The organism is Lentzea albida, from assembly GCF_900111005.1.
Classification (GTDB): domain Bacteria; phylum Actinomycetota; class Actinomycetes; order Mycobacteriales; family Pseudonocardiaceae; genus Lentzea; species Lentzea albida.
The window spans coordinates 279,056-335,712 of record NZ_FOFV01000004.1; the positions used below are offsets into that span (position 1 = coordinate 279,056).

The window sequence follows — 56,657 nt, forward strand, 5'->3', positions numbered from 1 at the left end:
ACGCCTGCACCGCACAGTCGCGGTCAAGCAGCTGCTCCTGCAGCCCGGACTGGCCGAATCCGACACCGACGAGGCCAAGAGACGGGCGATGCGGGAGGGCCGCATCGCGGCGCGGCTGCAGCACCCCCACGCCGTGGCCGTGTACGACGTGGCCGAGGACGACAGCCAGCCGTGGCTGATCATGGAGTACCTGCCGTCGAAGAGCCTGTCCGCGGTGCTCTCCGAGCGCGGCACGCTCCCGCCGCGGGACGTGGCGTCGATCGGCATGCAGGTCGCCTCCGCGCTGGCCGCCGCGCACAACGCCGGCATCGTGCACCGCGACATCAAGCCCGGCAACGTGCTGCTCGGCGACGACGGCACGGTCAAGATCACCGACTTCGGCATCTCCCGCGCGACCGGTGACGTCACGGTCACCGCGACGGGCATGCTCGCGGGCACCCCCGCCTACCTCGCCCCCGAGGTGGCCAAGGGCTACGACCCGGGCTCGCCGTCCGACGTGTTCTCCCTGGGCTCGACGCTGTACGCCGCGATCGAGGGCGAACCGCCGTTCGGGCTGAGCGAGAACACCATCGCGCTGCTGCACAAGGTCGCGTCCGGCAAGGTCAACCCGCCGCGCAACGCCGGCCCGCTGACCGCGCTGCTGATGCGCCTGCTGCGCGCGGAACCCGAAGACCGCCCGACGATGGCCGAAGCCCGTGACGCGCTCGCCGCCGTCGCGAACGGCCAGGCCGCCCCCGCCTTCACGCCCGCCGTGGTCGCGCCGACGCACCCGCCGTCGTGGCGCGGTGCGCCCGTGCAGCAGCCGCAGCCGGCCGCGACGAGGGCCCTGACGCCTCCGCAGGTGCAGCAGCAGGCACCGCCGCCGCCCAACGCGACGCGGGTCGACCTGCACACGCCTCCGCGCGCCGTGCCCACGCAGCAGCAGCAGCCGTCGAACCACCGGCCGGCCGCCGCGCCCCAGTACTCGCAGCGCCCGAAGCCGTCGAGGCCCTCGGCGCTGGCGTCCGCCACGAAGAACAAGAAGTCGACGGTCTTCACGGCGCTCGCCATCGTGGCGGCGGCGGTCATCGGCATCATGTTCGCGAGCATCATCTCGAGCGGCGGTGGCGGCGACAACGGCTCGAACAACATCGCCGGGCCGAACACGTCGAACCAGCAGACGCAGGGCAACGACGCCACGGGCGAGTCGACGCCGCCGAAGTCCGCCGGCAAGGCCGGTCAGTGGACCGACACGCCGACCGACGAGGACAAGAAGACGCTGCTGGAGGACTACTTCCAGCTCGCGACGAGCAAGCCCGCCGACGCCTGGGCGATGGGCAACGCGAACTTCCAGGGCCAGTACCCCGGTGGCATGGACGGCTTCAAGTCGTTCTGGGGCGGCATCAAGAAGGCCAAGGTCACCAGCGTCGAGGAACGGCAGTCGTACTACTTCGTGGTGACGCTGGAGATCGAGAAGAAGGACGGGTCGAAGTCGTCGATGCAGCGGCAGGTGTCGCTGGAGTGGCGCTCGCCGAACTTCCTGCTGAGCTACGACAAGCCGTTCGGCAGCGCCTGAGCACCCCGCGGGTCAGCCGGCCCGCGCGGCCTTCTCCAAGGCGTCCGCCAGCGTCAGCACGGCCGGGTTCCACGCGGCGTCCTCGCGGTACACGACGTGGATGTGCCGCACCGGTTCCGGGTTGCGCACCCTGCGCAGCACGACGCCGGGGTGGGCGAATCCCAGCCCGAGCCTCGGGATGAGGGTGACGCCCAGCCCGGCCGCCACGAAGCCCTGCGCCGTCGCGTAGTCGTCGCTCTCCACGGCGATCTGCGGCGAGAACCCCGCACCCGCGCACGCGTTGCGCACGAGGTCGGCGCACGGCCCGGAATAGCTGCAGTCCCCGTCGACCCACGGTTCGTCGGCCAGGTCGGCCAGGTCGAGCACGCGCTTGCGGGCGAGGGCGTGGCCGCGCGGGAGGACGGCGTAGAGCGGGTCGGCCAGCAGGTGCCTGCTGATCATGCCCTCGGGGGCGGGCGCGTCCTGCTCCAGCACGGTGATCGCCACGTCCGCGCGACCCGCCGCCAGTTCGACGAACGGGTCGGTCGGCTCGGTGAGCTTCAGGTCGAGCTCGACGCCGGAGCGCTCGGCGCGGAACGTCGCCACCGCGGGTGGCACCAGCGCCGCGCCCGCCGTGGCGAAGTAGCGCACGCGCAGGGTGCCCGCGCAGCCGTTGCGCAACGCCGTGAGGGCGCTCTCGGCCTCGGCCAGCTGTTCGGCCAGGCGACCGGCGTGCTCGGTGAGCAGGCGGCCGGCCGCGGTGGGCCTGATGCCCCTGCCGACGCGTTCCAGCAGTGGCATCCCCGCCTGCTTCTCCAGGCCCGCCACCTGCTGCGAGATGGCGGACGGGGTGTAGCCGAGGTTCGTCGCCGCGGCGGTGATGGAACCCGTGCTCACGACGGCCCTGAGCACCTGCATTCGTCGCACGTCCAGCATGCTCCGACCATACAGCGGTGCTTAAAGGTTGCGTACAACTATTAAATTGTTTTCATGTGTCCGCGGGCGCATGGTTGAGGTGTGAACCAACGCGGAACGTTGATCAGGATGGGCGTGCTCGCCCTGCTGTGGGGATCCAGCTTCCTCTGGATGAAGCTCGCGCTCGGCAGTCTCGCGCCCCTGCAGATCTCGCTCGTGCGGACGTTCTTCGGAGCGGCCGTGCTGTTCGTCGTGCTCGCACTGGCGAAGATGTCCCTGCCGCGTGACCGCCGGATCTGGGGTCACATGCTCTTCGTGGCATTCTTCGGCAGCGCCGTCCCGTTCACGTTGTTCGCGTTCGGCGGCCAGACCGTCGACTCGGGCGTCTCCGGGGTGCTGAACTCGACGACTCCGCTGTTCGCGCTGGCCATCGGCCTCGTGCTGGGCAGCGAGAAGATCAGCGACGTGGTGCGGATGCTCGGTCTCGCGCTCGGCTTCGGCGGCGTGCTGCTGATCTTCGCGCCGTGGGAGTCGACCAACGGCATCGCGAGCTGGGGTGCGGTGCTCTGCCTCATCGGCGCCGCGAGCTACGCCGTCGGCTACTCCTACGCCGGCCGCTTCCTCGTCGGCACCGGCGCCACCTCGACGCAGCTCGCCGCGATGCAGCTGACCACCGCGATGGGGATGCTGCTCGTGGCGACGCCGTTCGGCGGCCTGCAGCCGCTGCACCTGCACTGGGTCGGCGTCGCGGCCGTGATCATCCTGGGTGTCTTCGGCACCGGCGTCGCGTTCATCCTCAACTACCGCGTCATCGCCGACGAGGGCGCGACCACGGCGACTACCGTCGGTTACCTCTTGCCCGTGGTTTCGGTACTCCTTGGAGCGATCTTCCTCGGGGAGCAACTGAACGCAAGGGTCGTCGCCGGCATGCTGGTGGTGCTGCTGGGCGTCGCGCTGACCCGTCGGAAGCCCGTCTCGGCAGGTCAGACCGTCTCACCAAACGAGACACGCGACCTGGTCAAACGCTGAAGGGTGAGACGCACGTCTCCCCCAGAAGGATGGTTCCGAGACGAATCGCGTCCTTATCGGGCTGCTTGGCCGTCTCCTTCTTGTGAGCGGACATGGAGACCAGCCTGAAAGGGACATCGACATGAACAACGAAAACCTGAAGGTCACGACGAGGACGACTTTTCAGCTCCTCGCGCCCGGCGTGGCTCCCGCGCCGGTCGAGGCCGAACTCGTCTACGACGCGGAGGACCCCTACGCCGTCGCCGTCATCTTCTTCACGGGCTCCGGCCGGGTGGAGTGGATGTTCGCCCGCGACCTGCTGGCCGACGGCCTGCTGACGCCGTCCGGTGAGGGCGACATCCTCGTCCGGCCCGCCTCCGACGACCCGGAGCGCGTCCTGGTCGAACTGAACGCGCCCACCGGGTTCGCCATCCTCAGCGCCGTCGCCGAGGACGTGGCGGAGTTCCTGGACGCCTCCTACGACGTCGTCCAGCCGGGCGAGGAGGACCTGTGGATCGACTTCGACCGCGAGCTGCAGAAGCTGGTCTCGACGATCGACTAGTCCCCCTGACGATCCACCGAGGTGGTCGAACGGGCGCGGGACGAGGTGCCGGCACGCGGGGCAGCGTGGCCGACCAGCTCGTCACCGGAGATCACCTGAACGCGGTGCCGGACGTCGTGGGCAGCGGCGGCGGCACGTCTCAACAGGCTGAACGAGTTCAAGACGAACGTCCCCACCGGTGAACTCGGCTTCGAGCGATCTGCACCACCCCGCGAGCGGGAACGCCCGATGCTCGCCTGAGCGATTGACTAGTCTCAGGGTGTGACAACCGTCGGCGGCCGCTACACGCTCCTCGAGCGCATCGGCAGCGGTGCGATGGGAGTGGTCTGGCGAGCGCGGGACGAGGTGCTGGCCCGCGAGGTCGCGGTCAAGGAGCTCGTCACAGGCGATCACCAGCGCGCGATGCGGGAGGCCCGCAACGCCGCCCGGCTGCACCACCAGCACGCCATCGCCGTGTTCGACGTCGTCAGCACGGACGACGAGCAGCCGTGGATCGTCATGGAGTACCTCGCCTCGCACAGCCTCTCGGCGCTGATCGCCGAGCGCGGGCCGCTCAAGCCGGCCCAGGCGGCGAGCATCGGGGCCAAGGTCGCCTCGGCGCTGGCAGCGGCGCACGCGGCCGGACTGGTCCACCGCGACATCAAGCCCGGCAACGTCCTGATCGGCCACGACGGCACGGTCAAGATCACCGACTTCGGCATCTCCAAGGCCTCCGGCGACGGCACGATGACCGACACGGGCATGATCTCGGGCACCCCCGCCTACCTCGCTCCCGAGGTGGCCCGCGGCGAACACCCCGACGAGGCGTCCGACGTGTTCTCGCTCGGCGCCACGATCTACACGGCCATCGAAGGCGAGTCGGTCTTCGGGCCGAGCGACAACAGCTTCGGCCTCATCTACCGCGCCGCCAGCGGCCAGCTCCGCGATCCCAAGAACGCGGGCGAGCTCACCCCGTTGCTCAAGCGGCTGCTCTCGCAGGACCCGAAGGACAGGCCGACCGCGCAGGAGGCCGCCGACCTGCTGGCCACCGAGCCGCAGCCGTCGCAGCCCCTGCATATCCCGCAGCCGTCACGGCTCCTGCAGATCCCGCAGCCGGAGCGCAGGCTCAAGGCGCCGAACAAGCGGATCCTGGTGATCCTCTCGGTCATCGCTTTGCTGGCGATCGGTGGTGGCGCGGCCGCCGCGTACTGGGGCGGTACCGGAGGCGGTGACAGCCCGGTCAACCAGGGCAACTTCCAACCACAGCAGCAGCCCCGCTACTTCACCGCGAGTGAGGCGTCCGGGTTCGTGCTCGGCCACTACGGCCAGCTCCCCGCCCACCCCCACGTGGCGTGGCTGAACCTCGACCAACAGGCGGTCGAGCCGCACGACAAGTACGTGGCGCGGTGGAAGGCCTACGCCTCGGTCAAGTGCGCCATGTCCGCGGTGCCCATCCGGTCGAACGGCCCGAACTGGGTGGTCACGTACGACCTGGCGCTGGAGACGGCCGCCGGCGAGCAGAAGAGCGGCGTCTACGAGGCCGAGGTCGCCGCCGTCAACAACGAAATGAAGATCACCAGCATCAGGCAGATCAGCTGAGCAGCCAGAACGTCCCGCCGCCGACGACCACGCCCATCACCGAGCCGGCCAGCACCTGGCCGGTCGTGTGGTCGCCCAGCTCGACGCGCGACCACGTCACCAGTGCGGCAGGCAGTGCCAGGAGCAGCCACCACGGTCCGTAGACGATCGTCAGCGTCACCACGGCGGCCCAGGCCACGGCGGCGTGCAGCGAGATCTTCCACTTCAGCCCGAACGTGATCGCCATGCTGACGATCAGCGACGCGAACATGCTGCCCGCCAGCGCGAGCATGGACCGCGGCGCGTCGCCCAGGAACATGATCGCCGTGCCGGCGGCCAGCGACGCACCCGCCGTGACCAGCGGGACGACCCTGCCCTCGCGGTTCGTGACGTGGTGGCCGTCCCATTTCCCCTTTCGGGCGCCACGCACGATGACGGCCATAGGGATGACCGACGCCGTTAGTGCGACGACGAACCCCCACAGCAGCGTCATCCAGACGCTTTCCGTCGCGTACGCGACGCCGAACGGCAGCAAAATCACCCAGACCCACGGCGCCAGCACCTCGGTGGCACCGCGGGCGACCTTTTCGACCAAAGCCCCTCAGACCAGTCTGCGATCCGTGGCCCAGCGGGACAGCTCGTACCGGTTGGAGAGCTGGGTCTTCCGCAGGACGCTCGACACGTGCGTCTCCACCGTCTTGACGCTGATGAACAGCTCGGACGCGATCTCCTTGTAAGCGTAACCGCGGGCCAGCAGCCGCAGGACGTCGCGTTCCCGCGGCGTCAGCAGGTCGAGCTCGGGGTCGCTGATCGGCGCGGCGCCCGGCCTGTCCGCGAACGCGTCCAGCACGAACCCGGCGAGGCGCGGCGAGAACACCGCGTCGCCCTCGGAGACCCGCACGACGGCCTTGACCAGCTCCTGGCTGGAGATCGTCTTCGTCACGTACCCGCGCGCCCCGGCGCGGATGACGTTGATGACGTCCTCGGCCGCGTCGGACACGGACAGCGCGAGGAACGTGACCTCGGGGATCTTGGTGCGGATCTGCCGCAGCACCTCGGCGCCGCCGCCGTCGGGCATGTGCACGTCGAGCAGCACGACGTCCGGCCTGTGGTGCGCGATGCCCGCGACCGCCTCACCGACGCCGCCGGCCTCACCGACGACCTCGACCTCCTCGGTGATGCTTTCGAGCTCCGCCCGCACCCCCGCCCGGAACAACGCGTGGTCGTCCACCAGGAACACCCTCACACTCACGTCCTGGCCTCCTGCTTCCTCGGCATCTCGAGCTGCACCTCGGTCCCCTCTCCCGGAGCCGTGCGCAGTCGCACCTCCCCGCCGTGCCTCGACATTCTCCCCCGGATGCTCCCCGCGAGGCCATGCCGGTCCTCGGGCACCGCGCCGGGGTCGAAGCCCTTGCCGCGGTCGCGCACGAACACCGTGACCTTCTCCGGCTCGACCTCGGCGTAGACGCTGACCTCGGCCACCCCCGCGTGCTTGGCCGCGTTGACCATCGCCTCCTTCGACGCCTGGACCAGCGCGAACATGCCGTCCTCCAGCTCGCAGTCGCCCACCACGACCTGCGAGACGGCGATGGCGAAGTCGTCCTCGACGTCCGCGCAGACCTGGGCGATCGCGACGCTGATGGAGTGCGGCTGCTCCCCCACCTCACGGCCGTAGAGCCAGCTGCGCAGCTCGCGTTCCTGGCTGCGGGCGAGGCGCTTGACCTCCCGCGACGACTCGGACTGCTTCTGGATCAGGGCAAGCGTTTGCAGCACGGAGTCGTGCAGGTGGGCGGCGATCTCGGCGCGTTCCTCGGTGCGGATGCGCGCACGGCGTTCCGAGTCGAGGTCGCGCACCAGCCGCATCCACAGCGGCACGGTCAGCACCGCGACGCCGACCAGCGTGGCGACCACGGAGAGCACGACGGTCGAGAGGTTCGCGATGGAGTCGTTCACCACGAGGAACGCGGCGACCCCCGCCACGACCAGCGCGCCTCCCGCCACCGTCCGCACGATCCCCGTCTTCCCCTGCGAGAAGGCGCCGTCCCGCCAGCGGCGGCGCTGCGCCTCGTCGGCCTCGCGCCACACGACCGCGGCGCCGATGAGCGCCACGGCGATGGGCCCGGTGATCCACCCGCTCCACGCTCCCCCGAGCAGGCCGGTGAACACCGCGACGCCGATGCCGAGGGCGGCGAGGCCCACGGCCTGCTGCCACTCCTTGCGGTCGGTGTCGGTCTCCGGCTCCGCCACCGCCGACTGCGGGACGAACATCCAGAGCAGCCCGTAGGCGATGATCCCGGCCCCGCTGAACGCCGCGAACAAGGCGAACACCGCGCGCACCCAGAAGACGGGTGCGCCGAGGTGGTCCGCCAGTCCGCTCGCGACGCCCGCGACCACCCGGCCGGTGCGTCGACGGCGCATCGGCTCAATCCGTGCACTCACCATCCGATCGTCACACGTCCTCCCGGGTTGTTCATCAGGGATGACCCCGGTTCCCTGAATCAGGGCTGGTCCCTGATGTGGTCGAGAGCCTGCCGTAGCAACCTTGGTGACGTGAGCGGGACTGAGAAGGCAATGCAGGGCGTGGCGGACACGCTCAGAGAGTTCTGGGCGCACCGTCCGGTGCGGCCCCGTGCAGGGCGCAAGCTCGGAGGCGTCGCCACCGGGATCGCCCTGCGCTACCAGATCGACCCGGTGATCGTCAGGATCGCGTTCGTCGCGCTCGCGCTGTCGGGTGGCGTCGGCCTGCCGATGTACCTCGCCGGCTGGCTGCTGCTGCCGGAGGAGGGCGACCAGGCGTCGCCGCTCGAGTCGTTGCTCAACAGGGGCCACAGCTCGACGTCGCAGGGCCAGACGGTCCTGCTGGGCGTGCTGATGTTCCCCGCCCTCGCGTTCACGTTCGGGAGCGGCGGGTTCCAGGTCTTCGTGACGATCGCCGCGTCGGTCGCGTGCATCTACCTGCTGCAGAAGAACCGTGGGCACCTGCAGCCGGCCACGACGCTCGCCGACCCGCCGCCGACGCCACCGGTGCCGGGCGCACCGGCCTGGGACCCGCTGGGGGCCGCGCCGTTCGCGTGGGACCTCCCCGAACCGACCCCGAAGCCGCAGCCGCCGGCCCCCCGCCCGCGCAAGCCGCGCGTGAGCGGCGTGACGCTGGGCGTGGCGCTGCTGGTGGGTGCCGCGGCCGCGATCGCCGGAACGTGGATCCCGTGGTTCACCGCCCCGCACGTCGTCGGTCTCGTCATCGCGGTGCTGGCCGCGGGCCTGCTGGTCGGTGCGTTCACCGGGGGCGGTCGCGGCCTGATCTGGCTGCTGGTCCCGCTGTCGGTGGTCGGCTTCGGCCTGACCTCGGTCAAGTTCGAGGGCCCCGCCAACGTGGGCGACCTCAACTTCACGCCCAGGTCGGTGGGCGAGGTCGAGTCCCGCTACGAACTGGGCGTCGGCAGCCTGGTGCTCGACCTGCGCGAGCTCCCGGACTCCGGCGCGGTGAAGACCCAGGTCGAGTCGAACCTCGGCGAGGTGCTCGTGCACGTGCCGGCGAACGCCGACGTGACGTTCCGGTGCGAGGCGGACTCCATCGGCGAGCTCGACTGCCTCGGCAAGCGGGCGGACGGCACCGGCGTGCAGGTCGACGGCACCGACCTGGGCGCCGACGGCGAAGGTGGACTGAAGATCGACCTGGACGTTCTGACGAGCGTCGGAGAGGTGAGGGTGCTCCGTGACTGAGCAGCAGCAGGTGATGCGCAGGCGGATCGACCCGCTGGGGCTGGTCTTCGGGATCGGTGGCGGGCTGATGGCGGCCTACGTGCTGAGCAACGGGACGTTCTGGTTCGACCTGAGGTGGGCGCTGGGGGGGACGGCCATCCTGGTCGGCCTGGTGCTGCTGACGAACTCGTTGAGGCGCAAGAACTCCTAGAGAACGCGAAGGGCCCCTGGTCTCCCAGGGGCCCTTCGCACGTTCCTACTCCCACTCGATGGTGCCCGGCGGCTTGGACGTCACGTCCAGCACCACGCGGTTGACCTCCGCCACCTCGTTGGTGATCCGGGTCGAGATCCGCTCCAGAACCTCGTACGGCAGGCGCGTCCAGTCCGCGGTCATCGCGTCCTCGGACGACACCGGGCGCAGCACGATCGGGTGCCCGTACGTGCGGCCGTCGCCCTGGACGCCGACGCTGCGGACGTCCGCGAGCAGCACGACCGGGCACTGCCAGATCGAGCGGTCGAGGCCGGCGGCCGTCAGTTCCTCGCGCGCGATGGCGTCGGCCTGGCGCAGCGTGTCGAGGCGGTCCTGGGTGACCTCGCCGATGATGCGGATGCCGAGGCCCGGGCCGGGGAACGGCTGGCGCTGCACGATCGTCTCGGGCAGGCCGAGCTCGGTGCCGACGCGGCGGACCTCGTCCTTGAACAGGGCGCGCAGCGGCTCGACCAGTTCGAACTGGAGGTCGTCCGGGAGGCCGCCGACGTTGTGGTGCGACTTGATGTTCGCGGTGCCCGCGCCGCCGCCGGACTCGACGACGTCCGGGTAGAGCGTGCCCTGCACGAGGAAGCGGTAGTCGCCCTCGGCCTTGAGGTCGCGCTCGGCCTGCTCGAAGACGCGGATGAACTCGCGGCCGATGATCTTGCGCTTCTCCTCCGGGTCCGTGACGCCGGCCAAAGCGCTCAAGAAGCGCTCGCGGGCGTCGACGGTCACCAGGTTGATGCCCGTGGCGGCCACGTAGTCGCGCTCGACCTGGGCGCGCTCGCCGGAGCGCAGCAGGCCGTGGTCGACGAAGACGCAGGTGAGGCGGTCGCCGATGGCGCGCTGGACGAGGGCCGCGGCCACGGCGGAGTCGACGCCGCCGGAGAGGCCGCAGATCGCCTTGCCGTCACCGATCTGCTCGCGGATGCGGCTGACCTGCTCGTCCACGATGGACGACGTCGTCCACTGCGGACGGATGCCCGCGATCTCGTGCAGGAACCGGCGCAGGACCTCCTGGCCGTGCGGCGAGTGGTGGACCTCGGGGTGGTACTGGACGCCCGCGAAGCGGCGCTCGGTGTCCTCGAACGCGGCGACCGGCGCGCCCTCGCTGGTCGCGGTGACGGTGAAGCCCTCGGGCGCCTTGGTGACGGCGTCGCCGTGGCTCATCCACACCGGGTGCGAGCCGGGCAGTTCCTCGTGCAGCGACCCGCCCGTGCCGGACACGCCGAGGTCGGTGCGGCCGTACTCGCGGGTGCCGGTCTGCTCCACCGAACCGCCGAGTGCGCGCGCCATCGCCTGGAAGCCGTAGCAGATGCCGAAGACCGGGACGCCGGTCTCGAACAGCTTCGGGTCGACCTGCGGGGCGTTCTCCTCGTACACGCTCGACGGGCCACCGGACAGCACGATGGCCAGCGGGTTCTTGTCGAGGATCTCGCTGACGCTCGCGGTGTGCGGGACGACCTCGGAGTAGACCTGGGCCTCGCGCACGCGGCGCGCGATCAGCTGCGCGTACTGGGCGCCGAAGTCGACGACGAGAACAGGGCGGTTGCTGGTGTCGGACACGTCCCCAAGGATCTCATGGGTGGACGGTGAACTGCTGACCGGTGGCGGGCTGAACCAGGTGTTCAGGGTGGGTGACGCGGTGCGCAGGCCGGCCGGGCCGTGGGCTCCTCGGGTGCACGAGTTGTTGCGGCGCTTGGCACCTCTGGGGATCGCGCCGGTGCCGCTGCGGCTGGACGACGAGCACGAACTGCTCAGCTACCTGCCGGGTGAGGTTGGCCACGTGCCCCCTTCGAGCGACAGGACGTTGATCGAGTCGGCACTGCTGCTGCGGCGGCTGCACGACACGACAGCGCGACTGGTCGACGAGTTGGACGGGTGGCAGCACCCCGCCCGCGAACCCGTCGAAGTGGTGCTGCACGGTGATTTCGCCCCGTACAACGTCGTGTTCCGCGACGGGACGCCGACGGGCGTCTTCGACTGGGACAGCGCGCATCCGGGGCCGCGCTGGTGGGACGTCAGCTGGGCGTTGATCCAGTTCGTGCTGGCGCTGCCGGACGACCGCGAGCGGCGGACGCGGTTGTTCTGCGAGACCTACGGGATCGAGTACGAACCCGAGCACGTGCTGGCCCGGTTGGAAGACATGATCCGGACAATCCGGGAGCATCCCGCCTTCGAGCTCCAACGCGTTGAAGGGCATGTCGGCCACTACTCGGATCTCATCAGGTACGTGCAGGCCAACAGGGCTTAACGTGAGGCCCATGGACGCGTTCACCCCGCAACCCCGGCCCTGCTGGGTCGCCGGCCGCCCCGAGCAGGGCGAGCAGGCGTTGGAGGTTCTCCACCCGTTCGACGGCACCGAGGTCGCCTCGGTGGCGGTGCCGGGCAGAGACCAGGTGGAACGTGCGATCGCCGCGGCCGCGTCCGTGGCCAAGGAGTTCCGGCGAACACCAGCCCACGTGCGGGCCGAGGCGTTGCTGCAGGTCTCGAAGGCCCTCGCCGACCGCGCCGAGGAGATCGCCGAGACGATCACGGCCGAGAACGGCAAGCCGCTCAAGTGGGCCGAGATCGAGGTGCAGCGCGCGGTCAACACGTTCCGGTTCGCCGCCGAGGAGGCGCGCCGGTTCACCGGCGGGCTGCAGCGGCTCGACACCGAGGCCGGTGGCGTGGGGCGGATGGCGATCGTCCGGCACGTCCCGCGCGGACCCGTGCTCGCGGTGGCGCCGTTCAACTTCCCGCTGAACCTGGTGGCGCACAAGGTCGCGCCGGCGCTCGCGGTGGGCGCGCCGGTGATCGTGAAGCCCGCCTCGGCGACGCCGCTGTCCGCGTTGCTGCTGGGCGAGATCCTGGCCGAGACCGATCTGCCCGAGGGCGCGTTCTCGGTCCTTCCCGTGCGCGGCAAGGACATGGACGCCCTGGTGAAGGACGAACGGCTGCCGGTCATCTCGTTCACCGGGTCCACGAAGGTCGGCTGGTCGCTGATGGACGCCGCGCCGCGCAAGCACGTCGTGATGGAGCTGGGCTCCAACGCGGCGGCGATCATCTGTCCTGATTGGACGGACCTGGACCACGCGGCGCGGCGCATCGCGACGTTCGGCAACTACCAGGCCGGGCAGTCGTGCATCGCCGTGCAGCGGGTGGTCGTCGACCGCTCGAAGGCCGGCGAGTTCGTGCCGAAGCTCGTGGAGGCGGTGGCAGCGCTCAAGACCGGCGACCCGCACGACCCCGAGGTCGAGGTCGGGCCGCTGATCGACGAGGACAACGCCAAGCGCGTCGAGGAGTGGGTCAACATGGCCACCGACGTCGGCGCCCGCGTGCTGCTGGGCGGCAAGCGGACCGGCGCGACGGTCGAACCGACCGTGCTCACCGACGTGCCGAAGACCGCCAAGGTCTGGACCGAGGAGATCTTCGGGCCGGTGCTCGTGGTGTCGGTCGCGGACGGCGTCGAGGACGCGTTCGCGCAGGCCAACGACTCCAAGTACGGGCTGCAGGCCGGGGTGTTCACCCGCGACGTGCAGGTGGCGTTCGAGGCGGCGGCCGAGCTCGAGGTCGGTGGCGTGATCATCGGTGACGTGCCCTCCTACCGCGCCGACCAGATGCCGTACGGCGGCGTGAAGGGCTCGGGCACCGGGCGCGAGGGCGTGCGGTCCGCGATGGAGGACTTCACCGAGGAGCGCATCACCGTGCTGACCGGGATCCAGCTATAGGCCCTGCTCGAACGCCAGCACGCGATCGGGGTCGTACCGGTCCGCGACCTCCTTGAGGCGCTTCAGGTTGCGGCCGTAGTACGCGGTCGGGCATCTCCGGGTCGATGTAGTTCACGTACCCGGTGGTGCCCGCGCCGAGCCCGTCGCGCAGGCCCGCGAGCAGCGCACGGGCCCCCGCCTCGGTCAGGTCGCCCAGGTGCACGTAAACCTGGGCGCTGGCCGTGGCGTCGCGGTGCGGGAAGGCGGTGGCGTCGGGCGCGACCCGTCCGACCACGCCGCCGAACGAGTCGAACTGGATCATGCACGGGGGCTGCCCGTCCACCAGCGCGGCGACCTTCGACCCCGGCACGGGCGAGTGGAGCATCCGCGACGACGCCACGTACGGCTCGCCGGTTTCCGCAGGTCCGGCGTAGTGCCGCATCGCCTGCAGGTAGGTCGTCTCCTCCACCTCACGAGCGCCGCGAGGCATCCGGTCAAGCAGCCGGTGCAGGTCCTTCGCAGGGCCCGCGTACGTGCCCCGGACGCTCGGCACCGACGGCGAGCCCGAGTCGACGCGCAGGCTCGTCCACAGCTCGTCCGGCGCGTCCGCGATCCAGTCCTGCCAGGCGTCGAGCACGTCCGCCGTCGTGCCGTCCGGGTAGTCGAGGCCGAACACGACCAGGTCCGGCGCCGGGTCCGTGCGGAACGTGAACTCCGTGACGACGCCGAAGTTGCCGCCTCCGCCGCCCTTCAACGCCCAGAACAGGTCGGGCTCCGACTCGTCCGAGACCGTGCGCAGGACTCCGTCCGGGGTGACGATCCGCGCCTGCACGAGGTGGTCGCAGGTCAGGCCGTACCGGCGGGAGATCACGCTGATGCCGCCGCCGAGGGCGAGCCCGGCGATGCCGACCGTGCTGCACGAACCGGCGGGCAACGCCTGGCCCGCCGCGCCGAGTGCCTCGTAGACGTCGTGCATCCGGGCACCGGCACCGATCGTCGCTCGCCGGCCGTCGACCCGGACGTGCGACAGCCCGCCGAGGTCGAGCACCAGGCCGCCGTCCGGCCACGAGTAACCCGCGTAGCTGTGGCCACCGCTGCGCGCGGCGACCGGAATGCCTTGGCGTGCAGCACGTTCCAGACCTGCCTGGACGTCCCCGACGCTCGCGCACCTCACCACCGCGAGCGGTTTCCGGTGTGCGTACAGGGTGTTCTGCGGTTCACCAGCCGAGCGCACGGCGTCTCGTCTCCTCGTCGTCGCGGCCGGCGACGTGGCCGTCGGGCCTGATCAGCAGGCCGTCCCGGACCGTGAAGCCGGGACCTGCCGTGCGGGACCCCTCGACGAGCACGCCACCGCCCTCGTAGGCGAACGGGGTGAAGAGCTTGCCCGAGTCGATGCCCTCACCGGTCTCGAGCGCGCGCTCCCGGTGCGCTCGTTCCTCGGGGGTGCCCGGCACGAGGAACCGCATGGTCTCGCCGGTGATGCGGAGGTTCTCGTCGGCGGCGGCACCGCGTTCGGCGTCGTAGGAGGCGAGCAGGTGCGGGCCCGCCTCGCCGCGGCGGTCGGCGGCGATCTTCCAGGCCGCGTTGTCGGCGTCGCAGATGCCCGAGTTCAGGCCGCGGGCGCCGAACGGGCTCATCACGTGCGCCGCGTCGCCCGCGAGCAGGACCCTGCCTTCCCGGAACCGCGCTGCCCGGCGCTGGTGGAAGCGGTAGGTGGACTGCCAGACGACCTCGTACGGCCTGTCACCGACGATCGCGCGGATGTGCTCGTCGCTGAGCCGGACGTCCTCGGCGACCTGCCAGTCGATCCGCCAGACGCCGTCCGGTTGCGGGTGCAGGAGGACCTGACGGCCGGGGTTCCAGGGCGGGTCGAAGTAGAAGCGGCGTTCCGGTGCCTCGAAGTCCAGGTCGACGCGGACGTCGGCGATGATGAACCTGTCGTCGAACGAGAAGCCCTCGAACGGGATGCCCAGCAGCTCGCGGACCTTGGAGTGCGCGCCGTCCGCGGCGACGCAGTGGGTCGCCCGGATCCCGTCCGGTGTGAACACCCCCTCGTCGTCCTGGGTGAGGGCTTCGAGCGGGTGCCCGTAGCGGAGTTCGACCAACGGCTCGGCGCGGACCCGTTCCTCCAGCAGCCGCTCCACCACGGTCTGCGGGGTGTTCACGAACGGCGGGAAACCACTGGCCTGCGGGAAGGTCAGGGTCAGCACCTCGCGGTCGCGGTGGAAGGTGCGGCCGGTGTACCAGGTGACGCCCGCGTCGGCGACTGCCTGCCCGACGCCGATCCGTTCGAGGACCTCCAGCACGTCGCGCTGCACGCAGATCGACCGGCTGCCGGCCTCGGCACGTCGTTCCCGGGCCTCCAGCACGACGCTCGGCACACCGGCCCGCGCGAGGAACAGCGCGGCGGTGAGCCCGACCGGCCCCGCACCGACGACCAGGACGGTCATTGCAGGGCGTCCCACACGGCCCGGTCGCGTTCGGCGGTCCAGATCTCCGGCCAGTCCCTGCCGTCGCACTCGTCCCAGTAGCGCTTCACGTCGAACGGCAGGCAGTGCTCGAAGATCGGCCAGCGCCCGTAGCGGCCGACGAGGGTCTGGTGCGCCAGTTCGAAGGCCTGCTTGAGCGTGCCGCCCTCGGCGTGGACCCCGCCGACCGTGCGGCGCAGCTCGTTGAGGAAGTGCCTGCTCTGGTTGATCGCGGCCTCGACCTCGATGCGGTCGCGCGCGACCTTGCCGCGCCCGCCGACGAGGACCTCGGCGCCCAGGTCCTCGATCTCGTCCAAAGTGGACGTCGCCCACTCGTCGTGGAACGCGTCCCCGGTGTAGAGCGCGGCCTGCGACTCGACCAGGTCACCCGCGAACAGGATGCGTTGCTGCGGCAGCCACGCCACGATGTCGCCCGCGGTGTGCCCGCGCCCGAGGAACTGCAGCACCAGGTCGCCGCGCTCGTCGCCCAGCGGGATCGTCATGCGGTCGGAGAACGTGAGCGTCGGCCAGGTCAGGCCGGGGATCTCCTCGGGCTGCTCGAAGAGCCGCGGCATGCGGCCGAACTCGCTCTCCCAGTCCTGCTGCCCGCGTTCGGCGATCAGCACCCGCGTCATCTCGTGCGCGACGACCTCCTGGGCGTCGAACGCGCTGGCCCCGAGCGTGCGCACGGCGTGGTAGTGGCTCAGCACGAGGTACCGGACCGGCTTCTTGGTGTGCTTGCGCAGCTGGGTGAGCCACCTGCGCGCCGCCGCGGGTGTCGCCCGCGCCTCGAAGCAGATCAGGAAGTCCTCGGCCTCGATGGCCGCGACGTTGGGGTCGCCTTCGGCGGTCAGGGTGTAGACGCCCTCGGCGAGCTCGACGAAGACCTCGTCCTTGGGAGAGAGGTCAGCGCTGGAAGCGAACGGCTTTTTGGCCATGCCTCCACCGTGTCAGGACGCCTTCACGATCGGCAACCGCAATGCGGCTGGAGCATGATCGGGAACCGCCGGGTTCTTCGGCTTCGTCGGGTTGATCCGCCGGTAGGGCTGGTCCTGGGCCGGTCGCTGGTCCACCTCGCCCTTGTTCGGCCACAGCGAGAAGGCCCGCTCGGCCTGCGCGGTGATGGTGAGGCTCGGGTTCACGCCGAGGTTCGCACTGATCGCCGAACCGTCCACAACGGACAGACTCGGGTAGTTGAACACCCGGTGGTACGGGTCGATGACGCCCCGGTCGGCGTCGGACGCGATCGCGCAGCCGCCGATGAAGTGCGCGGTCAGCGGGATGTTGAACAGCTCGCCCCACGTGCCGCCCGCGATGCCGCCGATGTGCTTGGCGGCCAGCAGGTTCGCCTCGTGACCGGCCGGGATGAACGCCGGGTTCGGCTCGCCGTGGCCCTGCTTGCTGGTGAGCTTGCCGCGCTTGAGGAACGTCGTGATGGAGTTGTCGAGGCTCTGCATGACCAGCAGGATCACGGTCCGCTCGCTCCACCGGTGCACGCTGAGCAGGCGCAGCAACCGCAGCGGGTGGCGGACGGCCTGCTTGACGAACTGCAGCCACCGCGGAGTGCTCAGCGCGCCGTCCGTGGCGAGGGTCTGCAGCATGCCCATGGCGTTGCTGCCCTTGCCGTACCGGACGGGCTCGATGTGCGTGATCTCGTCGGGGTGGATGGAGCTCGTGATCGCGACGCCCTGCGTGAAGTCGGTGGCCGGGTCGACCGCGTAGCGCGCGGCCCCGATGATCGACTCGGAGTTGGTGCGGGTCAGCTCGCCGAGCTTGGGCGAAATCCTGGGGAGCGTGGTGGCCTTCGCCTTGTGCAGCAGTTGCTGCGTGCCCCAGGTGCCGGCCGCGACCACGACCTGGTCGGCCGTGAAGGTCCTCGTGGCCCTGCCGCCGGTCGTCTTCGTGTCGATGGTCCACTTGCCGTCGTTCTCGTGGAGCTTCGTGACCGTGGTCAGCGGGAAGACCTGCGCACCGAGCTTCTCCGCGAGGTAGAGGTAGTTCTTGACCAGCGTGTTCTTCGCCCCCACCCGGCAGCCGGACATGCAGCTGCCGCACTCGGTGCAGCCCGTCCGCTCCGGCCCGGCACCTCCGAAGAACGGGTCGGCGGTCTTCTTGCCGGGCTCGCCGAAGAACACCCCGACGGGCGTCGCGTGGTAGCTGTCCTCGACGCCCATGTCCTTCGCGACCTTCTGCATGACGACGTCGCTAGGGGTGGTCGTGGGATTCGTGACGACGCCCAGCATCCGGCTCGCCTGGTCGTAGAACGGCTCCAGCTCGTCCTGCCAGTCGGTGATGTGCGCCCACTGCCGGTCCTCGTAGAACGGCCTGAGCGGCCGGTACAGCGTGTTCGCGTACACGAGGGAGCCGCCGCCGACACCCGCGCCGGCGAGCACCATGACGTTGCGCAGGGTGTGGATGCGCTGGATGCCGAAACACCGCAGCCGCGGCGCCCACAGGTAGCGGCGGAGGTCCCAGCTGGTCTTGGCGAACTCGTCGTCGGCGAACCGGCGCCCCGCCTCGAGGACGGCGACGCGGTAGCCCTTCTCGGTCAGGCGGAGTGCGGCGACGCTGCCACCGAACCCGGAGCCGACGATGACGACATCGAAGTTACCGGCGAGTTCACCCATGAACCGGAGAGTAGGCGTTACTTCCGGTAACGCCTAGTCCCCTATCGGTTCAGATGGGCGGGACGCGGTCATGAAGTCGGTCCAGAGGTCGACGGCCTGCTGCAGACTCAGCGCCGCGACCTGCTCCAACGGGATGCCGGCGGTGTGCACGAGCCGCTGCGCCAGCCAGTCCGGAACCGGCTCGCGCGGGGCGACCTCCTCGACGGCCACGTCACCAGCCAGGCGTCCGAGCCGGGCGATCACGTCGGCCAGCCTCGCCATGGTGGAACCCTCGTCGGCCGCCGATGCGACCCGCGCCGCCGCCTCGGCGTAGACCTCGGAGTCCGAGCGCACGCCCACGCACCAGACCTCGCAGACTTCCACGGCCCCGTCAGAGGTGATCCGGTAGACGATCCGCCAGTGGTTGCGCCCCACCACCAGCTTGCGAAACCCGGTCAGCTCACCACCGAGCGGATACCCCGCCTCGGGGTTGTCGAGCAGGAGCTGGATCTTCTTGAGGACCTTCGGCACCACGTCGGGACCGAGCCGGCGCAGGTCGTCGATCGCCGCGTCGGTGAACAGCACTTCAGCCATCGAGCGAGTCGTCGTCCTCCACCGCCGCCAGCGACTCACGGGTGTGCCCGAACGCTGCCAGCACGTCGTCGAACGAAGTGCGCCTGCCCGAGTCGGCCGCCGACCGGGCGAGGACGAGCGCCAGATCCCTCAGGTCCGCCGCCGCCTCGTCGATCTCCGCCAAGCGGCTCACCGGCACGACCGCGGCCACCGGCCGGCTGTGCCGCGTGACGACGACCGGACCACCGTGCTCGGCATCGGCGACCAGCCCGGCGACACCACGTTTCGTGGCCTCCGTGACGGTCAGCTCGCGAGCATCGCGCATTGCGGTCATGCACAGAACTATACAGAAAAATGCACAGGTTGAGGGTGCGCCCGAAGGCGCACCCGTCAGCTCAGAGCACCAGGCCGTTGATGACCCAGACCGTGAACGCCACGGCCAGCGCCGTGATCACCAGGCCGCCGCACACGAACAGGGCCAGGGCCTTCCAGCCGATGCCCCCGACCCGGTCGTCCTCCTCGGGAGCGTCCTCGAACTCTGTGACGTCGGCGTCCGGGTCGATCGTGTCCACATCACTGTTCTTGCCGTCGCCGAACAACGCATCCAAATCCACGCTCAAGTGGACGCGCGGGGTGCCCGTTCGGTTGCAGGATCAGGTTTGGGCCCAAGCAGCGACCGGGAGGCTGAGGTATACGCCCAGGTCAGCGAGGCCTGTGGCCTCGGAGATGGCCGTGCAGAGCCGGTCGGCCCGGTCCTGGCGGTCGGCCGCGCGGCTCTCGAAGTACTTCGAACGGACCTCGACGACGACGTCCATGCCGCTCACATCGAACGGGCCGTGCTCGCGGAAGCGCAGTTCGACGTCGCCGGGCCGGAGGTCGCCGTCGTAGGGCTCCTCGGGGCACTCGACCGCGAGCGACACGGCGTGCGGGAGCACCTCCGCCAGGTCGCGCAGGACCGCGGGCGGGACGTGGGAGGCGTAGTTGATCTCGACGAGCGGCACGGCACCCAGCAAAGCAGAAGGGCGCGTCCCAGGTCGGAACGCGCCCTTCTGCGGAGCCGTGATCAGCCGCGGATGGTCAGGCCGACCTTCTGGAACTCCTTGAGGTCGGAGTAGCCGGTCTTGGCCATGGCCCGCTTCAACGCGCCGAACAGGTTCGTCACGCCGCGCGGGTCGGCGGACGGGCCGAACAGCAGCTTGCGCAGGTCGAGCTCCTGGTCGACGGCCTCGGCGACGAGGCTGCGCGGCACGGACGGGTGCGCGGACGCCGCCGTCCAGTACAGGCCCTGACCCGGTGCCTCGGTCGCGGCCGCGAGGGGCTCGCCGAGCATCACGGCGTCGGCACCGCAGGCGATGGACTTCGCCACGTCGCCCGAGGTCGTGACGCCGCCGTCGGCGATGACGTGCACGTACCGGCCGCCGGTCTCGTCGAGGTAGTCGCGGCGCGCGGCCGCGGCGTCGGCGATCGCGGTGGCCATCGGCACGCCGATGCCCAGGACCTGGTCGGTGGTGGTGACGCCGGGCGTGTAGCCGTAGCCGACGATCACGCCCGCCGCGCCCGTGCGCATGAGGTGCATGGCGGTGCGGTAGTCACCGACACCGCCCGCGATCACCGGGATGTCGAGGTCCGCGATGAACGACTTCAGGTTGAGCGGCTCGCCACCGCGCGTGACGTGCTCGGCCGAGATGATCGTGCCCTGCACGACCAGGATCTCGACGCCCGCGGCCAGCAGGTCCGGGGTGAGCTCGGCGGCGCGCTGCGGGCTGACGCGGACCGCGACGGTGACGCCCGACTCGCGGACCTGCTTGACCGCCTCGGCGATCAGGTCCATCCGCAGCGGCGCGGCGTGCAGCTCCTGCAGCACCTTCACCGCCGCGGCCGGGTCCTCGTTGTCCTCGGTCGCCTGGACCAGGCGGAACAGCGCCTCGTCCACGTCGCCGTGCCGCGCCCAGAGGCCCTCGGCGTTCAGCACGCCGAGACCACCGAGCTCGCCGACCGCGACCGCCGTGCCCGGCGACACGATGGCGTCGGTCGGGTGGGTGATCAGCGGGATGTCGAAGCGGTAGGCATCGATCTGCCACGTCGTGGAGACGTCCTTCGACGACCTCGTCCGACGCGACGGGATGATCTCGATGTCGTCCAGCTCGTAGGCCCGCCTCGCGGTCCGGCCCATGCCGATCTCGACCAGATCGCGCACCTGTGGTTCCTCTCCAGAGCTTTAGAACGAGCGTGCAAGCAGCCGGAACGGCCGAGTGACTCTAACGGGTGGTGTAGTTCGGCGCCTCGACGGTCATCGTGATGTCGTGCGGGTGGGACTCCTTCAGGCCCGCCGCCGTGATCCGCACGAGCTGCGCGTCCTGCAGCTCGGTGATCGTCCGGGAACCCGTGTAGCCCATGGCCGCGCGCAGGCCGCCGTTGAGCTGGTGCACGACCTGGGACAACGGGCCGCGGAACGGCGTGCGGCCCTCGATGCCCTCGGGGACGAGCTTGTCCTCGTTGAGCACGTCGTCCTGGAAGTAGCGGTCCTTGGAGAACGACTTGTTCTCGCCGCGGGACTGCATGGCCGCGAGCGAGCCCATGCCGCGGTAGGTCTTGAACTGCTTGCCGTTGACCAGGATCAGGTCGCCGGGCGCCTCCTGGGTGCCCGCGAGGAGCGATCCGAGCATCACGGCGGACGCGCCGGCCGCGATGGCCTTGGCGATGTCGCCGGAGTACTGGATGCCGCCGTCACCGATCACCGGCACACCGGCCGCGCGGCAGGCCAGCGAGGCCTCGTAGATCGCGGTGATCTGCGGGACGCCGACACCGGCGACGACGCGCGTGGTGCAGATCGAGCCGGGGCCGACACCGACCTTCACGCCGTCCGCGCCCGCGTCGATCAGGGCCTGGGCACCGCCCCTGGTCGCGACGTTGCCGCCGACGACGTCCGTCGAGTCGCCGAGCTCCTTCTTGATGCGGGCGACCATCTCCAGCACGCCGCGCGAATGGCCGTGGGCCGTGTCGACCATCAGCACGTCGACACCCGCCTCGGCCAGCGTCATCGCGCGGACGAACGAGTCCTCGCCCACACCCACCGCGGCGGCGCACAGCAGGCGGCCGTCCGGGTCCTTGGTGGCGTTCGGGTACTGCTCGGTCTTCACGAAGTCCTTGACCGTGATCAGGCCCTTGAGCTTGCCGTCGCCGTCGACGATCGGCAGCTTCTCGACCTTGTGGCGGCGCAGCAGGCCCAGCGCGGCCTCGGCCGACACGCCGACCTGCGCGGTGACCAGCGGGCCGTTGGTCATGACCTCGCTCACGCGCTTGCTGTGGTCGAGCTCGAACCGCATGTCGCGGTTCGTGATGATGCCCACCAGCTTGTTGTTCGCGTCCGTCACCGGCACGCCGGAGATGCGGTAGCGCGCGCACAGCGCGTCGACCTCGGCCAGCGTGGCGTCGGGCGAGCAGGTGACCGGGTCGGTGACCATGCCGGCCTCGGACCGCTTGACGGTCTCGGCCTGGCGGGCCTGGTCCTCGATGGAGAGGTTGCGGTGCAGCACGCCGATGCCGCCCTGCCGGGCCATCGAGATCGCCATCCGGCCCTCGGTGACCGTGTCCATCGCGGCGCTGGCCAGCGGGATCTTGAGGGTGATGTTGCGCGAGATCCTGGTGCTCGTGTCGACGCCACTGGGGACGACGTCGGACTCGGCAGGCAGCAGGAGCACGTCGTCGAAGGTCAGTCCCAGCATGGCGAACTTGCCCGGGACTCCGTCAGCGTTGAGCTCGCTGGTCATAGCGGGTGACTTGCCTTCCGTCGTGCGGTTTGCTCCCCCTCCTGCGAGCGTGGTTTCCGCAGGCGGAGGCGGTGCGACCCATGGTATCTGGACGGCTCCGGGGGCACGGGGGGTACCGTGCGGGGTCGTGCCGCACGACGCGTTGCCACCAGACCCCTTCGCAGGCGACCCAGAGGACCCAGCGCTGTCCCTGGGCGAGCCCGACCACGACCATCCCCCGATGGACGACGACGAACGGACGGAGCTGGTCAGCGACCTGAGCGACCTCGCCGTCTACCAGGCGCTGCTCGAACACAGAGGCGTGCGCGGCATCGTCGTGGACTGCGGTGAGTGCCAGGAACCGCACTACCACGACTGGGCGCTGTTACGAGCCTCACTGGAGCAGCTGCTCGCCGACGGGCACATGCGCCCGCACGAGCCGGCGTTCGATCCGAACCCCGGGGCCTACGTGAGCTGGGAGTACTGCCGCGGGTACGCGGACGGGGTCACCGCGACCGAGTCGGCGCGCTGACCCCCGGCCGGCCTGTGAGGTGTGCCGCACCCCCGATGGGCGGTCCGCGCAACTCGACCGGTCACATTCCACCTGACGTGTGAACGCCCGAGCATGTGAACGGCCCCTGACCTGCGAAGGTCAGGGGCCGTTCACACTGCGTCTCAACCGGCTCAGCTGCCGGTGGTCTGCCCGGCGGTCTCCGCGTTCGTCCCGGTCCCGCTCGAGCCGGGGTTCTCACCCGTGCCGGGGTCCGGCGGCGGAGGCGGCGGGTTCTCGCCGTTCGACGTCGGCGGCGCCGGGGTCTCGGACGACGGCGGCGTGGACGGCTCCGTCGTGGTCGGCGGCGTGGACGACGTGGACGGCGTGGCCGAAGGCTCCGAGGACTTGGGCGGCTTCGTCGGCTTCGGCGTCGTCGTGGTCGGCGGCGCGGTCGAGGTGTTGGTGTCGAGCTGCTTCTCCAGCTCCTTGTGCTTCTCCTCGAGCTGCGCCTTGCCGTCGGCCGTGGAGACCGAGCCGAGGCTCGCCTCGACCTTGTTCAGCTTCTCGCGGGCCTCGTCGACCTTGCCCTCGCGCAGCGCCAGACGCGCCGACTCGAGGTCGGTGTTGATGATGGCCGCGGCCTCGATCGACTTCGCGTGCTCGGAGTAGAGCACCTGCGTGAGGCCCCACAGCGTGTCGCCGGGCTGTGCGTCGCGGGCCACCAGGCTCACGCCGGTGAAGGCGATGGCCAGGACCGCGGCGGCGCTCGCCAGCGGGATCAGGAAGCGATGCCTGTTCACGGGCTGCGGGCGGGCAGCCTGGATCGTGGCGATCGCCGTGTCGGTGTCGACGAGCTCGGTGAACGGCTCCGTCTCCACCTCGTTGCGCCACGCGAGCAGCAACGCGTTCAGCTCGTCGTCGACGAGTGAGCCGGCCGCACCCGGTGTCGCAGACCCCAGCGCGTCCAGCAGCTTGTCATCGGCCTGCACTGCCGAAAGATCGTCGGCGACGGGCTCGTGCGGGGCTCTGTCGTCCTGTCCGCGCACTTCCTCGTCGTCCTTCCCGTGTTCGTCGGCCACTCAGACCACCTCCTCCGCTGCCAGCGACTTGCGCAGACGAGCGAGCGCGCGGTGTTGCGCCACCCGTACCGCACCCGGCGTCGAACCGACCGCCTCGGCCGTTTCCTCGGCGGAGAGCCCGACCACCACCCTCAACAGCAGGATCTCCCGCTGCTTCTCCGGCAGGACGCGCAACAGCACCGCCATCCGGTCGGAGAGTTCGCCCTGCATCGCCCGTTGCTCGGGACCGGCGTCGGTCTCCGGCGCGTCGGGGACTTCGGGAACGGGCTCGGAGCGGTTCCTGGCTGCGGACCGATGTGCATCGGCGACCTTGTGCGCCGCGATCCCGTAGACGAACGCGAGGAAGGGCCGACCCTGGTCGCGGTAGCTGGGCAATGCCGTGAGCACCGCGAGACACACCTCCTGGGCCACATCGTCCGCCGAAGCGAAGCTCCGCTCCTGCCTGCCAACTCGGGCGCGGCAGTACCGCACCACCAGAGGACGTATGGAGGCCAGCAGGCGTTCGATCGCCTGGCGGTCGCCGTCGACGGCCGCGCCCACTTCGGCGTCCAGTCCGTCCCCCAAGTTGGTCATCGCAGACAACAGCCCTGGTGTTACTTGTTGGCGTACCGACAGGAAACAACACGAGTCACTCACAGCGACCCGTTGCAGCAGCTTCACCGTACCGTTCTGCGGGCGTTCTGTTCATAGGTGGGGTATGGACACCCCGCGTGAACAGCCGACACGCCCGAACGGCTTACAGCCCGGCGACATTGTCACCGGGCTGGGCTAATTGCGCGACCCCGAGGACCACCAGTTGCACAGGTGGGCCGGAGTGGGCCGTCTCACGCCACCGGCCCCGCTTCCCCACATGCGGCATATGAGGACGCGGGGCCGGTGCGGCAAGAGCGACTCCTACTGGACGAGGCCTCGCCGGAAGCCGTGCGCGACCGCCTGAGCGCGGTCACGGACACCGAGCTTGCGGAAGAGACGACGTGCGTGCGTCTTCACCGTGTCCTCCGACAGGTAGAGCTCGCGGCCGATCTGGCCGTTGCTCTTGCCCTGGCTCATGCCCCGCAGCACCTGGAGCTCACGCTCCGTGAGCTGCACGCCGGGGTCGGAGGGCTGCCTCGGTGCCGGCACCGAGGTGCTGGCGAGCGTGTGCGCGAGGGCTGCCACAAGCTCGGGACGCGACGCGTCCCACCTCAGGTAGCCGCGGGCACCGCCGGCGATCGCCGCCGCGATGCTCCCGGCGTCGTCGGGTGCTCCGAAGACGATGACGTTTGCCTGCGGATTCGCGGAGACGAGCCGACGGGTTGCTTCAACCCCGGTCGGGACGGCGCGCTGGGTTCCCACCAGGACGACGTCGACCGGCTGCCTTGAAAAGCGAGCCAACAACTCGTCACCGTGCGCTACGCAGTCGATGCGGCTAACCCCGGGGACAGCCGACATCACGCGGGTGAGACCCTCCCGCACACTGCGCCGGTCGTCGCAAATAAGGACCGTGGTCACGGGGACTCCTTTCCTGCAGCCGAGTGACGTTCCATCTCCCCTATCGGACGCTGGAGGCCCGACCTTGACACGATCCGGTGCTTAATCCGTCAAGAAGTTCGCCTGAGGGTCTGCGTTCGGGGGTTCCCCGGAACGGAGCAGCCCACTCGGCACCCACGGGGAATCAAGGGCGACCCGGCGGCTGACCGGATCAGCTCTCCGCAACACGCAGCTCAGAGCCTCAGTCGCCCGGTCGAGGGCGGTTGCACCCATCGTGGGAGCGTGGCCCGCCAGGACGAGAGCGCTCGGCCAGATCAACGGCTGGAGCCCGTTTTGAGCACTGTGATTTAGCTCACACTCGACTAGTTCAAGCCCCCGATTCAGGCCGTCGGGTGTCCCCCACACGACCAACGAGGTGCCCAGGACGAGTGCCGACTTGAGCTCGTGCCGGAGCGCCTTCCTGCTCGTCGCCACCTCGTACGCCGCCTCCGCGGGTGCCACTGCTTCTCGTGGCAGACCCGACGCCAAGGCGATCTCGGCGGTCACCCACCCCTTGCGGACCTCGCTCCGCCACGAATGCGTCTCAACTCGTGCGAGCAACCTGCGGGCCTCGTCCAAGCGTTGAGCACCGAGCGAATCGGCGGCGAGGCCGAGCAGGGCGTCGGCCCTGGCTCCCGCCGCGTCGATTCCGTCGGGGTCCTGGGCGCCCGTTGCTCGGAGTTCGACGAGGGCGGCGCCGTCGAGGGGACGGGCCAGGTGGTGCGCCCCCAGCTGACGGTGGTGGGACGCGCGAGTCGAGAGGGCGAGGGACGCGATCACCGGGTCGGGATCGTGACGGAGCGCGTCCAAGGCGGTGGCCGCGGCGGCGTAGTGGCCTTGGCCGCCGAGCACCACCGCCGCCAGCCACCGGGTTCGGGAGCTCCCGGCGGAGAGGGCGGGCCAGACGTCTCGGCCGGGCTGGTCGCCGAACGCGGCGCGGCGCAGCTGCTCTTCGGTCACGGTGAGGAGTCTGCCGCCTGGGGGGCGGGGTGGTGGGGCGGTGTGGCGGCGGCGAGTGGCGGGTGGGGTGGGGCCCGAGCATGGAAGAGCCGATCGTCGCGTTTGGGCAACGGGTAGCAGGTCTGAGGCGTCAGGCACCGGGCGTCAGGTGACGGCCGCCTCCACCGCGTCCACCGCCGCCGCCAGGTCCTCCACCCGCTCCGCCGGCCCGGCCACCACACCGCGCCGCCACCCCGGCCCTCCCACGAACAGCCTCACCTGCTGCCGGGTCCGGGGCAGCGCGGAGATCACCCCCGGATCGGCGTACCGCGGCAGCTGCGCCCACAGCACCACCGCGGACGGGGCGGTGCGGCGCACGGCGGCCGCCAGCGCGTCCATCGGCAACGCCGCTCCCAGCTGCCTCACCACGACGCCTCGCTGCGCCAGTTCCGCGGCCAGCGGGTAGAGGGGGAGATTGTGCCTCTCCTCCGGCATGCAGGCGAGCAGCACTGGGCGGTGGTTGCGTCCGTCGCTGACCAATGGTGTGGCGCGCACGAACGCCGCGAGCACGCACTCGTTGAGCAGGTGCTCGACCTCCACGCCGGCGCCGGAGAGCTGCCAGCGGGCGGCGACGGCCGTCAGGACCGGGCGCACGACCTCGTTCCACGTGACGATCACGCCGTCGGCGGCCAGGGAGTCGGCGAGCATCTCCTGGACGGCGATCGAATCCATGGCGAGTGCGGCCCGGCCCAGTCCGCGGGCAGAACGTGAAGCTCCTGGCAATTTCAGGCCGCGGCCGCCGGTGGGGGCCGCGGGCGCGTCGCCGTGGGTCATCGACGATTTCGAGTCGAGCGCGAAACGGGCCGCCTCGGCCGATGAGGCGCCGCGAAGAAGTGCGCGCTGCATCAATTCGAGCCTGGCCACGTCGGGCGGTCCGTATTTGCGGTGCCGGCCCGTGGTGTGGCCGGTCGGGCCGAGGCCGTAGCGGCGGTCCCAGGTGCGGAGGGTGGCGGGAGCCACGCCGAGTCGCCTGGCCACCGCGGCCACTGAGAGAAGGGGCTCACTCGTGTGACTACCGGTCGATTTGATCTCCGGTGGTGTCATCACGAGAGCCATGTTCCGTTCACCTCATCCGGTCGGCAACTCCGGGCGGTGAGTGATCGAACACGCGTGCCGTCACCCATCAGTTGATAAGGGTCTTCAGCCTCTTGAACAAGTTTTGACGCGGTTCTACGGTGGATCATCGTTAAGCCGAATGGAGCAGTCGTCACGGAGGCGGTCTCGATGGCGGACACCCGAAGGCTCCCCGGTCCCAACGCAGATCTCTGGGACTGGCAGATGCGCGGTTCGTGCCGGGGCATGGACAGCGCGTTCTTCTTCCACCCCGACGGCGAACGGGGTCCGGCGAGAGCCCGGCGGGAGGCTCGCGCCAAGGCTGTCTGCCTCGCCTGCCCCGTGCTGGAGATGTGCCGCAAACACGCTCTCGCGGTGCAAGAACCGTACGGAATCTGGGGCGGGCTCTCGGAATCGGAGCGCGACCACATCATCAAGGCGCGAAAGCGACAACTGGCAATAGTCTGAACGAAAAACCGGGGTTGGCACCAAATGAATGGCGCCAACCCCGGTTTTGTTCGAGCTCGAACTCGTCGTCCCGCCAAACGCGGGACGGACGAACTCAGTGGCCGTGCCCGTGGCCGTGGCCGTGACCGGCCGCAGCCGAGAGGGGCTCGTCTTCCTTCTTCTCGACGACGGCGCTCTCGGTCGTGAGCACCATGCGCGCGATCGAGGCGGCGTTCGCCACGGCGGAACGCGTGACCTTGACCGGGTCGATGATGCCCTGCTCGAGCAGGTCGCCGAACTCCAGCTTGGCGGCGTTGATGCCGAAGCCCCACTCGCCCTCGCGGACCTTGTTCACCACGACGGCGCCTTCGAGGCCCGCGTTCGCGGCGATCCAGAACAGCGGCGCGGACAGGGCCTTCGCGACGAGCGCGACACCCGTGGCCTCGTCACCGGTCAGGCCGAGGCCGCCGTCGAGCACCTTGGAGCCGTGCACGAGAGCGGAGCCACCGCCGGGGACGATGCCCTCCTCGACCGCGGCCTTCGTAGCGGCGACCGCGTCCTCGATGCGGTGCTTGCGCTCCTTGAGCTCGGTCTCGGTGGCGGCGCCGACCTTGATCACGGCGATGCCGCCGGAGAGCTTCGCGAGGCGCTCCTGGAGCTTCTCGCGGTCCCAGTCGGAGTCCGTGGCCTCGATCTCGCGGCGCAGCTGCTCCGCGCGGCCGGCGATGTCGGCCTTGGTACCGCCGCCGTCGACGATCGTGGTGTCGTCCTTGGTCACGACGACGCGGCGGGCGGTGCCCAGCTGGTCGAGCGTGGTCTCGGACAGCTTGAGGCCGATCTCCGAGGAGATCACCTCGCCGCCGGTGACGACCGCGAGGTCGTCGAGGAACGCCTTGCGGCGGTCGCCGAAGAACGGCGCCTTCACGGCGACGACCTTCAGGGTCTTGCGGACGGCGTTGACCACCAGCGTGGACAGGGCCTCGCCCTCGACGTCCTCGGCGATGATCAGCAGCGGCTTGCCGGACTCCGCGACCTTCTCGAGGATCGGGAGGACGTCGGCCAGGGCCGAGATCTTCTCGCGGTGCAGCAGGATGCGGACGTCTTCGTAGACGGCCTCCTGCGCCTCGAGGTCGGTCGAGAAGTGCGTCGACACGTAACCCTTGTCGAACTGCACGCCCTCGGTGATCACGAGCTCGGTCGCGAGCGTGGACGACTCCTCGACGGTGATGACACCGTCCTCGCCGACGCGCTCGATGGCCTCGCCGAGCAGGGCGCCGATGGACTCGTCACGCGACGAGACCGTGCCGACCTGCGCGATGTTCTCGCGGCCCTTGACCGGGGTGGCCTTGCCCTTGAGCGCGTCCACGACGGCGTCGGCGGCGGCCTGGATGCCACGGCCGAGCGCGGTCGGGTTGGCGCCCGCGGCGATGTTGCGCAGGCCTTCCTTGACCAGGGCCTGCGCCAGCACGGTGGCGGTGGTGGTGCCGTCACCCGCGACGTCGTTGGTCTTGGTGGCGACCGACTTGGCGAGCTGCGCCCCGAGGTTCTCGAACGGGTCGTCCAGCTCGATCTCGCGGGCGATCGTCACACCGTCGTTGGTGACCGTCGGGCCACCGAACTTCTTGTCGAGGACGACGTGGCGACCGCGCGGGCCAAGGGTGACCTTGACCGTGTCCGCGAGCTTGTTCACGCCGCGCTCGAGCGCCCGACGAGCGTCCTCGTCGAAGCTGATCTGCTTGGGCATTGCTTGAAGCCTCTCTGGGTAGCGAAACGCCCCGGAAGCCCCGGATGGGGCGCCGGGGCGTCAGGCATGACAGCCGAGCGTCTTAGTTGACGACGGCCAGCACGTCGCGGGCGGAGAGGATCAAGTACTCCTCGCCGTTGTACTTGACCTCGGTGCCGCCGTACTTCGAGTAGATGACGACGTCGCCGACGGCCACGTCCAGCGGGACGCGGTTGCCCTTGTCGTCGATGCGGCCGGGGCCCACCGCGAGGACCTTGCCCTCCTGGGGCTTCTCCTTCGCGGTGTCCGGGATCACGAGGCCGGAGGCAGTGGTCGTCTCGGCCTCCGAGGCCTGAACGACGATCTTGTCCTCGAGCGGCTTGATGTTCACGCTCACCGGGATGACCTCCACGGGTCGTTGGCAGGTTCGAATTAACGGCTCCTGCCACCCCGCCGTCGCGGGGGTCGGGGCGGTGCTGGTGCCGTGCAATTGGCACTCTACCCATGAGAGTGCCAAGGCTTCAACGAGACCCCCGAACCGATCACCATCCGGGAGCCGTATTCAGGGCATGTCCCCGTTGACGCGCCGAACGCTGCTGCTCGCAGGCGTGGCAGGAGTCACAGCGCTCACCGCCGCCGCTTCGGCGCGGCCCGCCGACCCTTTCACACTCGGTGTGGCCTCGGGCGACCCGGCACCCGACGGGGTGGTCCTGTGGACCCGGCTGGCCGTCGACCCGCTCGCCGACGACGGCCTGGGAGGCATGCCGGCACGTCCGGTCGAGGTGCTGTGGCAGGTCGCCGCGGACGAACGATTCACCCGAATCGTGCAACACGGCTCCACCACGGCTCGACCCGAGGACGCGCACAGCGTCCACGTGGAACTGGTCGGGTTGGAGCCCGGCCGCGAGTACTTCTACCGCTTCAAGGCCCTCAACCACCTCTCGCGGACGGGCCGTACGCGCACGGCACCTCCTCCTGGCGCGTTGCACGTACCGCTGACGATGGCCTTCGCGTCGTGTGCGCAGTACGAGCACGGCTACTTCACGGCCTATCGAAGACTCGCGGAGGACGAACCGGACCTGGTGCTGCACCTCGGCGACTACACGTACGAGTACGAGAGCGGCATCCACGTCGCCCCGAGCGGCAACGTCCGCCACGTCGAGGGCCCGACCACGGTCACGCTCGCCGGGTACCGCCGCCGCCAGGCCCAGTACAAGACCGACCCGGACCTGCAGGAAGCGCACGCCGTGGCGCCGTGGGCGGTGATCTGGGACGACCACGAGATCGACAACAACTGGGCGGGCCTGCTGCCGGACAGACCGCAGCCGGACTTCCCCGCCCGCCGCGCCGCGGCGATCCAGGCCTACTACGAGAACATGCCCCTGCGCAGGTCACCAAGGCTGTACCGGCGGATCGGCTGGGGCTCGCTGGCCACGTTCCACATGCTCGACACCCGCCAGTACCGGACCGACCAGGCGTGCGGCGACGGCCTGCAGCTCTGCCCCGAACGGCTCGAACCCGAACGCACGATGCTCGGCGCCGCGCAGGAGGAGTGGCTGTTCGCCGGCTTCCGCGGCTCGCGGGCGCGCTGGGACGTGCTCGGGCAGCAGGTGTTCTTCTCGCAGTACGACTACATCCCCGGCGAGGTCGACAAGTTCCTGCTGGACGCGTGGGACGGCTACGTCGCCGACCGGGACCGGGTCGTCGCGGGGTTCGCGGACGTGCGGAACCCGGTCGTGCTCACCGGGGACGTGCACGCGGCGTGGGGCGCGGACGTGAAGGAGCGGTGGGACGACCCGTCGTCGAAGACCCTCGCGACCGAACTCGTCACGACCTCGATCACGGCCGGAGGCGACGGCTCGGAGGAGTACGCCGAGACACCGCTGTGGCTGCGCGAGAACCCGCACGTGAAGTACTTCAACAACCGGCGCGGTTACACGATCAGCAGGTTCACGCCCGATGAGCTGCGCACGGACTTCCGCGGGCTCGACTACGTGACGCGTCCGGGGTCGCCGGTGCGGACCAAGGGGTCTTTCGCCGTGGAAGACCGGGTGCCAGGTCTCCACAGGCTTTAGTCAGGCGTTCACCTGACATCCACCCTGGTGCGTGAAGGTCTCACCATGACTCGAGTGACGCGACGCGCTCTCCTCATCGGGGGACTTGCGCTCACCACCGTCGGCGCGGGGTCGGCGAGGCTCACCGACCCGTTCACCCTCGGCGTCGCCTCCGGCGACCCGACCTCCGACGGCGTGGTCCTGTGGACCCGCCTGGCACCCACCCCTCTCGCGGAGGACGGCCTGGGCGGCATGCCGTCCCGCGTCGTCGAGGTGAAGTGGGAGATCGCACTGGACGAGCGCTTCCGGCTCGTCGTCCGGCGCGGCACGGCACACGCACGGCCTGAGGAAGGCCACAGCGTGCATGTGGACGTGCGCGGCCTTCTGCCTGGTCGCGAGTACTTCTACCGGTTCAACGCAGAAGGCCATGTCTCGCGTGTGGGCCGCACGCGCACGGCGTTGGCACCGTGGGCGATGGGCAGCGGGCTCACCATGGCGTTCGCCTCCTGCTCGCAGTTCGAGCACGGCTACTTCACCGCGTACCGGCGCCTCGCCGAGGACCAGCCGGACCTGGTGCTGCACCTCGGCGACTACCAGTACGAGTACGCGAAGGGCGCGTACGTGGCGCCGGGCGGCAACCCGCGCGACCACGAGGGCCCGGAGACCGAGACGCTCGCGAACTACCGGCAGCGGCACGCGCAGTACAAGACCGACCTCGACCTGCAGGAGGCGCACGCCGTGGCGCCGTGGGCGGTCGTGTGGGACGACCACGAGGTCGACAACAACTGGGCGGACGAGGTCTACGAGAAGCCCCAGACACCCCAGCCGAACTTCCTGGCGCGCCGGGCGGCGGCGTTCCAGGCCTACTACGAGAACATGCCGATCCGGTCGAAGCCCTCCGGCATCGACATGAAGCTCCACCGGCGGCTGCAGTGGGGCGGGCTCGCGAACTTCCACATGCTCGACACCCGGCAGTACCGCGACGACCAGCTCTGCGGCGACGGCGTGAAGGCCTGCCCCGAACGGCTCGAGCCGACGCGCACGATCACCGGTGCCGAGCAGGAGAAGTGGCTGCTCGACGGGTTGAGGCGCTCGCACGCCCGTTGGGACGTGTTGGGGCAGCAGGTGTTCTTCTCACAGCTCGACTTCACGCCCGGTGCCGGCGAGACCAACAACATGGACGCGTGGGACGGCTACGCGGCGAACCGCGACCGTGTGGCCGCCGGGTTCGCGCACACGCGCAACACCGTCGTGCTCACGGGTGACGTGCACGCGGCGTGGGCCGCCGAGGTGAAGGAACGCTGGAACGACCCGACTTCACGCACGGTCGCGACGGAGCTCGTGTCGACGTCGATCACGTCCGGCGGTGACGGCTCGGAGACCCGTGCGGAGACTCCGGCGGTGCTCGCGGAGAACCCGCACGTGAAGTACTTCAACAACCGCCGTGGGTACGTGCGGACGAAGTTCACCGCGCGGGAGGTGCGGGCGGACTTCCGTGCCGTCGACTACGTGTCGAGGCCCGGAGCTCCGGTCACGACGAAGGCTTCGTTCGTCGTGGAGGACCGGAGTCCCGGGCTCCACAAGGCCTAGCGGAGCTGGGCTCGCGGAGCCCGGGACTCCGGTCCTCCTCCAGGTTGGAGGAATGTGACAGACAGGAACCCCGGGCTGCAGAGCGTCTAGAAGATCTGGACGGTCCCGACCGGCAGGCCGGGGTTCGTCGAGATGTCCATCGAGGACGGCTTGGCGCCCGCCGCGACCAGGTGGGCGCCGAGCGCCGCGATCATCGCGCCGTTGTCGGTGCACAGCCGCGGCCGCGGCACGCGCAGCTCGATGCCCGCCTCGGCGCAGCGCTCGGCGGCGAGGCCGCTCAGGCGCGAGTTCGCCGCGACGCCGCCGGAGATGACCAGCGTGCCGACGTCCAGGTCCTTCGCGGCGCGGATCGCCTTGGCGGTCAGCACGTCCGCGACGGCCTCCTGGAACGACGCGGCGACGTCGGCCAGCGGGATCTCCTCGCCGGCGCGCTCGGCGCGTTCGACCCAGCGGGCGACCGAGGTCTTGAGGCCCGAGAACGAGAAGTCGTACTTCGCGTCGCGCGGGCCGGTGAGGCCGCGCGGGAACGCGATCGCGCAGCCGTTGCCGGTCTTCGCGAGCTTGTCGATGGGTGGGCCGCCGGGGTACGGCAGGTCGAGCAGGCGCGCGACCTTGTCGTAGGCCTCGCCCGCCGCGTCGTCCACGGTGGAGCCGATCTCGGTGATCGAGTTCGCCAGGCCGCCCTCGACCAGCAGCAGCTGCGAGTGGCCGCCGGAGACCAGCAGCGCGAGGCAGCGCTGCGGCAACGGGCCGTGCTGCAGCGTGTCCGCGGCGACGTGGCCCGCGAGGTGGTTCACGCCGTAGAGCGGCTTGCCGAGCGCGGCCGCGTACGCCTTGGCCGCGGACACGCCGACCAGCAGCGCGCCGGCGAGGCCCGGTCCTGCCGTGACGGCGATGGAGTGGATGTCCGAGAGCTCGACCTTCGCGGTGTCGAGCGCGCGGCGCATCGTCGGGACGAGCGCTTCGAGGTGGGCGCGCGAGGCGACCTCGGGCACGACGCCGCCGAAGCGGGCGTGCTCCTCGACGCTCGAGGCGACCTCGTCGGCGAGCAGTTCGAGCGAGCCGTCCGGACCGAGGCGGACGATGCCGAAGCCCGTCTCGTCGCACGAGCTCTCGATGCCGAGGATCAGGCGATCAGACACTTTGCGCAGGCCTTCCCATCGTGTACGCGTCGGCACCCGACGGCTGGTAGTAGCGGCGGCGCAGGCCGAGTTGCTCGAAGCCGTGCGCCTTGTACATCGCGATCGCGGGCTCGTTGTCCGTGCGGACCTCGAGGAACACGGGAACCCCGATCTCGTCGACGCGGGTCAGCAGGTCGCGCAGCAGCATCTTGCCGACGCCCCTGCCCTGCCAGTGCCCGATGACGGCGATCGTGTGCACGCTGGCCTCGTGCGGCGACGCGGCGAGCCCGGCGTACCCGATCAGCTCGTCGCCGTCGTACGCGCCGACGTAGTAGTTGCCGTTGTCGAGCTCGCTGTGGAACGCGTTCTCGCTCCACGGGTCGTCACCGGGGAACAGGGCCAGCTCGATCTCGTGGCACTTCGGCACGTCGGCGTGCCGCAGCGGCGCGAGCGTGACGGTGCCCGTGGTCATGCCCTGGTCACCCGCTTGCGCCCCGTCGGCTCGACGGCGTCGGGGCGGCGCAGGTAGAGCGGGGTGAGCGCGGCGGGGCGGGCCTTCGCGAGCACCTCGGCGGCCGCGGCGGCGACCAGGCCCTCCGGGCTCGGGTGCTTGGCTTCGAGGAGTTCGAGCCCCAGCACCTCGGCGTAGATCTCGGCGCCCTCACCGGTCGCCTGGTGCACGCCCAGCGCGGGCAGCTTCCCGGCGAGGTCCTGCGGGCGTTCGACGTGCGGCCCGTCCGTGCGGCGGCCGGCGGCGTCGTAGGCGGCCCAGTAGACCTCCCTGCGCCGCGCGTCGGTCGCGACGAGCAGCGGGTGGCCGCTGGCGGCGTCCTTGGCGATGGCGTCGGTGGTGGCGACCGGGTAGACCGGGCGGTTCAGCGCCTGGCCGAGTGCGGCGGCGGTGGCGAGGCCGACCCTCAGGCCGGTGAACGGGCCGGGGCCCGCGCCGACGACGATCGCGTCGAGGTCGGCGAAGGTCCTGCCGGCTTCCGCGAGCGAGTCGGTGATGTGCGGGGTGAGCAGTTCGCCGTGCGCCTTGGCGTTGAGCGTCACCCGCTTCGCGAGCAGGCGCGGCGGGGAGTCGGGCGCGAGTTCGACCACACCGGCGGTGACTGCGGGGGTGGCCGTGTCGACGGCGAGCACTAGCACGGTTGACCAGGGTAGTACCAGCCCCCGGCGGCCATCCGGTGGGTGGTTCCAGCGGGCGAAGCGCCGGAACCACCCCGGAGGACGGCCGGGGATGGCGGACGGGCTCGTTCCGCCATCCCCGGCGTCCGTCGATCAGCCTGCCGAGTTGCCGTTGCAGGCGACGTAGGACGGCGAGTGGTCGACCGTGAAGATCTCCAGCGGGCCGTTCCACTGCCACGGCGCGACGCAGGCGTTGTCCAGCACGCTGATGCCGTCGCCACCGCGGCCGGTGTGGTTGTCGTTGCACGCGGCGTAGCCGGGTGCGTGACCCTCGTGCAGCAGCGAGAGCGGGCCGTTCCACTGCCACGGGGCGGCGCAGAGGTTGTCGGCGACGCTGATGCCGCCGTCGCGGTCGTGCTCGCCCGCGGCGGCGGGACCGGCGGCCGCGAGCAGCGCGCCACCGATGACCGCGGTGGCGAGGAGAGTCTTCTTGATCATGCGCGACTCATCGGCCCGCCGCGGTGTGTCCTTAATGGACTTCACTCCAAGCGGCACACAACGTCACACCGGGAGGGGACGGGACGTCCATTCGCCCTGCGGAACGAGCTGAGCTGTGCGAACGTCGTCGATTCCACGTTCGAGGCGGATCAGCAGATGATCTTCGTTGAGACGTTCCGCGACACCCTCGCCCCACTCGACGGCGACCACCGCGTCGACGAGGTCCGTGTCCAGGTCGAGGTCGTCCAGCTCGTCCAGGTGCCCCCCGAGCCGGTACGCGTCGACGTGCACCAGCCGCACGCTCCGCCCCTCGGCCGGTTCGTGGACGCGGGCGACGACGAACGTCGGCGAGGACACCCGGCCCTGCACGCCCATGCCCCGCGCGAGGCCGCGCACGAACGCCGTCTTGCCGGCCCCCAACGGACCGGCGAGCAGCAACAGGTCGCCCGCACGCACGAGTTCACCCAGCTTGCGGCCGAACTCCTCGGTGTCCTCCACCAACGGCAGTTCGACGGTCTTCACGCTCGGCGCCACCACTTCTTCCGACTCTCTCCGCGATCGGTCGCGCACCGTTCGATCAGCGCGACCAGGTGGTCGTTGACCAGATCAGCCTGCTCCATCATCACCATGTGCCCGGCACCGGGGGCCCGGACGAGGGTGGCGTGCGGCATCTCCTCGGCCATCCGCTCGGCGTGCGAGAACGGCGTGAGCCTGTCCGCGTCGCCGCTCAGGATCAGCACCTCGCAGTGCCGCAGGCCCGCCAGCGCCTTGTAGCGGTCGTGCGTGCCGAGGGTCTCCAGGAACTCGGTGAGCACCTTCACCGTCGTCCCGTTGATCATCTGCTCCATCAGGTCCACGAGGGACGGAGCCACCTTGCGGTCGCCGAACGCTCCCATGCGGATGCCGCCCCAGGTGAGGCTCTTCGCGCTCTTGCGCACCCACTCGACGAGTCCCGGCTGCACACCGGCGAGCCGGCCGACGCCCAGCGTCACGGGGTTGTAGCGCGACAGCACGGACTTCGGCAGCCCCGCACCGCCCACCGCGCCGGCGGCCGTGCCGATCAGCGCGACGCCGCGCACCCGTTCCTCGAAGAGCTCCGGGTGCTTCTCGGCCAGCGCCATGATCGTCATGCCGCCCATGGAGTGCCCGACGAGCACCAGCGGCCCCTCCGGCACGACCGAGCGGATCACCGAGTCGAGGTCGAGCGCGAGCTGGTCGATCGTGCTGTGCTCGGCCGAAGACCGTCCCGAACGGCCGTGGCTGCGCTGGTCGTAGAGGACCTGGTGCACGCGCGGGTCGATGAGCTCGGCGAGGTCGCGGCGCTGGAAGTGCCAGCAGCGGCGGTCCAGCGCGAACCCGTGCACGAGCACGACGGTGATGTCCGGCTCGCCGCCGTCCGCGGGGTCGACCTCCTCGACGGAGATCGGCACGCCGTCCTCCGCCGCCACCGTCGACTCGCGGTCGGGCCTCAGCTGACCGAGGGGCTCCTCGGCGAGGCTGTCGATCGCGGTCTTGCGCTCGTGCGAGACCTTCGCGGTCTGCGCCACGGCCGCACCGGCCACGACGGCACCCACCGCGCCGCCGACCCAGCCGACGACCTTCCACACCGGCTTCACGTGTAGATCCTCCGCACCCGCGGCCGGTACATCCCGCAGACGATCTCGTAGTCGATCGTCCCGGTCAGCTCCGCCCACTCCGTCGCCGTCGGCTCCCCCCGCCGGCCGTCGCCGAACAGGACGACCTCCGCACCCTCCGCGATCTCGTCGTCCCCGCAGTCCACGACGACCTGGTCCATGCAGACACGCCCGACCACCGGACGGCGCCTCCCCTCGAGGAGCACCTCCATCCGGCCGGAGAGCGCCCTCGGGACACCGTCCGCATACCCGGCAGGCACCAGTGCCAGCGTCGTGTCCGTCTGCGCCGTCCATGTCATCCCGTAGGAGACGGACTCCCCGGCGGGGATACGTTTCGTGAGCGCCACGCGCGACCGGAAGCTCATGACCGGCCTCAGGTCGTGAGCGGTCGGCACCGGGTTCAGGCCGTAGATCGCGATGCCGGGCCTGACCAGGTCGAAGTGCAGGTCGGGCCTCGTCAGCAGGGCCGCGGAGTTCGCGATGTGTCGCTTCGGGTCCAGGCCGTGTGCGCGGGCGACCTCGTACGCCTCGTCGAACCGCTTGGCCTGCAGGTCGATGGACGGGTCGCCGATCTCGTCGGCGGACGCGAGGTGCGACCAGATGGCCACGACCTCGTGCTTCTTCGCGGCCTCGACGAGCGCGGGCCAGTCGCGCGGCTGGCAGCCGTTGCGGCTCAGGCCGGTGTCGATCTTCAGGTGCAGCCGCGGCCGGGCGTCGGCCTCCTCCGCGGCCCGCTCGATGCGGCGCAGGTCCGAGAGCGAGGAGACGGCCATGTCGACGTCGGCGGCGAGACCGGCGGCCAGGTCCTCGCCGGGAGCGTCGAGCCACGCGAGGATCGGCGCCTGGATGCCCGCCCTGCGCAGCGCGAGGGCTTCCTCCGTGCTGCACGACCCCAGCCAGGTGGCGCCTGCTTCGAGGGCCGCGCGGGCGACCTGCACCGCGCCGTGGCCGTAACCGTCCGCCTTGACGACGGCCATCGTGTCCGCGGACGGCGCGAGACCGGCGAGCAGGGCGACGTTGTGCCGCAGCGCGCCTAGGTCGACGACAACTTCTGAACGAGCCATAACCTGTTCATCGTGCCATGTGCACGCAGCTCAGGGACTATGGCGCAACTCGCACGCGTTTCGCCGAGCGTGGAACGCGGCTCCGGGCGGCCCGCGTTCTGCCAGGGTGGCGGACATGGCCGTGCAGAACACCTTCATCGCCACCGCGCACGCTTTCACCGGGCTGGTGGACGCCGTGCCCGCGTCCCGCCTCGCCGGACCGGGGCTCGGCGACTGGACGGTGCGCGACCTGGTCGGCCACGCCGTCTCCGCCGGACTGGCGGGCGTCCTGACCGCACTGGGCAGGCCGGCCAGCACCGAGGACATCGCCACGCCGGAGGCTTACTACGCCCTGGCGAAGACCGTCGATCCCGCCGTCGTGGACGCCGTCGTCGCCCTCTCCACCACGGACGCGCGGCAGTGGGGTGCACGCCTGGGCGAGCGGCCGGCCGACCAGGTCCGGCAGCTGGCCAGCCAGGTGGTCACCGCCGTCTCCGGCACCGCCCCGGACGCGCTGGTCACCACCGCGGCCGGGGGCATGCGCCTCGGCCGGTGGCTGCCCACCAGGACGTTCGAACTGGTCGTGCACGGCTTCGACCTCGCGGCCGCGGTGGACCTGCCGTTCGAGCCGCCCGTCGACGCGCTCGCCGAGTCCGCCGCGCTCGCGGCACGGCTGGCGGCCGTCACCGGCGACGGCCGTGCCGTCGTGCTGGCACTGACCGGCCGGCACGACCTGGCCGCGGGCTTCTCCGTGGTCTAGCGGGCCCTGATGGCGCGGATCGCGTCCGGAATGGCCTCCATCAACCCCGACGCGGGCACCGGCGCCCCGTCCGCGCCCAGCTCCGCCGCCAGCACGTGCGCACAGGCCGCGTACCCCGCAGCCAGGAACGGGTCCAGCCCGCCGGCCAGCAGCGCGCCGATGATCCCCGACAGCACGTCCCCGGACCCGGCCGTCGCGGGCCACGACGACGTCGCCGAGTTGACCAGCGCGCGACCGTCGGGGGCCGCCACGACGGTCCGGTGTCCTTTCAGGAGCACCACGGCGTTGAAGCGCTGGGCGGCTTTTCGCGCTGCCGCGACACGATCGGAGCCGACCGGGCCCGCCAGGCGTTCGAACTCGCGGTCGTGCGGGGTCAGCACCAGCGCCGAGTCCGGGTCGCGGGCGTCCCACAGCTGCGGGTTCGACGCCAGCAACGTGATGGCGTCCGCGTCCGCGATCACCGGGACGTTGGCGTCCAGGACGAACTTCAGGACCTCGGCCGACGACGTGCCCGTACCCATGCCGGGGCCGACGACCCAGGCCTGCACGCGGCCGGCGTCGGTGATCGAGCCCGTGCAGATCGTCTCGGGCCAGCGCGCGCGGATGGCGTCGGCGGCCGGACCGGCGTAGCGGACCATGCCGGACGTGGCGAGCACGGCCGCGCCGGTGGACAGCACCGCGGCGCCCGGATAGGTGGAGCTCCCGGCCGCGACGCCCGTGACGCCCTGGGTGTACTTGTCGTCGGACGGGCCCGGCACGGGCCACGTGACGTCGGACCGGTCGAGCAGCACGAAGTCCGGATCGGACGGTCGCAGGCCGATGTCGACCAGGTGCACCTCGCCGCAGTCGGCCAGCGCGTGCACCGGCTTCAGGCAGCCGAACGTGACGGTGGTGTGCGCGCGCACGTGCGGCCCGGAGATCTCGCCGGTGTCCGGGTCGATGCCGGACGGCAGGTCCACCGCCAGGACCGGAGCGGTCACGGAATCGACCAGCGCGGCGGCGTCCGGACGAAGCGGACCGCGCGCGGACAGGCCGACGATGCCGTCGATGACCAGGTCCGGGGTGCCGACCTCGTCGGCGATCCGGCCACCGGCGCGGCGGAACGCCGCCAGCCCCTCGGCGTGCGCCTTGGCCGGGTTCAGCAGCACCGCGGACACCGCGATCCCGCGGCGGCGCAGGAAGTAGCCGGCCCACAGGGCGTCGCCGCCGTTGTTGCCCGCACCCACCAGCAGCGTGACGCGGCGACGGCCCGAAAGAAGCCTGAGGGCGTGGGTGGCCACACCGAACGCGGCCTTGCGCATCAGCGAGCCCGGCGGGACGACCGCCATGAGCTCCTCTTCAGCGGACTTGACGCGTTCGGTGTGCCAGACGCCTCTCACTCACTCGACGGTAACGGACTTCGCGAGGTTGCGAGGCTTGTCCACGTCGTAGCCGCGGGCGGTCGCGATCTCGGCCGCGAGCACCTGCAGCGGGATCGTCGAGATCAGCGGCTGCAGCAGCGTCGGGACGGCCGGGATCTCGATCAGGTGGTCGGCGAACGGGCGGACCGTCTCGTCGCCCTCCTCGGCGATCACGATCGTGCGGGCGCCGCGGGCCTGGATCTCGCTGATGTTCGACACCAGCTTCGAGTGCAGGACGGCACGGCCCTTGGGCGACGGCATGACCACGACGACCGGGAGGTTCTCCTCGATCAGCGCGATCGGGCCGTGCTTGAGCTCGCCCGCCGCGAAGCCCTCGGCGTGCATGTAGGCGAGCTCCTTGAGCTTCAACGCGCCTTCGAGGGCCACCGGGTAGCCGACGTGGCGGCCGAGGAACAGCACGGCCTTCGAGTCGGCGAGCTCGCGGCCGAGCGCCTTGACCTGGTCGATGGTGCCGAGCACGCGCTGCACGGCCTCGGGCATGGCCTCGAGCTCGTGGAACTCGCGGGCGACCTCGTCCGGGTACTTGGTGCCGCGCGCCTGCGCCAGGGCCAGGCCCACCAGGTAGTTCGCGGCGATCTGGGCGAGGAACGCCTTCGTCGACGCGACACCGATCTCCGGGCCGGCGTGCGTGTAGAGCACGGCGTCGGACTCACGCGGGATCTGCGCGCCGTTGGTGTTGCAGACGGCCAGCACGCGGGCCTTCTGCGCACGGGCGTGGCGCACGGCCTCCAGCGTGTCCGCGGTCTCGCCGGACTGCGACACGGCGACGACGAGCGTGTCGCGGTCGAGGACCGGGTCGCGGTAGCGGAACTCGGAGGCGAGCTCCACCTCGACGGGCAGGCGGGTCCAGTGCTCGATCGCGTACTTCGCGACGAGACCGGAGTGGTAGGCCGAGCCGCAGGCGATCACGAAGACCTTGTCGACGTCGCGCAGGTCCTGGTCGGACAGGCGCTGCTCGTCGAGGACGATCCGGCCGTTCGCGAAGTGGCCGCGCAGCGTGTTCGCGAGCGCTTCCGGCTGCTCCTCGATCTCCTTGAGCATGAAGTACTCGTGGCCGCCCTTCTCGGCGGCGCTGAGGTCCCAGTTGACCGTGAACGGCTTGGCCTCGGCGGGCTCGCCGGCGAAGTCGGTGACCTGGTAGCCGGAGCGGGTCAGCACGACCATCTGGTCCTGGCCCAGCTCGACGGCCTGCTTGGTGTGCGCGATGAACGCGGCGACGTCGCTCGCGACGAAGTACTCGTCCTCGCCGACTCCGACGACCAGCGGCGAGTTGCGGCGCGCGGCGACGACCGTGTCGGGCTCGTCGGCGTTGGTGAAGACGAGCGTGAACGCGCCCTCCAGGCGGTTCACGACCTTGCGCACGCTCGCGACGAAGTCGCCCTTCGTGTCGCCCTCGTTGTAGGCGAACGACACGAGGTGCGCGACCGTCTCGGTGTCGGTGTCGGAGGCCATCTCGACGCCGAGCCCCTCGAGTTCGGAGCGCAGCGCGAGGAAGTTCTCGATGATGCCGTTGTGCACCACGGCGACACGGTTCGTCGTGTCGCGGTGCGGGTGCGAGTTCCTGTCGATCGGCGCGCCGTGCGTCGCCCACCGGGTGTGACCCATGCCGACGGTGCCCGCGAAGTTGTCGCGACCCACCTCGTCGAGCAGCGTCTCCAGGTTCTGCAGCCGTCCGGCCTTGCGTTCGACGGCGAGGTCTTCGCCCGTCACGACCGCGACACCCGCCGAGTCGTAACCCCGGTACTCGAGGCGCCTCAGCCCGTCCAGCACCACGTCGAGCGCCGACTGGTGACCCACGTATCCCACGATTCCGCACACGGGAAACAGACTAGCTAGACCACGCCACTAACCCTAATGAGTGAGAGCCCTCCGTAAGCGCAGGTCAGCGACACATGTGGTGTAGACCAATCTCGGATGTGGTGCGCACGACAGGATCGACTACGGTTCACCCCATGGCTCGCCGCGTGATCACGCTGACCGCGAAACAGGCCCTCGAGCAGCTCAGCAGGCCCGGCCCGCACCCCGTGCTGCGCGGAGACCTCGCGCTCGTCGGCCTGCCGGGCGTGATCTTCACGCCGCAGTCCGGCCTCGGCCTGCCCGCCGTCGCGTTCGGACACGGCTGGATGCAGCCCGTGCGCCGCTACCACGGCCTTTTGCGCCACCTCGCGTCGTGGGGCGTGGTCGCCGCGGCACCGGCCGTGGAGCGCGGGCCGCTGCTGTCGTCGCGGGTGCTGGCGGCGAACCTGCTGACCACTTTGGACATCTGCACCGGAGTGCGGCTCGGCACCGGCGAGATCAGCGTCGACCCCGCCCGGCTCGCGCTGGCCGGCCACTCGATGGGCGGCGGCGCGGCGGTGCTGGCGGCCTCGGGTGCGGACCGCGTCCGGGCCGTTGTGACTTTGGCCGCAACGGAGACGCGCCCCTCGGCCCTCGACGCGGCACGGGAGGTCCGGGCGCCCGGACTGCACCTCGCGGCGGGCGAGGACCGCATCGCGCCGCCCGTCGGCCACTCCGAGGCGATCGCGCAGGCGTGGGGCGGCCCCGTGCAGCTGAGGTTGCTGCCCAAGGCCTCTCACCTCGGGTTCACCGAGGGGCGGCACTGGAGCGAGCTCATGCTGGACGGCAGCGGTGAGCGCGGCGCGCAGAAGCTCGGGCGCGCGTTCGTGACGGCGTTCCTGCTGCGGGTGATGACCGGGGAGCGGGCCTACGACGAGCTGCTGGACAGCGACCTCAAGAACGCGAACCTGGTGTTCCAGCGGGAGGCGCTGCCGCGGCGCTGACGGACCGACGACGAAGGCCCGCACCGGTGACGGCGCGGGCCTTCGTCGTGAATCGGGTCAGCTGAGCCAGGTCTGGCCGCTCAGGTCGTCATCGTCGTCCACGGGCGCCGGACGACGCCGGTGGACCGGCGGTGGCGGCGCGACCGGCGGCGGAGGCGGTGGCAGTGGCGGAGCGGCCACCGGTGCCTGCTGCTGCTGCTGTGCCGGCGCGTAGCCGCCGTCGTCGTCCTCCGGGCCGAACGCCAGCTCGCCGGCACCACGTTCGGGCCGGTCCCACTGCGGCTTGCGCGGCTGCTGCTGCCGTTCGCCCTGCGCGACGAGGTTCTGCGCGCGCTCCTGAGCCGCCGCGACGTCCTGCTTGTGCTTCTCCTCGCGCGCCGCGATGTCGGCGGCGACCTTGTCCTGATTCGCCTTGAGCTCCGCCGAGACCTCGGCGGCGGCACGGCGGGTCTTGGCGATGTTCTCGTCGAACAACGCCTGCACGCGCGGGTCCACTTCCCCGATCATCGCCATGGGTTGGCGGCCTCTCCTCGGTCATCTCCCAGCGTGGTCTGCATGGCGCTCAACGGGTTGCTGTTGTCGTCGTCGAACAGCGTGCCCGTGGTGCGCCACTGGCTGGCGCCGCGCTCGGAGTCGCCGCCCTGCTGGCCACCGGCTCCGCCACCCGCCATGCCGCCACCCATCATCCCGCCGCCCATCATGCCGCCGGACGACGCACCGCTCGGCGCCTGGCCGCCTGCGTCCTGCAGGGACGGCAGGTTCGCGGAGCCCGGCTGACCGGCTTCGGACGCGTTCGTGTTGAACGAGCCGCCGTTGCTGTCGTTCGAGTTCGGGCTGCTCCACGCGCTGTCGGCGTTCGAGCCGCCGAGCACCGACTCGCCGCCACCGCTGCCGCTCGTGAACGAGACGCCGGACGTCGTGGTGCTGTCCGTCGCCTGCGCGAACTGCGGGCTCTCGGTGGAGATCCGGGGCTCGCCGAGGCTCGGCATGATGCCGTTGTCCTCGACGTAGCTGCGGGCCATCGAGTCCTGGAAGCGCTCGGCCACGTTCGGCGCGGCCTCGCCCGGCGCGCTCCAGACCTGCTCGCCCGCCGGAGCGGGCATCGCCTGGAACTCGGCGGGAGCGGGCATCGGCCGGAACTCCGCCTCGGCGGGCATGGTCCTGACGTCCTCGACCGCCTGCGGGAAGTCGGCGTCCGGCGTGCGCAGGCCGTCCTCGAGCCGTGCGCCGTCGGAACCACCACCCGAACCGGACTCCGCGCCCGGCGTCTGCGCGGCGGGGTTCTCGTCCTCGCCGAAGCCGATGCCGATCTTGTCGGGCGTGCCGTCGCCGTTGTCCGCGGTCAGGTTGATCTCACCGGTCTCGGTGTTCACCTCGGCCGTGAAGTTGACGCCGTCCTGCTCGATGTGGATCTTGCCGTCCTCGCCGACCTCGACGGGGATCGGGTTCGACTCCGAACCGAGCGGGCCCGTCGCCCCGGGAGCGGCGCCGCCACCGGGTGCCGGCGTGCCACCCGCGGCCGGGGTCTGCCCGCCCGCGGTCGGGTTCGACGCCGTGAGCTGGTTGGCCATGTTCGTGATGGCCTGCGCGCCGTTCTGGCCCATCAGGGCCTTGGCGGCCTCGGGGTTCTTGCTGAAGTCGAGGTCGTAGGTCTTCGGCTCGCCCTTGGGCGTGTCGATCGTCATCTTCACGTGCCCGTTCGAGTCGGGCTCCGTGACCTTGATCGTGTTGTCGCCCGCCGTGACCGTGACGGTCTCGAGCTCCTCCTCGGGCTTCGGCTGGTCGGGCTTGCCGTCGCCGTCGAGGTCGTCGGGCTTGCCGTCGCCGTCGGTGTCACCGGGGACGTCGGGCTTGCCGTCGCCGTCCTTGTCGAGCGGGTTCTCCGGTTTCGGCATCTCCGGCGCGCCACCGCCACCGCCACCGCCGCTCGGGCTGCCGCCACCACCGCCACCGTTGTTGCCGCCGCCACCGCCGTTGTTGACGTTCTGGCGGCCGCCGCCCTGGTCGGAGAACGCCGGGGGGTCGCCGATCGGGCCGAACGTGTCCTTGAACGCGTTCTTCATGGCCCCGAACATGGTCTTGTAGTCGGCTTCGACACCGGCCTGCACGGCCTGGCAGTAGCCGTCGAACGCCTTCTTCTTGCCGTCGAACTCCTCGCAGAACGCCTTCAGCTTCTGCTTGGCCTCGTTGATGATGCTCTCGCGCCGGTCCTTCACCCAGGAGTCCCAGCCGAGGGCCGCGAGAGCACCTCCGAGGATGCCGCCGGTGAGAGCGCCCACGACACCGCCGACGACCCAGCCCGGCAGGCCGGAGAGACCGTCGAGGATGCCCGCGTCGTTCTCGTAGATGTCGCCGTTCGCCTGGCGGATCGCCCGCTCGGTCTCCTCGACCGTCATGCCGCCGCACTTGTCGGCGTACTGGTCGTGGATCTGCTGCGCGAACTCCTTGACGTGCTTCTGCAGGTTGGCCACGCCGGCGTTGATCGCGCCGGGGGCCGTGCCCGCCTGCTGCACGAACGTCTTCGAGGCACCGGCGAACTTCGTCCGGTACTCGCCCGCGGCCTTCGCGGCGGGGCCCTCCCAGGACCCGAGCCCGTTCCAGGCGGCACCGAGCGCGTTGTCGCTCGCGTCCGCCTTCTTCACGTTCTCGGTGAGCTTGTGGGCGTCCTCGCGGAACTTCGCGAAGTCGATGTCGCGGACCTCGTCGTACTTGCGGTAGATCTCCGCTTCGAGGTTCGGCGCGGCACCACCGTGCCCGCACGCGGCCGCAGCCTTGGGGTAGAGCGGGATGAACGTCGCGAAGAACCGCAGGCCGGGGGCGCCGGCGTCGAGCAGCACGTTGCTGTTCGGCACGTCGCCCTGCTCGTTCAGCACCTTCTGGGTGGCGCCGAGCTCGCGCTCCACCTTGGCCTGTTCGAGGACCTTGTCGGCGTCGCCGCCCTTCTTCTCCCACTGGGAGCGGGTGGCCTCCTTGCCGGCGACGTAGCCCAGGCTCAGGCCGCCGGTGGGAACCGCGGCCGCCGCGCCGAGCAGGTAGCTGCCGACGCCGGGGTCGCTCGGGACGTCGACCCCGTTGGCCTTCGCGTACCGCTCGACGTCCTCCTCCGAGGCACCGGCACCGGCCAGCGCGGGGACGAGCTGCTTCTTGGTCTCCGGAGTGACGTTCGGGTCGTCGAGGAGCTTCTTGATCTCGTTCTGATCCGCCACGACTCGTTACCCCTTGAACTGGCTCGAGGTCTGCGCCTCGTTCGACTCGTACGTCCTGGCGACGTCCTTCAGGCGGGTGGCGATGCCGGTCGCCTCCTTGCCGAACTTCTCCAGGTCCTGGCCGAAGAGGTCGAAGCAGGCCTTGTACTCGGCGGCGACGCCCTGGAACTTGCGGCCGACCTGCCCGGCCCCCACACCCGGCACGGCAGCGGACTTCATCTGGATCAGGGCTGATCCCTCCGCCTCGTACGTCCCCGCAGCCTTGGTCAAATCGCCGGACTGAACGCCGAACCCCGACATCTGCTCGCCTCCCCTAGTCCCCGATCTGACGCAATTCGGTCTCATCGGGTTCCGCCATACAGTGCCAGCTCCGGCCACGCGGTGACCGGAGCTCCACGATGTCGGTTGCCTTAGTAAACAGCCATTCGGACCAAGACGCTGATGATCATCACTGATCGGGTGGCGCCCGGTCGGTGAAGATCGGCGGCGGGCAGGTCGGCGGCAGTTCTCAGCGGTCGGCGACCGCAGGGGAGTCGTCGGTGGTGGGCCGGCAGGACGCGGCGATGGCGGTCAAGGGCGGTCGCCGACCGATCAGTGGTGGCCTGGTGCGGGCGGCTGCTGGCCGGGCGGTGGCACCTGCTGCGGGTACGCCTGCGGCGCCCGGCCTTGCTGGAAGCCCTGCGGTGAGTACGGCTGCTGCGGGTGACCCTGCGGCGGGAAACCCTGCTGCTGCGGGTAGCCCTGCACCGGGAAGCCCTGGTGCGGGTGGCCCGGCGGGAACGGGGGCTGGGCGGGTCTGCGCTTCGACGTCACCACGACCACGGCGGCGACCGCGGCCGCGCCTCCCAGCAGCACCAGGAGTACGAGCAACATCAACGCGGTCATCCCCAGCCCCCATCAGTCCTCAGTGCACCGAGGAAACCACACCCGCGAGGCGCTGGGCGGCCGACTCGGCCTGTTCGTGGCTCGTGGCCTCGACCATGACCCGGACGAGCTGCTCGGTGCCGGACGGGCGCAGCAGCACGCGGCCCGTGTCGCCGAGCTCCGCCTCGACCTCGGCCACGGCCTGGCTGACCGACGACGCCTTGGCCACGGCCGCCTTGTCGGTGACCTTCACGTTGATCAGGACCTGCGGCAGGCGGCGCATCACCGAGGCGAGGTCGGCGAGCGACTTGCCGGTCTCGGCCATGCGGGCCATCAGGCGCAGCGCGGTGAGCAGGCCGTCGCCGGTGGTGGCGTGCGCGGGCAGCACGACGTGGCCCGACTGCTCGCCGCCGAGGGAGTAGCCGCGGGTCTTGAGCTCCTGCAGCACGTAGCGGTCGCCGACGGCGGTGGTGCGCAGCTCGATCTTGGACTCGCGCATGGCGATGTGCAGGCCCAGGTTGCTCATGACGGTGGCGACGAGCGTGTCCTCCACCAGTTCGCCCGCGTCGCGCATGGCGATCGCGAGGACGGCGAGGATCTGGTCGCCGTCGACCGGTTCGCCGTTGGCGTCCACGGCGAGGCAGCGGTCGGCGTCGCCGTCGTGCGCGATGCCGAGGTCGGCGCCGTGCTCGCGGACGGCGGCGGCCACGACGTCGATGTGGGTGGAACCACAGCCGTCGTTGATGTTGAGGCCGTCCGGGGTCGCGTTGATCGCGATCACCTCGGCCCCCGCGCGGCGGTACGCGTCCGGTGCGGCCACCGACGCGGCACCGTTCGCGCAGTCCACCACGACCTTGAGGCCGTCGAGGCGGTGCGGCGTGACCTTGAGCAGGTGCTCGACGTACTGGGTCTCGGCGTCGGGGACGTCGCGCACCCGGCCGATCGCGGCACCCGTGGGGCGGTCGAACCCGGCGCCCATGTGCTGCTCGATCTCGTCCTCGACCTCGTCGGGCAGCTTGTGGCCACCGGCGGCGAAGAGCTTGATCCCGTTGTCCGGCATCGCGTTGTGCGACGCGGAGATCATCACGCCGATGTCGGCGCCCAGCGCGGCGACCAGGAAGGCGACGGCGGGCGTGGGCAGGGCGCCGACGCGCAGCACGTCCGCACCGGCCGAGGTGAGGCCCGCGGTGACGGCGGCGTCGAGCATCTCGCTGCTCGCCCTGGGGTCCCGCCCGACGACGGCCACGGGGCGGTGGGAGCGGTCGTGCTCGGCGAGCACCCGCGCCGCCGCGGCGGCGACGGACATCGCGAGCTCAGGGGTGAGATCGGCGTTCGCGAGACCGCGCACACCGTCGGTGCCGAACAGGCGGGCCATGAATCCTCCGAATTGGACACTGCGAGGCGGCGGGAAAGACCCGGAAAACACTGCGGGAGCAGCAGTTCGAGGTGAACTGCTGCTCCCGCAGGTAGAACTGGATGACGCTCGGGGCGCGGGGTGTCCCCGCTGTCACCGGGGAGCCGTGGTCTGACGAACGCAGACACAGCTCCCGCGGTGACGGAGCATCAACGCTTGGAGTACTGAGGCGCCTTGCGGGCCTTCTTCAGACCGTACTTCTTGCGCTCCTTGACCCTCGGGTCACGGGTGAGGAAGCCGGCCTTCTTCAGGACCGGGCGGTCCTCGGAGTCGACGGCGATCAGCGCACGCGCGATGGCGAGGCGCAGCGCACCGGCCTGGCCGGTGATGCCGCCGCCACGCAGGTTGGCGATCACGTCGAAGGTCTCGGGCTTCTCCGTGGTGACGAGCGGCTCACGGATGAGCTGCTGGTGCACCTTGTTCGGGAAGTAGGCCTCGAGGGTCTTGCCGTTCAGCGTGAACTTGCCGGTGCCGGGCACGAGGCGGACGCGGACGACGGCCTCCTTGCGGCGGCCGACGGTCTGCGCGAGGTGCGCGGCGCCGTTCAGCGAGGGCGCGACCACCGGCGCGGAGGTCTCCTCAGCGACCTCGGCCTCGTCGGCCTCGGCCTCAGGAGCCTCGACGACCTCGGCCTCGACAACCTCAGCCTCGACCTCGGGGGTCTCGACCTCAGGGGTCTCGTTCTCAGGGGTGGTCACAGGAACTTCCTCGGTGTACTCGTCGCTCACTGGGCGATCTTCTTGATCTCGAAGGCCTGGGGCTGCTGCGCCTCGTGCGGGTGGCTCGGGCCGCTGTAGACCTTGAGCTTGTTCGCGATCTGACGGCCAAGGCGGTTCTTGGGCAGCATGCCCTTGATCGCCTTCTCCACCAGGCGGTCCGGACGCGTGTCCAGGACCTCACCGAAGGACTGCTTGCGCAGACCGCCGGGGAAACCCGAGTGGCGGTACTGGAACTCCTGGTCCCGCTTCGAGCCGGTCAGGGCGACCTTGTCAGCGTTGATGATGACCACGAAGTCACCGGTGTCAACGTGAGGGGCGTAGGTCGGCTTGTGCTTGCCGCGCAGCAGCGTCGCGGCCTGGGTGGCGAGCCGGCCGAGCACCACGTCCTGGGCGTCGATCACGTGCCAGGTGCGGGTCACCTCACCGGGCTTCGGGCTGTACGTGCGCACGGATCTACCTCGTCGTCACTTGCGTCTGGGGTCACTGCGGCGGTTGCCCCAGACCGATCTTGGACTGGCCAAGCGGTGGTTCCGAGACAGGCGCGGCACACATGGGCGCCAGCTACCGCACAACAACGTAAGAAGATACCGGATGGGTGGTGCGGGGACCAAAACGGGTCCTCCGAAGGCACCTCCACCCGGACGTACGCGAGCCCCGGACCACGTGGTTCCGGGGCTCGCGAAGGGTCTTGCGAAGGCCGAGAAGGCTTACCAGCGGTTGGCGTTCATCTTCTCAGCGGACTCGTACGCCTCGCCGGCCTGGCCGACGGCGGTGCCGATGGCGGCGAGCACGGCCTGGAGGTCGGCGGCGGCCTGGTCCCACTTGCGCTGCGCCTCTTCGTAGCGCTCGCGGGCCTCACCCTGGTAGCCGGCGAGGGTCTTGGTCACCTCGGACTTGAGGTCGGACAGCTGGCCCTCGATCTGCGTGGCCGAGCTGTTGATCGTGCTGGACGCGGTCTGGATCTCGGCGAACGTAACCTGCAGCATTTCATCTCCCCTGGAGTTCTAGCGATTCGGAAGGTCTTGAGGCGGAACTGGTCGAGCTGAGCTGGGAGATCAGCCCTGGAGACGCGCGCCGATGCCGCCGATCGAGGACTTGTTGTCCTCTTCCTGGCGGGCGTAGACGTCCGCCGAGGACGCGATCTGCTCGGCGATGCTGCGCAGCGCCTCCTGGAGCTTCTTCGCGTCGTCCTGGAAGCGCAGCATCAGGTTGTCGAACGCCGTCGCGGCCTCGCCGCGCCAGGTGGACTTCACGGTGTCGACGGCGTTCTGCACGCCGCGCAGCGTCGCCTGCGTGTCGCCATCCACGTCGATGATGCGCTTGGCCAGGGCGTCGAGCTCGGCTGCGGTAACTTCCAATGCCATTGGAGATGCCCCCTTCAGAGAACTTCAGGTCGTACTTCTTGGTCCGTACGCCTCTTCCGACGCATGACCCTGCCACGCCGGTTCCGTCCTGTCGCGACTTCTTTCGAAGTAGTTGCGCTAGTAAACGGCGCCGGGTGAAACCGCCATCTCAGTAGAGGATTCGCGACTGCGAAAAGTCCTCGTCATCGTCACTCACACGAGGAAGCTGACCACTCGGACCGGCGACGGCGAGAGAACCGAGAGTGGCCGGCGCTGTCTCAACTGGAGCGGACGCGACGGGCTCGGCGGCGTCCGGCACCTGCTCGACAGCCAGCCCGCGATCCACGCGGAAGCCTCGCGCGGCCTCCCGGACGTCGGCCGGGGTGGCTTTCGCGCCGGGCTCGGCCTTGTGCTCGCGAGCCCGCACAGCGAGGTCACGAGTGCGTTCCCGCAGCTTGGCATTGCGTTCACCTATCTCACCCGACGCGCGGCGGGCACGGGTGAGGGCCGCTCCGACCTCGGCGCGGAACCGGGCGAGTTCCTCGGTGGCGGACATCGGCGACTCCCTGGCGTTGCGGCTGCTACTTGATGACGAGCGAGCGGACGATCTGTTCGCAGGCGGTGCGGACCTGGTCCTTCGTGGCCTCGGTCGCCTGGCACCCCACGCTCACCTGCACCTCGCCGGCGAACTGGATGTACCACTCGACCTCGGTCGACTCGACCACTTCGCGATAGTGAACAACGGATTTCCCCGCGAATGTGGCGTCCTCGGCGAAGGCGGCGACCTCGTCGCCTTTGTCCTTGCGTTGCTGATACGTGTTCTTCAACTCGTTCAACGCGCGAGTGCGATCCCGGTCGCTGTTGTACTCGAGGGTTTGCTCCTGCACAGCAATTCGCGCTTCCGGTTGTTTGCTATCGGAATTCGTGCGCTCAATCGGTTGCAAAAGCACCTGGCGGTCCTTGGCGGCACCGCCGGTCTGCTCCCACCCGCCCGGACGGGTGAAGCTGTAGTCGTAGACGGCGATCTGGTCACCAGCGGGCGTGGGCTGCTCCGGCGTGCCGTTCGGCTTGAACCAGAAGTAGGCCCCGACCCCGGCCGCCGCGAGCACGACGACGACACCGATCGCGACGAACAACGGCGTCCTGCTCTTCTTCCGCGGCGGCGGTGGCGAGGCCATCGGGAACGGAACGGGGAACTGCCCCGGCGGCGGGGGCGTGATCCGGCGGGTGATCTTGCGGGTGGTCTCCTCGCCGACGCGGATGTTGTGAGTGACCTCACCCGACGGCCCCAGGGACTGCTGGGCGACGCCCCCGGTCCGTTCCGGGTCCAGGCTGACCGCCCGCAGCGCGCCCCGGGCCACCACGGTCTCCGGCTGGTCGATGCTCGTCGGCACGATCCGCAGCTGCTCGTGCACCATCCGCGCGACGAGCGGGATCCGGCTCGAGCCGCCGACCAGGAACACCCCGGCGAGCTGCTGGGGCGCGAGCCCGGCGTCGCGCACGGCGGCGGCCGCCAGCCCCGCCGCCCGGCTCAGCGGCGCGCTGATCAACTGTTCGAGGTCCGACCGCGTCACGTGCGCGTCGGGGAACGGCGGCGGCATCGGCACGTCCGTGTAGGCGTGCCGGGACAACGTCTCCTTGGCGCCGCGCACGTCCTGCCGCAGCACCCGCCGCTTGCGCCGGTCGGCCATCTCCCTGCCCTCGACGAGCTGGCGCCAGGCCTCGGGGTCCTTGGCCGCGACGAGCCCGCCGACGTGCTCGAGCAACGCCTGGTCGATGTCGGCGCCGCCGAAACTCGGGTCGCCCTTGGCGGACAGCACCCGGAAGCTCTTGCCCGTCCGCGTCACCACGCTGGCGTCGACCGTGCCACCGCCGAGGTCGAGCACGGCAAGCGAGGCACCGTCCGGAACGGAGTGGCTCGCGGAGTGGAAGACGGCGGCGGCGACGGGTTCGGGCACCAGCACGACCTCGCGCCCCAGACCGCGGGCCGCCTGCAGCAGGACGCGCGTGCGGACCGTGCCCCAGTCGGCGGGATGGGTGAGCACGAGAAGGTCGACGGGCGCACCACCACCAACGCGCCGTGCCTCACCAACGGCACGTGCCAGCACCGCGCGCACAACGTCCACAACGGGCAGCACGGTGCTACCGAGCAGCAACTCCCCCTCGTCGACGCGGCGCTTCGGGTGCGGCTCGTAGCGGGCGGGGTCGACGGCGGCCTGCCGCTCGGCCTCCTGGCCGACGAACAGCGTGCCGTCGGCCGCGGCGAACACGGCGGACGGCACCAGCGGCTGGCCGTCGAACACGACGACCTGCGGCTCCCGGCCGTGCGCGGAGATCGCGACGCAGGTGCTCGACGTGCCGAAGTCGACCGCGACGTGCAGGCTCATGCACCTTCCCCTCTTCCGCGCACATGCTTACCCGATATGACCGGCTCGAACGACATGGATGACGAAGGTCGTCTCACTCCCGGACGAGAGCGAGCTTCGCCGCCAGCCACTCAGCCCGTTCTTCCCTCCCCGCCTGAGCGAGGTCCATCGCCCGTTCCCAGGCGCGGACCGCGTCGTCATGACGCCCGAGGCGGAACAGCAGCGGACCAAGGTCCTCGTCCAGCACCTCGATCTCCGTGGCCACGTCCGTGAACCTCCGCAGCTCGTCCAGGGCGTGCTCGAGCAGCGCGAGCGCCTCGTCCAGCAGGTTGAGCCCGGAGAGGGAGGCGGCGATCAACGCGTCCACCCTGGCCGCCAGGTACTCGTCACCGCCCTCGCGCACGGCGGCACGCGCCCGCTCGCCTGCGTGCACCGCTTCGGAGTAGCGGTTGAGGTCGTTGAGGTTGCCGACGATGTTGATCAGGCAGATGGTCTGCGAGTGGAGGTCGTCCGCCTCGACCGCGAGAGCGTGGGCCCGGAGCAGGCAGTCGAGCGACTCCTCGCGGCGGCCGGTCAGCATGTAGGCGATGCTCATGTTGTTCAGCGCCGACGACTCGGCGACCCGCTCACCGGCCGCGTGCACGAGCGGCAACGCGTTTTCGAAGGTGCGCAGACCCTCCTCGTGATGTCCGAGGTCGACGTACATCGAGGCGATCTTCACCTGGACCAGGCCCTGTTCACGGGCCGAACCGATCGACTGGACCTCCTTGAGCATCTCCAGCAGCTCCCGGCTACGCGCGCCTTCGATGATGTTCTGGGTGCGCAGGAGGAACGGAACCAGTTGCGCCAGCAGTTCCCAGCCGCGGGCCAGCGCCGCGCGCATCACAGCACGGAGGTTGTTCCACTCGTCGCGTCCCCAGGCGAGTGCGTTGTGCCGAGTCGGGAACCGCTGCCCGGCGACACCGGTCGTGACCTCGCCGGGTCGCATGACCTGGGTCACCCCTTGCGTCTCCATGGCGTTGAAGAGCGTGTGGACATACCACTCCGTCAGCCTCAGCGCGGCCTCTTCGTCGTCGCCGCACAGCTCACCCGCGTACGCGCGCAACAGGTCGTGCAGGTCGTATCGGCCAGGAGTGCGGGACTGCACGAGGTGGTCGGCGACCAGCCGTTCCAGCAGACGCCGGGCCTGGGCCGCGGAGCACCCGGCGAGCGCGGCCGCCGCGTTGACGTCGAGGTCCACCCCGGGGTGGACGGACAGCAGCCGGAACATCCGTGCCGACTCGGCGTCAAGGGCCCGGTAGGACCAGGAGAAGACCGCCCGCACGTCGACGTCGTCGTAGTCGGTCAGCGCGTCGAGCCGTGCCTCGTCCAGCTCCGCCACGAACTCCCGCAGCGGCACGTCGGGGAAGCGCGCGACCCGTTCCGCGAACACCCGCAGCGCCAGCGGAAGCCCTGCACACCGCTCGACGATCCCGCGTGCAGCGTCCGGTTCGGCGTCGAGCCGCTCGGCACCGAGGACGGCCGCGAGCAGCTCCAGCGCCGCCTCCAGGTCCAGCTGCCGCAGGCCGATGGACGTGGCGTCGTGCTGCGAGACCAGGGTGCGGAACTGGTTGCGGCTGGTGATCACGACCCGCACCCCCGGCGCGCCGGGCAGCAGCGGCAACACCTGGCGTGGCGCGGCGGCGTTGTCGAGCACCAGGACCATCCGCCGGTCGACGAGGGTGGTGCGCAGCAACGCGAACCGCGCGTCCGCGGCGGAGGGCACCTTCTCGACACCCAGCCCCACCAGCAGTGTCTCCGCCGCAGCAGCCGGGTCGACCGGCTGCGCGTCGGAGTCGAAGCCTCGCAGGTTCAGGTACAGGTCCCCGTCGGGGAAGTCGTCGCGCGCCTCCCGCGCCCAGCGCAGCGCCAAGGCGGTCTTCCCGACGCCACCGACGCCGTGCACGACGGTGACACCGCCCGTTCCGCTGAGGACGCCGAGCTCCTCGTCACGACCGACGAAGTTCCGGACGCCGGCGGGCAGCTGACGCGGCACCTGACGTCCTCCCGCGGGCACCTCGCCCCGCAGGACCTGCTGGTGCAGCTCGCGCAGTGCCGGGCCGGGGTCGACGCCGAGCTCGTCCGCGAGCTTCTCGCGCACCCGCTGGTAGGTGGCGAGCGCCTCGGCCTGCTGACCCGCGCGGCACAGGGCGAGCATCAGCTGCTGCCAGAACGACTCGCGCAACGGGTGATCGGTGACCAGCGACTTCAGCTCGGCGACGAGTTCACGGCCGAGGCCGCGGTGCAGGTCGGCACCGATGCGGGACTCCAACGCGTCGAGCCGTTCCGCTTCGAGCGCCGGCACGTCCTCGCGGTGCAGCGCGTCCGAGGCGACGTCGCCCAGCACCGGACCGCGCCACAGCGACGTGGCGGTCGTGAAGTCCTGCGACGCCACCATCGCCCTGAACCGCAGCAGGTCCAGCTCGTCCTGGCCCACGTCGAACCGGTAGCCGCCCGGCAGGGTGCGCACGCGGCTCGCGGTGCCGAGCGACTTGCGCAGACGGGCCACGACCATCTGCAGCGTCTTGTGGACACGGTCGGCGGTCGGCGGCTCGCCGTCCCACAACCGCTCGACCAGCTCGTCCACCGACACGAACTGGTTGGGGCGCAGCAACAGCGTCGCCAGCAGTGTCTGCACGCGGCCTGCGGGCACCGGTACCAGCACCCCGTCGGCGAGCACCTCCAGCGGGCCGAGCACCCGGAACTCGACGTTCACCATCACCCCTCCAACTCCGCGATCCTGGCCCGCAGCTGTTCCGCA

58 protein-coding genes and 1 pseudogene (2 of these 59 running past the window's edge) are annotated in these 56,657 nt (G+C 70.6%); 14 read left to right on the plus strand and 45 right to left on the minus strand.

All coding sequences use genetic code 11. From position 1 onward, the window contains the following. On the plus strand, window positions 1–1,555 hold the 3' portion of the coding sequence (locus BMY74_RS13315) for a serine/threonine-protein kinase (protein ID WP_089915067.1). Its footprint begins 95 nt before the window's first position; only the last 1,555 of its 1,650 coding nucleotides appear in the window; the start codon falls outside the window, past its left edge; the stop codon is at window positions 1,553–1,555. A 12-nt stretch (window positions 1,556–1,567) separates the two neighbouring features. Here BMY74_RS13315 and BMY74_RS13320 read toward each other — a convergent pair whose 3' ends face one another. Then, window positions 1,568–2,470 (minus strand): LysR family transcriptional regulator, encoded by a 903-nt coding sequence (locus tag BMY74_RS13320; RefSeq protein ID WP_089915070.1) that lies wholly within the window; start codon window positions 2,468–2,470, stop codon window positions 1,568–1,570. Between the two features lie 81 nt (window positions 2,471–2,551). Between BMY74_RS13320 and BMY74_RS13325 the strand changes: the two genes are divergently transcribed. The 3 genes from BMY74_RS13325 (at window position 2,552) to BMY74_RS13340 (ending at window position 5,597) form a co-directional block, all read left to right on the plus strand. Next, entirely contained in the window at window positions 2,552–3,478 is a 927-nt protein-coding gene (locus tag BMY74_RS13325) for a DMT family transporter (protein WP_245786098.1), read from the plus strand. Between the two features lie 121 nt (window positions 3,479–3,599). After that, window positions 3,600–4,019: an SsgA family sporulation/cell division regulator gene (locus BMY74_RS13330; protein ID WP_089915073.1), complete on the plus strand. Its 420-nt coding sequence runs from the start codon at window positions 3,600–3,602 to the stop codon at window positions 4,017–4,019. Window positions 4,020–4,280: 261 nt separating this feature from the next. Then, the gene (locus tag BMY74_RS13340) at window positions 4,281–5,597 is read left to right on the plus strand and encodes a serine/threonine-protein kinase (RefSeq protein WP_342716769.1); all 1,317 of its coding nucleotides are present in this window, start codon (window positions 4,281–4,283) and stop codon (window positions 5,595–5,597) included. On the opposite strand, the gene BMY74_RS13345 is transcribed toward BMY74_RS13340, so the two are convergent. Genes BMY74_RS13345 through BMY74_RS13355 form a run of 3 tightly spaced genes read right to left on the minus strand, consistent with a single transcriptional unit; the run spans window position 5,590 to window position 7,994 of the window. Further along, entirely contained in the window at window positions 5,590–6,171 is a 582-nt protein-coding gene (locus BMY74_RS13345; protein ID WP_089915078.1) for a phosphatase PAP2 family protein, read from the minus strand. The genes BMY74_RS13340 and BMY74_RS13345 overlap by 8 nt on opposite strands. Window positions 6,172–6,177: 6 nt before the next feature. Continuing rightward, window positions 6,178–6,828, minus strand: a complete 651-nt coding sequence (locus tag BMY74_RS13350) for a response regulator (RefSeq protein WP_089915080.1) — start codon at window positions 6,826–6,828, stop codon at window positions 6,178–6,180. After that, window positions 6,825–7,994 carry an ATP-binding protein gene (locus tag BMY74_RS13355; RefSeq protein ID WP_425434835.1) on the minus strand — a complete coding sequence of 390 codons (1,170 nt, stop codon included), beginning with the start codon at window positions 7,992–7,994 and terminating at the stop codon, window positions 6,825–6,827. Before BMY74_RS13355 ends, BMY74_RS13350 begins: the two co-directional genes overlap by 4 nt. A 132-nt stretch (window positions 7,995–8,126) precedes the next feature. Between BMY74_RS13355 and BMY74_RS13360 the strand changes: the two genes are divergently transcribed. Next, complete coding sequence (locus tag BMY74_RS13360) at window positions 8,127–9,299, plus strand: PspC domain-containing protein (protein ID WP_245786099.1); 1,173 nt, start codon at window positions 8,127–8,129, stop codon at window positions 9,297–9,299. Beyond that, window positions 9,292–9,489, plus strand: a complete 198-nt coding sequence (locus BMY74_RS13365; protein ID WP_089915090.1) for a hypothetical protein — start codon at window positions 9,292–9,294, stop codon at window positions 9,487–9,489. The genes BMY74_RS13360 and BMY74_RS13365 overlap by 8 nt, the downstream gene beginning before the upstream one ends. Window positions 9,490–9,534: 45 nt before the next feature. Here the strand turns inward: BMY74_RS13365 and guaA are convergent, their stop codons facing one another. Continuing rightward, window positions 9,535–11,094 carry a glutamine-hydrolyzing GMP synthase gene (guaA, locus tag BMY74_RS13370; RefSeq protein ID WP_089915092.1) on the minus strand — a complete coding sequence of 520 codons (1,560 nt, stop codon included), beginning with the start codon at window positions 11,092–11,094 and terminating at the stop codon, window positions 9,535–9,537. 19 nt (window positions 11,095–11,113) lie between these two features. Between guaA and BMY74_RS13375 the strand changes: the two genes are divergently transcribed. Further along, a complete protein-coding gene (locus BMY74_RS13375; RefSeq protein WP_143091563.1) occupies window positions 11,114–11,782 on the plus strand; it encodes an aminoglycoside phosphotransferase family protein in 669 nt (222 codons plus the stop codon). Window positions 11,783–11,792: 10 nt separating this feature from the next. Continuing rightward, on the plus strand, window positions 11,793–13,238 hold the full coding sequence (locus tag BMY74_RS13380; protein ID WP_089915095.1) for an aldehyde dehydrogenase family protein: 1,446 nt from the start codon (window positions 11,793–11,795) through the stop codon (window positions 13,236–13,238). Here the strand turns inward: BMY74_RS13380 and BMY74_RS46980 are convergent. From BMY74_RS46980 to guaB, 11 genes and pseudogenes are all read right to left on the minus strand, one after another. Next, window positions 13,233–13,304 (minus strand): hypothetical protein, encoded by a 72-nt coding sequence (locus BMY74_RS46980; protein WP_089915747.1) that lies wholly within the window; start codon window positions 13,302–13,304, stop codon window positions 13,233–13,235. The genes BMY74_RS13380 and BMY74_RS46980 overlap by 6 nt on opposite strands. Window positions 13,305–14,064: 760 nt before the next feature. Continuing rightward, window positions 14,065–14,451, minus strand: a pseudogene (locus tag BMY74_RS46985) (FAD-binding oxidoreductase); the annotation flags it as partial. Next, the gene (locus BMY74_RS13390) at window positions 14,435–15,667 is read right to left on the minus strand and encodes an FAD-dependent monooxygenase (protein ID WP_089915098.1); all 1,233 of its coding nucleotides are present in this window, start codon (window positions 15,665–15,667) and stop codon (window positions 14,435–14,437) included. The pseudogene BMY74_RS46985 and the gene BMY74_RS13390, both read right to left, overlap by 17 nt. Beyond that, window positions 15,664–16,623, minus strand: a complete 960-nt coding sequence (locus BMY74_RS13395; protein ID WP_089915101.1) for an MBL fold metallo-hydrolase — start codon at window positions 16,621–16,623, stop codon at window positions 15,664–15,666. The genes BMY74_RS13390 and BMY74_RS13395 overlap by 4 nt, the downstream gene beginning before the upstream one ends. 12 nt (window positions 16,624–16,635) lie before the next feature. Then, window positions 16,636–18,312 (minus strand): FAD-dependent oxidoreductase, encoded by a 1,677-nt coding sequence (locus BMY74_RS13400; protein ID WP_089915104.1) that lies wholly within the window; start codon window positions 18,310–18,312, stop codon window positions 16,636–16,638. Window positions 18,313–18,345: 33 nt separating this feature from the next. Continuing rightward, window positions 18,346–18,885 carry a type II toxin-antitoxin system RelE family toxin gene (locus tag BMY74_RS13405; protein WP_089915107.1) on the minus strand — a complete coding sequence of 180 codons (540 nt, stop codon included), beginning with the start codon at window positions 18,883–18,885 and terminating at the stop codon, window positions 18,346–18,348. Next, window positions 18,878–19,198 (minus strand): type II toxin-antitoxin system Phd/YefM family antitoxin, encoded by a 321-nt coding sequence (locus BMY74_RS13410; protein ID WP_218159614.1) that lies wholly within the window; start codon window positions 19,196–19,198, stop codon window positions 18,878–18,880. Before BMY74_RS13410 ends, BMY74_RS13405 begins: the two co-directional genes overlap by 8 nt. A 61-nt stretch (window positions 19,199–19,259) precedes the next feature. Next, window positions 19,260–19,478 (minus strand): hypothetical protein, encoded by a 219-nt coding sequence (locus BMY74_RS13415; RefSeq protein ID WP_143091564.1) that lies wholly within the window; start codon window positions 19,476–19,478, stop codon window positions 19,260–19,262. Window positions 19,479–19,517: 39 nt separating this feature from the next. Next, the gene (locus tag BMY74_RS13420; protein WP_089915750.1) at window positions 19,518–19,865 is read right to left on the minus strand and encodes a hypothetical protein; all 348 of its coding nucleotides are present in this window, start codon (window positions 19,863–19,865) and stop codon (window positions 19,518–19,520) included. Between the two features lie 62 nt (window positions 19,866–19,927). Continuing rightward, window positions 19,928–21,061, minus strand: a complete 1,134-nt coding sequence (locus BMY74_RS13425; RefSeq protein ID WP_089915117.1) for a GuaB3 family IMP dehydrogenase-related protein — start codon at window positions 21,059–21,061, stop codon at window positions 19,928–19,930. A 61-nt stretch (window positions 21,062–21,122) separates the two neighbouring features. Beyond that, entirely contained in the window at window positions 21,123–22,634 is a 1,512-nt protein-coding gene (guaB, locus tag BMY74_RS13430; RefSeq protein ID WP_089915120.1) for an IMP dehydrogenase, read from the minus strand. A 127-nt stretch (window positions 22,635–22,761) separates the two neighbouring features. On the opposite strand from guaB, the gene BMY74_RS13435 reads away from it, so the two are divergent. Next, on the plus strand, window positions 22,762–23,145 hold the full coding sequence (locus tag BMY74_RS13435; RefSeq protein WP_245786101.1) for a DUF5319 domain-containing protein: 384 nt from the start codon (window positions 22,762–22,764) through the stop codon (window positions 23,143–23,145). Window positions 23,146–23,297: 152 nt separating this feature from the next. Here the strand turns inward: BMY74_RS13435 and BMY74_RS13440 are convergent, their stop codons facing one another. The 5 genes from BMY74_RS13440 to BMY74_RS13460 form a co-directional block, all read right to left on the minus strand. Beyond that, on the minus strand, window positions 23,298–24,185 hold the full coding sequence (locus BMY74_RS13440) for an anti-sigma-D factor RsdA (protein WP_089915123.1): 888 nt from the start codon (window positions 24,183–24,185) through the stop codon (window positions 23,298–23,300). Beyond that, the gene (locus BMY74_RS13445; protein WP_089915126.1) at window positions 24,186–24,758 is read right to left on the minus strand and encodes a sigma-70 family RNA polymerase sigma factor; all 573 of its coding nucleotides are present in this window, start codon (window positions 24,756–24,758) and stop codon (window positions 24,186–24,188) included. A 321-nt stretch (window positions 24,759–25,079) separates the two neighbouring features. Beyond that, window positions 25,080–25,676, minus strand: coding sequence for a response regulator transcription factor (locus tag BMY74_RS13450; RefSeq protein WP_030471988.1), 597 nt, complete (start codon window positions 25,674–25,676; stop codon window positions 25,080–25,082). Between the two features lie 81 nt (window positions 25,677–25,757). After that, a complete protein-coding gene (locus BMY74_RS13455) occupies window positions 25,758–26,654 on the minus strand; it encodes a hypothetical protein (RefSeq protein ID WP_177229728.1) in 897 nt (298 codons plus the stop codon). 144 nt (window positions 26,655–26,798) lie between these two features. Then, complete coding sequence (locus BMY74_RS13460) at window positions 26,799–27,749, minus strand: MerR family transcriptional regulator (RefSeq protein ID WP_089915129.1); 951 nt, start codon at window positions 27,747–27,749, stop codon at window positions 26,799–26,801. Window positions 27,750–27,917: 168 nt separating this feature from the next. On the opposite strand from BMY74_RS13460, the gene BMY74_RS13465 reads away from it, so the two are divergent. Further along, the gene (locus tag BMY74_RS13465) at window positions 27,918–28,214 is read left to right on the plus strand and encodes a WhiB family transcriptional regulator (protein WP_089915132.1); all 297 of its coding nucleotides are present in this window, start codon (window positions 27,918–27,920) and stop codon (window positions 28,212–28,214) included. A 94-nt stretch (window positions 28,215–28,308) separates the two neighbouring features. Here BMY74_RS13465 and groL read toward each other — a convergent pair whose 3' ends face one another. Further along, entirely contained in the window at window positions 28,309–29,937 is a 1,629-nt protein-coding gene (gene groL, locus BMY74_RS13470) for a chaperonin GroEL (protein ID WP_089915135.1), read from the minus strand. A gap of 82 nt (window positions 29,938–30,019) precedes the next feature. Beyond that, window positions 30,020–30,313 (minus strand): co-chaperone GroES, encoded by a 294-nt coding sequence (gene groES / locus BMY74_RS13475; protein ID WP_030478362.1) that lies wholly within the window; start codon window positions 30,311–30,313, stop codon window positions 30,020–30,022. A gap of 172 nt (window positions 30,314–30,485) precedes the next feature. Between groES and BMY74_RS13480 the strand changes: the two genes are divergently transcribed. Together BMY74_RS13480 and BMY74_RS13485 are read left to right on the plus strand one after the other, a co-directional pair. Further along, window positions 30,486–31,991, plus strand: coding sequence for an alkaline phosphatase D family protein (locus BMY74_RS13480; RefSeq protein WP_089915138.1), 1,506 nt, complete (start codon window positions 30,486–30,488; stop codon window positions 31,989–31,991). A gap of 45 nt (window positions 31,992–32,036) precedes the next feature. Then, window positions 32,037–33,560, plus strand: coding sequence for an alkaline phosphatase D family protein (locus tag BMY74_RS13485; RefSeq protein WP_089915140.1), 1,524 nt, complete (start codon window positions 32,037–32,039; stop codon window positions 33,558–33,560). An 86-nt stretch (window positions 33,561–33,646) separates the two neighbouring features. Here BMY74_RS13485 and tsaD read toward each other — a convergent pair whose 3' ends face one another. From tsaD to alr, 7 genes are all read right to left on the minus strand, one after another. Beyond that, complete coding sequence (gene tsaD / locus BMY74_RS13490; RefSeq protein WP_089915145.1) at window positions 33,647–34,702, minus strand: tRNA (adenosine(37)-N6)-threonylcarbamoyltransferase complex transferase subunit TsaD; 1,056 nt, start codon at window positions 34,700–34,702, stop codon at window positions 33,647–33,649. Next, window positions 34,695–35,153 (minus strand): ribosomal protein S18-alanine N-acetyltransferase, encoded by a 459-nt coding sequence (gene rimI / locus BMY74_RS13495; protein WP_089915148.1) that lies wholly within the window; start codon window positions 35,151–35,153, stop codon window positions 34,695–34,697. The genes tsaD and rimI overlap by 8 nt, the downstream gene beginning before the upstream one ends. Next, window positions 35,150–35,830 (minus strand): tRNA (adenosine(37)-N6)-threonylcarbamoyltransferase complex dimerization subunit type 1 TsaB, encoded by a 681-nt coding sequence (gene tsaB, locus BMY74_RS13500; protein WP_089915151.1) that lies wholly within the window; start codon window positions 35,828–35,830, stop codon window positions 35,150–35,152. Before tsaB ends, rimI begins: the two co-directional genes overlap by 4 nt. Window positions 35,831–35,962: 132 nt before the next feature. Next, window positions 35,963–36,307 (minus strand): hypothetical protein, encoded by a 345-nt coding sequence (locus BMY74_RS13505; RefSeq protein ID WP_089915155.1) that lies wholly within the window; start codon window positions 36,305–36,307, stop codon window positions 35,963–35,965. A 63-nt stretch (window positions 36,308–36,370) separates the two neighbouring features. Continuing rightward, window positions 36,371–36,829, minus strand: coding sequence for a tRNA (adenosine(37)-N6)-threonylcarbamoyltransferase complex ATPase subunit type 1 TsaE (tsaE, locus tag BMY74_RS13510; RefSeq protein ID WP_245786103.1), 459 nt, complete (start codon window positions 36,827–36,829; stop codon window positions 36,371–36,373). Further along, on the minus strand, window positions 36,826–37,923 hold the full coding sequence (locus BMY74_RS13515; RefSeq protein WP_177229729.1) for an alpha/beta fold hydrolase: 1,098 nt from the start codon (window positions 37,921–37,923) through the stop codon (window positions 36,826–36,828). Before BMY74_RS13515 ends, tsaE begins: the two co-directional genes overlap by 4 nt. Continuing rightward, entirely contained in the window at window positions 37,920–39,005 is a 1,086-nt protein-coding gene (gene alr, locus BMY74_RS13520; protein ID WP_089915164.1) for an alanine racemase, read from the minus strand. The genes BMY74_RS13515 and alr overlap by 4 nt, the downstream gene beginning before the upstream one ends. A 115-nt stretch (window positions 39,006–39,120) precedes the next feature. Between alr and BMY74_RS13525 the strand changes: the two genes are divergently transcribed. After that, complete coding sequence (locus tag BMY74_RS13525; protein WP_089915756.1) at window positions 39,121–39,744, plus strand: maleylpyruvate isomerase N-terminal domain-containing protein; 624 nt, start codon at window positions 39,121–39,123, stop codon at window positions 39,742–39,744. On the opposite strand, the gene BMY74_RS13530 is transcribed toward BMY74_RS13525, so the two are convergent. Both BMY74_RS13530 and glmS read right to left on the minus strand, forming a co-directional pair. After that, a complete protein-coding gene (locus BMY74_RS13530; RefSeq protein ID WP_089915167.1) occupies window positions 39,741–41,123 on the minus strand; it encodes an NAD(P)H-hydrate dehydratase in 1,383 nt (460 codons plus the stop codon). The genes BMY74_RS13525 and BMY74_RS13530 overlap by 4 nt on opposite strands. Further along, a complete protein-coding gene (glmS, locus tag BMY74_RS13535; protein WP_089915170.1) occupies window positions 41,124–42,983 on the minus strand; it encodes a glutamine--fructose-6-phosphate transaminase (isomerizing) in 1,860 nt (619 codons plus the stop codon). Between the two features lie 134 nt (window positions 42,984–43,117). Here glmS and BMY74_RS13540 point away from each other — a divergent pair, with 134 nt between their 5' ends. Continuing rightward, entirely contained in the window at window positions 43,118–43,945 is an 828-nt protein-coding gene (locus BMY74_RS13540; protein ID WP_089915174.1) for a dienelactone hydrolase family protein, read from the plus strand. 57 nt (window positions 43,946–44,002) lie between these two features. Here BMY74_RS13540 and BMY74_RS13545 read toward each other — a convergent pair whose 3' ends face one another. From BMY74_RS13545 to BMY74_RS13605, 13 genes are all read right to left on the minus strand, one after another. Continuing rightward, complete coding sequence (locus BMY74_RS13545; RefSeq protein ID WP_089915177.1) at window positions 44,003–44,458, minus strand: hypothetical protein; 456 nt, start codon at window positions 44,456–44,458, stop codon at window positions 44,003–44,005. Beyond that, window positions 44,449–47,151, minus strand: a complete 2,703-nt coding sequence (locus BMY74_RS45015; protein ID WP_177229731.1) for a hypothetical protein — start codon at window positions 47,149–47,151, stop codon at window positions 44,449–44,451. Before BMY74_RS45015 ends, BMY74_RS13545 begins: the two co-directional genes overlap by 10 nt. 6 nt (window positions 47,152–47,157) lie before the next feature. After that, complete coding sequence (locus BMY74_RS13555) at window positions 47,158–47,421, minus strand: hypothetical protein (RefSeq protein ID WP_143091565.1); 264 nt, start codon at window positions 47,419–47,421, stop codon at window positions 47,158–47,160. A gap of 321 nt (window positions 47,422–47,742) precedes the next feature. Continuing rightward, window positions 47,743–48,036 (minus strand): hypothetical protein, encoded by a 294-nt coding sequence (locus tag BMY74_RS13560; RefSeq protein ID WP_089915183.1) that lies wholly within the window; start codon window positions 48,034–48,036, stop codon window positions 47,743–47,745. A gap of 19 nt (window positions 48,037–48,055) precedes the next feature. Beyond that, window positions 48,056–49,390, minus strand: coding sequence for a phosphoglucosamine mutase (glmM, locus tag BMY74_RS13565; RefSeq protein WP_089915186.1), 1,335 nt, complete (start codon window positions 49,388–49,390; stop codon window positions 48,056–48,058). 188 nt (window positions 49,391–49,578) lie between these two features. Continuing rightward, window positions 49,579–50,127 carry a 30S ribosomal protein S9 gene (gene rpsI / locus BMY74_RS13570; protein WP_089915758.1) on the minus strand — a complete coding sequence of 183 codons (549 nt, stop codon included), beginning with the start codon at window positions 50,125–50,127 and terminating at the stop codon, window positions 49,579–49,581. Window positions 50,128–50,153: 26 nt separating this feature from the next. Next, complete coding sequence (gene rplM / locus BMY74_RS13575) at window positions 50,154–50,597, minus strand: 50S ribosomal protein L13 (protein ID WP_089915189.1); 444 nt, start codon at window positions 50,595–50,597, stop codon at window positions 50,154–50,156. 258 nt (window positions 50,598–50,855) lie between these two features. Then, the gene (locus tag BMY74_RS13580) at window positions 50,856–51,134 is read right to left on the minus strand and encodes a WXG100 family type VII secretion target (RefSeq protein ID WP_089915192.1); all 279 of its coding nucleotides are present in this window, start codon (window positions 51,132–51,134) and stop codon (window positions 50,856–50,858) included. 69 nt (window positions 51,135–51,203) lie between these two features. Further along, on the minus strand, window positions 51,204–51,512 hold the full coding sequence (locus BMY74_RS13585) for a WXG100 family type VII secretion target (RefSeq protein WP_089915195.1): 309 nt from the start codon (window positions 51,510–51,512) through the stop codon (window positions 51,204–51,206). A 148-nt stretch (window positions 51,513–51,660) separates the two neighbouring features. Further along, on the minus strand, window positions 51,661–52,047 hold the full coding sequence (locus tag BMY74_RS13590; protein ID WP_089915198.1) for a hypothetical protein: 387 nt from the start codon (window positions 52,045–52,047) through the stop codon (window positions 51,661–51,663). 25 nt (window positions 52,048–52,072) lie between these two features. Next, entirely contained in the window at window positions 52,073–53,878 is a 1,806-nt protein-coding gene (locus BMY74_RS13595) for a type VII secretion-associated protein (protein ID WP_089915201.1), read from the minus strand. Between the two features lie 73 nt (window positions 53,879–53,951). Then, complete coding sequence (locus BMY74_RS46150) at window positions 53,952–56,615, minus strand: AfsR/SARP family transcriptional regulator (protein ID WP_089915203.1); 2,664 nt, start codon at window positions 56,613–56,615, stop codon at window positions 53,952–53,954. After that, window positions 56,615–56,657 carry the 3' portion of an AfsR/SARP family transcriptional regulator gene (locus tag BMY74_RS13605; RefSeq protein WP_089915206.1) on the minus strand. Its footprint extends 2,624 nt past the window's final position, so the window shows 43 of its 2,667 coding nt (coding positions 2,625–2,667); its start codon lies beyond the right edge, outside the window; the stop codon is at window positions 56,615–56,617. The genes BMY74_RS46150 and BMY74_RS13605 overlap by 1 nt, the downstream gene beginning before the upstream one ends.

Coding starts and splice junctions, on each gene's coding strand:
- BMY74_RS13585 (WP_089915195.1), bottom strand. CDS start 51,512: ATGGCATTGGAAGTTACCGCAGCCGAGCTCGACGCCCTGGCCAAGCGC.
- BMY74_RS13595 (WP_089915201.1), bottom strand. CDS start 53,878: ATGAGCCTGCACGTCGCGGTCGACTTCGGCACGTCGAGCACCTGCGTC.
- glmM (WP_089915186.1), bottom strand. CDS start 49,390: ATGGCCCGCCTGTTCGGCACCGACGGTGTGCGCGGTCTCGCGAACGCC.
- rimI (WP_089915148.1), bottom strand. CDS start 35,153: ATGACCACGGGCACCGTCACGCTCGCGCCGCTGCGGCACGCCGACGTG.
- BMY74_RS13410 (WP_218159614.1), bottom strand. CDS start 19,198: ATGACCGCAATGCGCGATGCTCGCGAGCTGACCGTCACGGAGGCCACG.
- BMY74_RS46150 (WP_089915203.1), bottom strand. CDS start 56,615: ATGGTGAACGTCGAGTTCCGGGTGCTCGGCCCGCTGGAGGTGCTCGCC.
- BMY74_RS13330 (WP_089915073.1), top strand. CDS start 3,600: ATGAACAACGAAAACCTGAAGGTCACGACGAGGACGACTTTTCAGCTC.
- BMY74_RS13320 (WP_089915070.1), bottom strand. CDS start 2,470: ATGCTGGACGTGCGACGAATGCAGGTGCTCAGGGCCGTCGTGAGCACG.
- BMY74_RS13400 (WP_089915104.1), bottom strand. CDS start 18,312: ATGGGTGAACTCGCCGGTAACTTCGATGTCGTCATCGTCGGCTCCGGG.
- BMY74_RS13545 (WP_089915177.1), bottom strand. CDS start 44,458: ATGGCGATGATCGGGGAAGTGGACCCGCGCGTGCAGGCGTTGTTCGAC.
- guaB (WP_089915120.1), bottom strand. CDS start 22,634: ATGACCAGCGAGCTCAACGCTGACGGAGTCCCGGGCAAGTTCGCCATG.
- BMY74_RS13390 (WP_089915098.1), bottom strand. CDS start 15,667: ATGACCGTCCTGGTCGTCGGTGCGGGGCCGGTCGGGCTCACCGCCGCG.
- BMY74_RS13580 (WP_089915192.1), bottom strand. CDS start 51,134: ATGCTGCAGGTTACGTTCGCCGAGATCCAGACCGCGTCCAGCACGATC.
- groL (WP_089915135.1), bottom strand. CDS start 29,937: ATGCCCAAGCAGATCAGCTTCGACGAGGACGCTCGTCGGGCGCTCGAG.
- BMY74_RS13465 (WP_089915132.1), top strand. CDS start 27,918: ATGGCGGACACCCGAAGGCTCCCCGGTCCCAACGCAGATCTCTGGGAC.
- BMY74_RS13590 (WP_089915198.1), bottom strand. CDS start 52,047: ATGTCCGCCACCGAGGAACTCGCCCGGTTCCGCGCCGAGGTCGGAGCG.
- BMY74_RS13395 (WP_089915101.1), bottom strand. CDS start 16,623: ATGGCCAAAAAGCCGTTCGCTTCCAGCGCTGACCTCTCTCCCAAGGAC.
- BMY74_RS13460 (WP_089915129.1), bottom strand. CDS start 27,749: ATGGCTCTCGTGATGACACCACCGGAGATCAAATCGACCGGTAGTCAC.
- BMY74_RS13505 (WP_089915155.1), bottom strand. CDS start 36,307: ATGATCAAGAAGACTCTCCTCGCCACCGCGGTCATCGGTGGCGCGCTG.
- BMY74_RS13380 (WP_089915095.1), top strand. CDS start 11,793: ATGGACGCGTTCACCCCGCAACCCCGGCCCTGCTGGGTCGCCGGCCGC.
- BMY74_RS13480 (WP_089915138.1), top strand. CDS start 30,486: ATGTCCCCGTTGACGCGCCGAACGCTGCTGCTCGCAGGCGTGGCAGGA.
- BMY74_RS13355 (WP_425434835.1), bottom strand. CDS start 7,994: ATGCGCCGTCGACGCACCGGCCGGGTGGTCGCGGGCGTCGCGAGCGGA.
- alr (WP_089915164.1), bottom strand. CDS start 39,005: ATGGCTCGTTCAGAAGTTGTCGTCGACCTAGGCGCGCTGCGGCACAAC.
- BMY74_RS13560 (WP_089915183.1), bottom strand. CDS start 48,036: ATGACCGCGTTGATGTTGCTCGTACTCCTGGTGCTGCTGGGAGGCGCG.
- BMY74_RS13405 (WP_089915107.1), bottom strand. CDS start 18,885: ATGGCTGAAGTGCTGTTCACCGACGCGGCGATCGACGACCTGCGCCGG.
- BMY74_RS13485 (WP_089915140.1), top strand. CDS start 32,037: ATGACTCGAGTGACGCGACGCGCTCTCCTCATCGGGGGACTTGCGCTC.
- BMY74_RS13540 (WP_089915174.1), top strand. CDS start 43,118: ATGGCTCGCCGCGTGATCACGCTGACCGCGAAACAGGCCCTCGAGCAG.
- BMY74_RS13525 (WP_089915756.1), top strand. CDS start 39,121: ATGGCCGTGCAGAACACCTTCATCGCCACCGCGCACGCTTTCACCGGG.
- BMY74_RS13445 (WP_089915126.1), bottom strand. CDS start 24,758: ATGACCAACTTGGGGGACGGACTGGACGCCGAAGTGGGCGCGGCCGTC.